Origin of the sequence: Methylobacterium sp. 2A (assembly GCF_009806555.1) — a bacterium.
Lineage (GTDB): Bacteria > Pseudomonadota > Alphaproteobacteria > Rhizobiales > Beijerinckiaceae > Methylobacterium.
Genome location: NZ_VUOK01000056.1, coordinates 1 through 57,671, shown reverse-complemented (window position 1 = coordinate 57,671; position 57,671 = coordinate 1). Strand labels below are relative to the sequence as shown.

Here is a 57,671-nt window from a genome sequence, read left to right as displayed (position 1 = left end):
ACGTCGGTTTCATATTGATCACTGTCAAGTACGCTGCCCACATGCCATCAGGCCGTATAGTGTTCTACTCAGAGGGTCTCAATAACGTCGTCAACGTCGCCGGGGCAGTAACCGCAGTCATCGATATCCGCTTCGTATCTTTCATAAGACCACGTAATGCGCACGACCCAACGTCGGGATAACGGTCGGTTTGACGACAGTCGCGGCTTATACCGTGGCTGCAGAGCTACGGGGCGGACGTGGCGAACTCGGCGTGCGAACCGCCATCAGCCTGGTTCGCATGGTCTACATGCTGTCGGTCTGGCCTGAACGGTCAGACGCCACCTATGGCGTTGAGCGGCCGACATCGCCGTTCACTGCCTCACCAATCAGGTCTCCTCGACCACCTTGAATGACGCTTGGACAATCTTCATCTCGGTGATGGATATGTCGATGCGGTAAACGTTTTTGAGCCGCAGCCTCACATTCGGCTTGAGCCACATCCGCTCCAGTGCCGAGCAGCGGACGTGCAGCGTGCCGTGAGCGATGACGCGGCTCGGTGATCCTCCCAATAGTAGCTCATACGAGACCTTCGTGGGCTTGGTCCCTGGTGCCAGGACACTTCCCTTGCCCGTCATGATCTTCGGCAATCCACTGCGTGCGGCGATCTGGAGGAAGCGAGACTGAGCTGCCATGGAAGGGTCGATGTCCCCCGAGGAAGAGGCTGAGCTAATCGCCGGATTATAACCGCATCGTGGCGTCCGTCTTTGCCAGATCCTCCCACGATTTTTGCCACAGGCTCCTGTAGGTCGCTGATAAACATAAGTTTTCGTGACTTTGCTGCCACGATGCAGGCGAATTGAACGCCGAAGCTGCTGAGAGGGTGGAATAAGCGGCGAAGGCATATTGAGCTTGAACCCCGATCCCGCATGAGTGCAGCCGGCGTAGCCGACAAGAAGCGGCCCGTGTTTAAGAACCTGGGTTGGGGGGAAACATGCGAGCCCTTCGTGGCAGCCTGATCGCGTCCGTGGCGCTGCTGCCCGGCATCGCGCAGGCGCAGCAGTCCGTCACGCTTGGTGAGATCAGTGTGGTTTCCACCTCACCCGTCGGGGCTGGTGGCGGCAATTCCAGTCCGGCTCTGAACCTCGACACGGCAGCTCAGAGCGCGCTGACCGTGCCGGTCGCGCCCGGCAGCGTGCGTCTGCGCGGATCTGAGCAGCCGCTCAACAAAATCCCGAGTACCGTCGAGACCGTCACGACGCGGCAGATCGAGGTCGACCGCGGCACCGACAACATCGTCGCCACGTTTGCCCGGGAGACACCTGGGGTGAGCCTCAGCGACTCGCAGGGCAATTCAAACCGTCCCGACCTGAACTACCGCGGCTTCACCGCCTCGCCCGTGCAAGGCGTGTCGCAGGGGCTGGCGGTCTACCAGAACGGTGTGCGCATCAACGAGGCTTTCGGCGACGTCGTCAATTTCGACCTGATCCCGCCGCAGGCGGTCCAGCGCATCGACGTGGTCACAGGCAATCCGGTCTTCGGCCTCAACGCCATCGGCGGGGCGATCAACTTCCAGATGAAGAACGGCTTCACCTGGCAGGGCACCGAGATCAGCGCCTGGGGCGGCTCCGACGCCCGCACGGCCGGCTACTTTGAGTATGGCAAGATCTCTGGTCCATGGAGCTTTTACTTCACGGGCGACGGCCTCAACGACCGAGGCTGGCGCTACGAAAACCCGAGCACGATCGGCCGGCTCTATGCCGACCTGGGCTACCGCTCGCAGGACTCGGAATTCCACCTGATCGGGCTGGCCGCGCGCAGCTTCTACGGGGCCGCCGCGGCGACCCCGGTTGACTTCACCCATGTCGACCCGCGGGCGATCTTCACCAACCCACAGACGCAGACAACCCAGGTCAGCTCGATCCAGCTCACCGGCCGGGTCGACATCTCCCCGACCTGGGATCTCGCTGGCAACGCCTACTACCGCCGGTTCAGCGAGCGGTACAACGACGGCAACCAGGGCAACTTCGAGAATTGCAGCAGCCGTGGAAGCTTTCGTGGTTTCCTATGCTACCAGAACGATGCGTTTCTGCAGCAGCCGGGCCAATCCGCCAGGGCCTACAACAATCAATTTCCAATCGTCGGCCTAAATGGTCAAACGATCCCCTTTCGGAACGTTCCCTACGGTACGATTGACACGACCAAGACAGAGTCGGAGGCTTACGGCGGTTCGCTTCAGGCGGCCAACCGCGACAAAATCTTCGGCCTGCCGAATACCTTCGTCGTGGGTGGCAGTGTCGATGCGTCCACCTTTTCGTTCAAATCGTCGAGCACGCTGGGCGTCATCAACCCCGACGTAATTACCCACCCCGGCAATTGCAGGGTTTAGGCGCCCACGGTCTTTAGGATGGTGCCGAAGGGATTGTGGCCTGTGAGGCGTGCGGTATCGACGACGGTTCGGATGGCGGTCTCGCCCTCGGCGGCCCACATCGCGCGGTAGCCGTTGGTCATCTTCCGCTGGATGACCGCCGGGCGCAGCAGCCTCTCCGAGCCGTTGTTGGTCGGCTCGACCGCCCCGGGATGGGCGAGGAAGACGAGGAGCTGAGCGCGGGCTCGGCCGATCTTAGCCTGCAGGTCGCGGGTCAAGTCGCAGCCGCTCGGCGTGGCGAGGATGGCCCCGAGTTGTCGGTCAAGGCTCCGGCGCTTGGCTGCCAGGGTCGAGGTGGCCAAGGTGGTGACGCGCTCGGCCAGGGCGAACACGGAGGCCAGCCAGAGCTGCAGACGCCAGGGCACCGGATCGTCGCTCGCCTCGACGACGTAGGCGACGTCGCGGGCGAGATGGGCGAGGCAGGTCTGGTGTTCGGCCGCATGGCCCTGCTGAGCCGTGTAGCGGTCCGAGATCCACACCGCGGGCCGGTGCCTATCCATCATCTCCCGCACCACGATGGCGCCCCGCGTCGGCGAGGCCGTGTGCACCACGGCATTGGCCGCGTGGAACACCCAATGATAAGCGTTCGAGCCCTCGATCCGCACGCCGGTCTCGTCCGAGGCGACCACCGCGGCCTTGCGCAGGGCGGACACGGCGGCCTCGTGACCCGGATGGAAGCGGCTCTGCGCGCGCTGGAGCAGGTTCATCAGTCCGCCTTGGCTGAGGGTGAGACCAAACAGATCCGACAACGCCGCCTGCAGCCGCTCGTAGGAGAGCGCCTGGAAGGTCTTCAGATAGGTCGCCACCGCATGCAGCCGCGGGCCGAAGGGTGTGCCACGGGCCGCCTCCGGCACCGGTGCGACGACCCGAGCCCCGCAGGTCGAGCACTGCACGGCCAGCCGTCGATGCTGCGTCACGACCGGGGCCACCTCCGGCAGCTCGATCCGCTCAGACACGCTCACGAGTTCGGAAGGAAGATCTCCGTGCAGGGCGCCGCCGCAGCACGCGCAGCGATCAGGACGATGCTCGACGACGGCGTCGGGATCGTCGCTCATCACCCGGCTGTGGCCCTCGTGGCCGGGCTTGGCCCCGCCGGGCTTGGAGTGCTCGCGCCGCTCCTTGCGGTCGGTCGCCGGTGGCTTCGAGGAAGTGCGCGAGGTCTTGTCTGGACGCTGCAGCCGCAGCACCAGCTCGATCAGCTCCTCGCGGCTCAACCGCTCAAGATCGCCGCGCCCCATCCCACGAGGGAATCAGCGAAACCCAACCCGCGCAAGGGCCTGGGTAATTACACCCCGACCTATCGGTCACGGTTGATCCGAATAACCCCTACTACGGCACGATCCCCGGCCTCGGCACGACGGACATCCGTTCGCTCGCAGCGATCGGTGTCGCTCCCAGCTCGGTCAATGGGTCCACACTGTACCTTGGCCTCTACGCCACCGACACGCTCGATCTGACTGATCGTCTGTCACTCACGGCCGGCTTTCGCCTCAACTACGCTCGCATCCAAACGCGCGATCTCACCAATTTCTCACCGGACGTGACGGGCACAAACGATTACTTCACGGTCAACCCAATGGCTGGCCTGACCTACCAGTTCGACCCAACCTTGAACCTGTACGGCAGCTACTCGGAGTCGAACCGCGCGCCGACGCCCCTGGAACTGTCCTGCTCGAACCCGAACCAGCCGTGCCTGCTGCCGAACTCGCTCGTGTCTGACCCGCCGCTGAAACAAGTGACCGGCCAGACCTACGAGGTCGGTTTCCGGGGTGTGATCCCGAACTTCCTTTCGGGTGGCAACCTGACCTACAAGGCCGGCGTCTTCCGCACCGACCTGACCAACGACATCATCCCCATCGCCGTCGCTGGCAACGCAGCGCGCGCCTACTACACCAACGTGCCTTCGACCCGGCGTCAGGGCATCGAGGTCAGCGCTGAGTACGTCGTCACCCCGATCCTGCTCGTCTACGCCAACTACGCGCTGATCGATGCCACCTTCCAGTTCGATCAGACGCTGTCCTCGCGCAATAACCCGCTGGCGAATGACGACGGCTCGATTAACGTCCGCAAGGGTGACAAGATCCCGCTGATCCCCGATCACCAGGTCAAGGCCGGCTTCGAATACAACATCAGCCCGGACTGGCGCTTCGGCCTCAACGTGGCGGCGTTCTCGTCGTCCTACTTCCGCGGCGACCAGTCGAACCTGAACCGCAAGCTGCCGGCCTACTACGTGATGAACCTGACCACGAAGTACCAGGTGACCAAGAACCTGGAGATCTTCGGGCTGATCACCAACCTGACCAACAATCGCTACGCCACGTTCGGCACCTTCGCACAGCCGGGCGCGGTGGCCGGTACTCTATCGATCAACGACCCGCGGACAACGACGTTGGCGCAACCACTCTCAATCTACGCCGGCCTGACGTACAGGTTTGGCCCCGATCCAGTGCCGATGGCGCAGGAGCCGGTCATACGGAAGTACTGACCCTCTTCCCTCAGTGCGACGGAGACTGATGGGGTCGCCCACCATGCGACTCCTTTTTCGTTTGAGGATCGTTCCGAAAGCTCGCGTTATGCGAGCGACTCTCAACGTCGGGAAAACGGTCGGTTTGCCTACACACTAGGCGATAGGCTCAAAGTCCTTTTCTAAGATAATCGGTCCAAGATCCTCTAAAACCGCTTCTCCTTTCCTCTGTGACAGCCGGAGAGCTGCGGGGGCATCGGGGGCGTATCTGCCACCGATCACGCGGATCTGTTTCGGCTCGCCAAGCGTCTGAGACCAAGAGAGCTACCGAGCATAGCGCCCGTCGCGCTCGGCTGGCTGTGGATGGAGATGAACTGGTGACCGTCGCGATCCAGGCAGGCGAAGCGCAGCTCCCGGCACGAACCGCCTCCGTCGCCCTGTCCCTCGGCGCGCTCGGCATCGTCTACGGCGATATCGGCACCAGTCCGCTCTACGCGCTCAAGGAGACCGTCAAGGTCGCAGCCGCAGGTGGCACCCTCCAGCACGACGCGGTGGTCGGATCCGTCTCCCTCATCCTTTGGTCGCTGTTCCTCATCGTCGCGCTCAAGTACGCCGTCTTGATCCTGCGCGCGGACAATCACGGCGAGGGCGGCATCGTGGCCATGCTTGCTCTGCTCGGGGCCCGGCATGCACCGCCACGCTCGTGGCGCGCCATCCTGCTCGTCGTCGGGCTGATCGGAGCCGCGCTACTCTACGGCGACGGCGCGATCACCCCTGCCATCTCGGTGCTCTCAGCTGTCGAGGGCCTGAAGGTCGATGCCCCCGGCGTGACGCCTTTTGTGGTGCCGGCTACCGTCGTCATCCTGATCGGTCTGTTCTCGGTCCAGCGCAAAGGTACCGGCTTCATCGGGCGCCTGTTCGGACCGGTCATGCTGCTGTGGTTTGCCACCATCGCGGCCGTCGGCGCGGCCGGCATCCGGCAGAAGCCGGAGATCTTGGCGGCCCTGAACCCGTTCCGCGCCGTCTATTACCTTCTCACCGCGCATCTGCCGGTCAGCTTCGCCATGCTGGGCGCAGCCTTCCTGGCGGTCACCGGCGGCGAGGCGATGTACGCCGACCTCGGCCATTTCGGGCGCGCACCGATCCGGCTCGCGTGGTTCGCGATCGTGCTCCCGGCCCTGGTGCTGAACTACCTCGGCCAGGGCGCGCTGCTGCTCTCGAACCCGGCCGCGGTCGACAACCCGTTCTTCCAGCTCGCGCCGAGCTGGATCCACTACCCGCTCGTGGCGTTCGCCACGCTGGCCACCGTCATCGCCTCCCAGGCCATCATCTCCGGTGCGTTCTCGCTCACCGAGCAGGCGATCAAGCTCGGCTTCTTCCCGCGCATGCGCATCGTCCATACCTCTTCGCAGGAGGCCGGGCAGATCTACGTGCCCATCGTGAACTGGCTCCTGGCCTTCGCCACCCTCGGCGCGGTGCTGGCCTTCGGCTCGTCGGACGCGCTGGCGGGCGCTTACGGCATCGCGGTGTCACTGCTGATGGTGATCACGACCGTGCTGGCGGCATTGATCGCGCTTCGCTGGGGCTTCAACCTCGCCCTCGTGCTCGCGGTCAACGGCGCGTTCCTGCTCGTCGATCTGACCTTCTTCAGCGCCAACACGCTGAAGCTGTTCGAGGGCGGCTGGTTTCCGCTGCTGCTCGCGGCGGGCGTCGCCTTCCTGATGCTGACCTGGCGGCGCGGCACACAGCTCCTGGAGGCGGCCCGGGCCGATATCCGCATGCCCGAGGCGGAGTTCCTGACCCGCGTCGAATCCAAGCACCTGCCGCGCATCCCGGGCACGGGCGCGTTCCTGACCTCGGCCGAGGACGGCATGCCGTTGCCGCTGATGAACTTCGTGCGCCACCTGCAGGTGCTGCACGAGCGCGTGCTCCTCGTGACGCTGCAGATCCTGGACGTGCCGCACGCGGCAGACGCCGAGCGGATCGAGGTGGTGCCGGTCGCTCCGGACGTGACGCGGGTGCTGCTCCGGTTCGGCTTCATGGACACGGTTCATGTCCCGCGCGCCCTGCGACGGGCGGTCGAGGACGGCCGGCTCAAGGGCATCGACTGCGACCACCTGAGCTACTTCATCAGCCACGAGACGGTGGTGGCCTCGGAGAAACGTCCCGGCATGGCGGGTTGGCGCGAGGAGATCTTCGCGCTGATGCAGCGTAACGCCGAGGAGACGGCGAGCTACCTGTGCGTGCCGGCCCAGCAGGTGATGGAGGTCGGCGCCGAGATGGAGGTGTGAACGGAGGCTCTCATGGGATCGATCGTATGCCCCGTGTGCGGGCTCAAGGACTTCGAGGTTGGGCCGCAGGCGGACGGTGGGCTTGCAGCGGCCGCAATCTGGACAGACGCGTTCGTGCGACGCTGCCAGCACGTTCAGGAGCGCAGGCACCGCGCTGATCTTAAGACTCACACCTGTCCGCACTGGGCATGCGCTGTGCAAGATGCCGCTGAGCAGGTCAGTGATCCTCCGCCTCCCGGTTGCTTGAGACACCCCGTTAGCGGACGGTCGCCGCGACAGGGGTGAGGATGATGAGCACGGATACGAGGGCAGATGCAGGCGCAGTCGGTCCTGGTCGCGGCGGGCGCATGTCCCGGCAGCGCAAACGGGATGCAGTGCTGCGGCTGCTACGCGGCGAGGACCTGGAGAGCGTCTCGCGCAGTCTGGGCGTGACCGCCGCGACCCTGTCGGGCTGGCGCGACGCGTTCCTGACGGCGGGCGAAGCGAGCTTGGCGACCCGGCCCCTTGATGCGGACGCGCTGGAGAGCGGGCGGCTGAAGGCCAAGCTCGGTGAGATGCTGATCGAGCGCGAGTTGCTGGAGGCCAAGATCGCCGCCCTGGAGGCGCGCGGCCCCGGCCCTTTGGCCCGCAGGCGGTCGCGGCCATGAGCCGGGCCGTCTCGCCTGCCAGCGGCAAAGTTTACGGACTGGCCCGGGTGTGCCGGATCTGGCGCGTGTCGCGCGCTACCGTCCACCGGCACCTCTCACCCGCCCGGCTCGTGCCGTCGCGGCGTCCCGGCCCAGTCGGGCCGATGCCGGATGCGGCGCTGCTCACGCAGATCCGCGCCATCATCACGGACTGCCCCTTCCACGGCGAGGGTCACCGCAAGGTCTGGGCGCGGCTGCGCCTCAAGGGCGTGCGCACCTCCAAACGCCGCGTGCTGCGCCTGATGCGCGCCCATGATCTGCTCGCCCCCTCTCGCGTCGGCACACCGCGCGGCCCGCGCAATCACGACGGCACCATCATCCCGGAGAGGGTGGACACGATGTGGGGCACGGACTTGACCACCACCTGGACGGCTGAGGGACAGGTCGCGGTGTTCGTGGCCGTCGACCACTGCTCGGCCGAGTGCGTGGGCATCCATGCGGCGCGTCGGGCCACACGGTTCGAGGCGCTGGAGCCGATCCGCCAGGGTGTGCGGCAGCGCTTCGGCGGCTTTACGGCCGAGATCGCCTCCGGCCTGAGTGTCCGGCACGACCACGGCAGCCAGTACATGTCGGACGATTTCCAGGCGGAGCTGGCGTTCCTGGGTATCGCGAGTTCGCCCGCCTTCGTGCGCGCACCGGAAGGAAACGGCTGCGCCGAGCGCTTCATCCGCACGCTCAAGGAGAACCTGCTGTGGGTGGAGCACTTCGACACGGTCGAGGACCTGCGTCGCGCGCTGCTGGCGTTTCGCGACCTCTACAATGAGACGTGGCTGATCGAGCGGCACGGGTTCCGACCCCCAGCCGCCGTTCGTGCCGCGCAGCTTCCACCCGCGGCCTTGGCCGCGTAGGCTTCAGATCGGTGTCTCACAATCCGCGGGCGGTACAGTGAGGAGGTATCCGCTTGATTCTATTCAGGATGGGATGCTGCAGAACTACTCGACGAGGCCGCGCCAGCCGAGGAATTCGCGGACGTCCTCGAGGTGATCAGGCTTCATGAGGAGAGGGCCGTTGAAGCGTATACCCTGAAGACATGCGATGCGGGCAAGACCATCTTTGCGACTTCGACGCCGTGGTCCCGAGACTGTGAACATCAGGCGATCACACAAGCTACGCAAACGATCCGTAGCAACGCAAAACTGATCGTTTTATCGACAAAATAAATCCATAGATAATCCTATCATTCTAACTCGTTGATATGCTCTTAGACATGAGGCTTATCAGAGCTCAACTTGACCGCCCGCGACCCCGTTCAAGGTTTTGGAACCTGCCCCGCCGTACTCTGCTCCGAGCGGTATTGGGCGAGGTAGCGTGCAAGCACTGGAATGTGCTCATCTTTGATGTCTCGTGAGACCTCGTTCATCGCCGGCTCGTAGCCAGGGCGTGCGTTGCTCTTGTAGCCCTCAAGCGCGGCCGTCAGATAGTCCTCGCGCTGCCCAGCGACCCTTGGGATCTGTCCCTGCCCCGCGAGGTCGGCACCGTGGCACGAGCCGCAGCGATAGCGCGCGATGAGTGCGCGCGCCTCTTCGGCCGCTTTAGCTTCGATCGGAGCAGAAGTTTCCGGCGCGGGCAATTTGGAGATTGCCTCGGCGAGCGACTGTAGATCATCATCCGACAGGTTTGCCGCCATATCGTTCATCGGCGGAGCAATTCGCTGCTTCTCGCGGAACATCAGCAGCTGCGCGACTACGTAGTCGCTCTTCTGGGCGCCGAGCGACGGCACGTGCTCCGCTTGGGACGTGCCGTTTTCGCCGTGGCAGCTGAGGCAGATACTCAACTGCTCCGTGGCCGGCTGCGCACACACCGGCACGCCGATGCTATCGAGCAAGATCAAGGCTGATAGACCAACAAGCAGGCGCACGGCGGGTCCGATGGCGGGCGAGGGTGATTAAGCCGGGGCGAGGAGGTCTCACCTCGGCCAAGTCACTTAGGGCTCTTTGTAGGTGATGCGCCAGATAGCGCCGTTCCAATCGTCGGATACCAGTAGCGATCCGTCCGGCATTGGCTGCACATCGACGGGCCGGCCCACGTAGGCATTGTTCTGGAGAAAGCCTGTCAGGAACGGCTCGTACGATGCGATAGTGCCGTCGTCCTTGAGCTTGACGACCACGACATCTCCGCCGAGCTTCTTCGTACGATCCCACGAGCCATGACGGGCCAGGAAGATCGCATTCTTGTAGCTGCTCGGGAACATATCGCCCGTGTAAAACCGCATCCCCAGCGTCGCCACGTGCGGGCCCATCAAGCCGGCTGGCTTGGCAAACTCGTCGCACGAGTGACCCCATCCAAATTCAGGGTCGGTGAAGTTGCCCTGATGGCAATAGGGATAGCCGAAGTTGGGCGCCGTCGTCGTTCCCGCCTTGACCACGTGCAGCGTGTCGTTCGGCAGATCCTCCGACATCCAGTCGCGGCCGTTGTTGCTGAAGTAGAAGTCTTTGGTAACAGGGTTCCAATCAAATCCAACTGAGTTGCGCACGCCGGTCGCGACCAGTTCCACGTTCTTGCCGTCCAGGTCCATGCGCCGGATCTGCGCGTGGCGCGATGACGGCATGACGATGTTGCCGGGCGCGCCGACCGGGACGTAGAGCTTGTTGTCGGGGCCGATGGCGATGAACTTCCAGCCATGCGGCTCGTCCGTTGGCAGATCTTCGTAGACCAGCACGGGTTTGGGCGGGCTGTCGAGGTTCGCCTCGATGTTGTCATATCGCCAGATCTTGGACAGCTCCGCGACGTAGAGCGCGCCGTCGTGGAACGCGAGGCCGTTCGGCCGATGCAGACCGCTGGCGATCACCTTGACCACGTTGCCGTTCGGGCCTGGCACGACGGCGTACACCTTGTCGCGCACGCGCGAGCCGACGAACAGCGTTCCCTTGTCGCCCAGGCGCATGGATCGGGCGTCCGGCAGCCCGCTGGCGAACACCTCGACCTTGAATCCCTCGGGTACGTGCAGCATCGCCGTTGGCAGCTTGTCGGCACGGGTGGGCAGAACTGGGCCAGATACCGGAGCCAGCTTCATCGCATCTGGATTATCCGGCTGCCCGATCAGAGGGTCGCCCGGCGGCAGCTGTTGGCCGCGCTGAGTGACAGTCGACGGCTGAGACGGTGGGGTGGTTTGCGCCAGCGCCGTTCCAGCCCACAAAATTGCCCCAGCTGCGATAGTAGCTGGCAGTCGGCGTCTTTCGCCTAGCATGTCATCCTCCCTGACACTCATCGCGCCCACTAACATGTGCTGAACGAGACTGATGTCTAGCTGCAACGATGCCTCAGGCCGCGGCAGTGACCAGACGGTGACGGGCTGTGTCCCGAAGCCGGTTTGATAGTTTATCTACGATTGCGCTTGATCTGACTGAGCAGACCTCGGGCGTTCGAAGCGCAGTGTCTAGCGGAAAACTGAATACGATGAAATTATTGCCCAGCCTAATGTTTATCGTTGATATGGCTCACCTTCATGAATTTAACAGAGTCCGGTGAGATAGATGATTGTGAGCGAGATGTTGCGGCAAATATCTAATTTGATTATGCAGATGGTCGGAGGTAAGTTTCAAATCTGTATTATGAGATTTCTACTTGAATTCGGAGGAAGATTGCGTCATTTGTGCACTTGATCTCCAAAAAGGATTACTTCATGAACGAGAAAGCGGTCACACTGCGGAATGATCATATTCGGCAGACAGTCAAGGTCGTTGCAGCATACATCTCGAACAACAGCCTGCCGGCGGCTGAGCTGCCAAGCTTGATCTTCGGGATCTACTCCGCTCTGTCCGGCCTCCGCCAGGGTGGCGCATCAGAAGCTCCGATGGTCGAGAAACCAACCCCAGCTCAGATCCACAAATCGATTACGCACGACGCGCTAATCTCCTTCATCGACGGCAAGCCGTACAAGACACTGAAGCGGCATCTCACCGGCAATGGTATGACCGTCGCGCAATACCGCGAGCGCTACGGTCTGCCCCGCGACTATCCCACAGTAGCAATTAGCTATTCTCAGCAACGCTCGACTCTCGCCAAGAGTTTCGGTCTCGGCAGTCAGCGCCGAGAGACCACGGCTAAGGCAACAATTACGGTCGGCGCTGAAGCTCCTAAGAAGCGCGGCCGGAAGACCACTTGAAGCCGTCTGCCGTGGCTCCGCCGGCAACCGCTGTAACGGGTTAAGGCCATACTAGATACAAAACTCGGACGGCCCTGTGCATCCGCGCAGGACCGTCGATCCATCGCTGAACTGAATCGTGCCGAGTTCAGCTACACTTTGCGAAAACTAATTTAGAATGCGAAAATCCTCGATGACGCTACCTGACGTAACACACCGCCTCACCGGCGGACCGATCGCGCAGTTCAGGGCGCAGCCGGTGTTCTCCTCGCAGAACCACGTCAGCAACCCGCTCTTCAGGCATGCGCCGCCGCACTGGTGATAGGTACCGTAGGTGGGCCTGATATAGACCGGTTCGATCGATTTCCGCAGCTGCCCCGAGTTGTACTGCGCAGCGCATGACTCAGTGTGAAAAGCAATCCCTGATATCAAAAATAACAGAGTTAGCCCTCGATAATACATGGATCCGATACCGCGCATGATTTTTCAGCACGATTTATTCATTGTCCTCATCAGAATCGAGTAAATAATATTTCATGCAAAAATATGTAAGGCCTGTAGCTGACGGCGTGAACCGCCCTTATGCATCAACGAGACTGAACGCAGGCTGCCAACCTGTGTCCGCCTCTGAGAGTCTGTCCGGCATCATGATGTTTTCTGACAGAGCTTTCGGGTCATGAGGCGGATGGAGGCCAAGAGGACGAACGCTCGTGCTTTCCGGCTTTTGCATTCCCAATCCTTTGCGAGACGGCGGCAGCGGTTGAGCCAGCCGATCGTTCGCTCGACGATCCAACGCTTGGGCAGCACAGCGAAGCCTTTGGCCTGATCGGAGCGCCTGACGATCTCGACCGTGAGGGTGCGGCAGACCTTGCGAAGGCCATCTTGGAAGGCCGGTCCCTGGTAGCCGCCGTCGGCGAAGAGCTTGAGCAGGAACGGGTAGAGGCCAAACAGCGTGGCCATCACCAGCACGCCGCCATCCCGATCCTGAATGTCGGCGGGATGGACGAGCGCGTGCATCAGCAGGCCCTGCGTGTCGACCAGGATGTGGCGCTTCTTGCCCCTGATCTTCTTGCCCGCATCGTAGCCGGGCGGGTCGATCGAGCGCCCCCCTTTTCCGCGCCCTTCACGCTCTGGCTGTCGATGATGGCCACCGTCGGGCTGGCCTCCCGATCCATCCGTTCCCGGCAGGCGACGTAGAGCGTGTGATGGATCCGCTCCAGCGTGCCGTCATAGTCCCAGAGGTCAAAGTAATCGTGAACCGTCGAGCGCGCCGCCAGATCCTTTGGGATCGCCCGCCATTGGCAGCCGGTGCTCAGCACGTACATCAGGCCGTTCACCACCGCCCGCATGTCGACACTGCGCTTGCCGCCGCCACGCTTGGCTGGAGGGATCAGGGGCTCAATCAGCGCCCACTCGTCATCCGTCAGATCGCTCGGATACCGAAGCTCGCTTCGATCGTAGCGGGCCCGGTTCTCGGTCGTCCACATCAGCAGCCTCCACACAGGCCGCCTTGAATCACAAACCCCTTACATCACTCAATATGTCGCCGGACAGACACTGAGTGATCGATGCCCAGCTCCGTCAGCGTTCGTGCGCAGCCGACCATGAAAGCTGCCTGGCCGAATGCGACCAGTCGGAGCTGGACGAACGTCACACTCTGACCTCGACCTTATCGACACGTTGAAGCGCGACGCATTTCGTCTTCATCCTCTTGCACTCACGTCGGCTTGGGCTGCCGAGCCTGGGCGTTCGCCGATCGGGCCTCGCCTCACACGGCGCTTCCATCGTGTCGGACGCACCGTAGATCCTCGAAACGAGCTGGGAATGCGCAAGCGTTTGGGATGTCAGACTTTCGACACGCCCGGACTCAAGCTCTACCTTATCCCTGCAATAAAATCCAAGCTGTTTCTCATAGTCCCCGGGAAAGGCTATGCATACTGTCAGATCTGACAGGACGATTAGCGCCGACCGATATTATCCGCGCTACGCACAGGGTTAATTTTTCGTTGAGCGCTGGATTGCCGCCGGCGCGTCGGCGTGAGAACTTCCGTTAACGAAAGCTTAACGGTTGGGTCTCGGCGATGCGGTTTGCGGCTTTCACGAGGCGGAATGCGGTCTCGGTCCACGCCGCGCGTCGCCTCAGGCCTGCCCTCGCGGCAGCCTTCTCCATCGGCCTCGGGATCGGCGCCGTGCAGGCTCAAACCCTCGCGTCGCTGCCGAGCGCCCCGAGCGTGGCGCAGCCTCTGGGAACGGCCCGACCGATCGCGGCATGGGTGACGTTCTGCGAGAACTATCCGGCCGAATGCGTACTCGACCGCACGGAGCCTGCCCGCATCACCCTCACGCCCGCGACCTGGTCGACCATCGTTTCGATCAACCGCCGGGTGAATAAGGCGGTGCAGCCGATGACCGACATGGACCACTGGCACGTAGCCGATCAATGGAACCTGGCCGAGGACGGCTTCGGCGACTGCGAGGACTATCAGCTCCTGAAGCGCCATCTGCTCGCCGAGGCGGGTCTGCCGCGCCGGGCGATGCGGATGACCGTGGTCGTGGACGCCAACGGCGAGGGTCACGCCGTACTCACCCTGCTGACCGATCGCGGCGACCTCGTCCTGGACAACAAGACCAACGACATCTTACCCTGGCACCGGACCGGCTATGTCTTCGTCAAGCGCGAGAGCCAGGACGCCATCGCCTGGGTGTCGCTGGGCGGGGTCACCTCGCCCGTCACCACGGCGAACCGTTGAGAGGGGATAGTCGCTCGACCGGGCACAGCCTCGGCGAGGATGAGGCGACCGTCGGCTCGATGCCGTTCGTGCCCGTGCTGCGATGATTACCCCTCATATCATGCGCAGGGAACTCCGATGCGGCTAATTTCGGTGATGGTCCTCCCGCTCGTCATGTTTCTGACAGACGTGTCTGCCGAGGCACGTGTGCGCGGCGTCAAGGCTCACCATGATCACAGGGCTTCACGCGCAAGTGACATGGACCTCACGCTCAGACGCAGGGCCGCCGCCGATCGTGCGCGAGGTTGGATGGACTGGGAGGTGCACAGGCCGCTGTCCAGCTACCTCCCGCCTGTGACCAAGCAGCGGGTATCCGCTCCGCCGTTCACAGGTTGGGGTTATGGCGAGACGATCCCCGGTGCGTGGCCCGGCTTCTGATCGTACGATCCTGCACCGTGCGCAGCGTTTGCCGCGATCGTGCGCCCCATCGTGTCGTCGCACGCCTCGCTTTCGGCATCGGCATGCTGGCGGTGGCCGTCACGGCGCTGACAAAGGCTTCGATGAGATATGGGATGCGGCTACCGACATCGTGAGAATCCCCGATCTCGGAACAGCGCCATCCCCGGTCCGGTTGGCTCGATTGCAGCGCGTCTCGAACGCGCCGTCCACGCCATGACCGGAGGCAAAATGAGAGTCGATATCCGCACGCCGCTGATCGCGGCCTTGATGGTCATCGGCATGGTAGCCGGTGTAGCCGCCGCGGGTGGCGGAGCCGGCGGTGGCGCGGGCGGAGCTGGGGCGGGCGGCAGTGCCGGCGGCTCTGCTTCTGGAACCGGTGGTACGGGCTCCAGCGGCGTCAGTGGCACGGGCGCCGTCAACGGGGCGACATCACCGGGTACCTCAAGCACGAGTTCTGGGCTGCCTGCGGGCAGCACCGGCAACTCCAACATCTCGCAGGGGGGCAAGTCGGTCACGCCCGGTACCGGTTCGACATCTGGTACAGGTCGGTAAAGCGCCGGCGTCGCGCGACGTCCGAAGCCGTTCGAACCCCACACCGGACCGGAGGCGGCGAGCGCGATGGGTTTGCCGTCAGCGCCAGTCGTAGGGATTGAGCGGCTCGAGGACCCGACGCAACGCCTGCAGCGGGGCCGGCTGCTGTTGGTGCTCCGCTTCGCGGGCGAGGGCCCGTAGGAAGGCCTGGGGACCCTGCTCGAGGTCGCGACCGATGCCGTCGAACCGGTCGGCCGGCTCGACGTGCGGCGGATCGCGAGTCACGAGATAATCGATGTTGCAGATCGGCGCCGTCGATCGGTCGCCGAGGCGGTAGCAGATGTGAACCCGGGTATACGGCTCACCGAGCCGGTGCTCGGCGTGCACCCGCTCGACCGCGAAGGCTCCGTTGCTCGCGCGCTCGGCGTAGCGCAGGGTCTGAGCCACCGTCGTCAGCGCTTCCGTGCGCCGGCTCAGCACCAGTTCGACCGCACCTCGCGCGGAGGATAGGCGAGGTTCATCGTGGACGAACGATGATCGCGCGGCGGCGTCGATGCTCGCGCGCGGATCGGTTAGCGGACAGGCAGCGGGCACGACGCTGATCACGACCGAGCTTGGGCACTGGCCTCGGCAGCCCGAAGCCGCATCGATCTGATCTCGACCGCAGGCGTCGGCGTAGCAGGACCGCGCGAGAGTCTCGCAGGTCGCCAGGAACCGACCGACGGGCTCTGAGACGATCAGGTCGGCGGCCGACGCGGTCTTGAGGCCGGCCATTCCAACGAGAAGGCCGAGTGCCGTCGCGCAGACCATTCTCGCAACCCTCGCGGCTCGCCGATGATCGTCGGCGGAGGTGGGCGTAAAGTCCCGGCAGGCGAGACCGACCTGATCCAGCGCTTCAGAGAGCCTGCCGGACTGGTCGTACAGTAGTCCCTCGCCATCATGGGAGGGACCGATCCGATCGATGCGAGGTCGTCGATGCCGCATGTGCTCTGTGCCCTTGTATTCACTGGATCGGGTCGTTCCGAGAACAGCGGACGGGTTCGACGAACCAACACTGCCATCGCCTCGGGTTACGGAGAGATGCTGGATCACAGGAACTTCAGCGGATCCTTCTCCGGGGGCGGCGGCGCCACGTCGGCGCGGTTCCACCAGCCGCCGCCCAGCGCCACGAACAGCGCCGCGGTGTCGGCGTACTGGGTCGCGCGAGCACCCGCCGCGGTGACCAGCGCCGACAGGTAACCCTGCTGGGCGATCAGCACTTGCGTCGAGGTCACCGAGCCGGCCGTGAACTGCTTGCGGACCAGCTCCAGGCTCTGGTTCGTCGCATTGACCGCTGCGTCGGCGGCGGCCACCGCCCTGGCGTCGGCCTGCAGCGCTCGCAGCGCGTCGGCGACGTTCTGGAAGGCGGTGATCACCGTGGCGCGGTACTGCGCCTGCGCCTGGGTCAAGCCTTCCTCGGCGGCCCGCTGGCGTCGGAACAGGGTGCCGGCATCGAAGATCGGTGCCGTCGCCTGGCCGACGATCGTGAAGAACGAGGCGGCCGGGTTGGTAATCTGGGTTATTTGCGTCGCGCTCGATCCGCCCGTGGCCGTCAGCGTGAACTGGGGCAGGCGGTTGGCGACCGCGACGCCGACGCTGGCGCTCGCCTGCTGCACCATGGCTTCCGCCGCCTTGACGTCGGGGCGCTGCTGCACGAGCCGCGAGGGCAGGCTCACCGGAAGCCGGGTCGGCAGCCTCAATGCCGAGAGACGGAAGGTCTCCGGGACCTCGTCGGAGGGCAGACGCCCGGCGAGTGCGGTGAGCAGGTTGCGCTGCTGCGCGAGCGCCTTCTCCAGCGGTGGCAGCAGCTGCTGCGACAGGGCGAGCGCCGCCTGCTGCTGCACCACGTCGGCCCCGGCGATCTGCCCGAGCGACAGCTGCTTGTTGTACAGCTGCAGCACCTCGATCTGCGCCTGGATCACTTTCTGCGTCGCATCGATCTGCGCGCGCAGGGATGCCTCCTGGATGGCGGCGGCGACGACGTTGGCGGTCAGACTTAGATAGGCCGCCTCCAGCTGAAAGCGCTGGTTCTCGGTGGCGGCCTCCAGCGACTCGATCTGCCGCCGGTTCCCGCCGAACACGTCTGGATTGTACGAGACCACCGCCTGCGGGGTAAACAGGCTGTAGAGGTACTGGGTCTGGTTCTGCAGCGGCGATTGCAGGTCGAGGCCCGGGGCCTGGATGCCTTCGGCCTGAGGCGTCGCGGTCAGGCTCGGATAGAGCGTGCCCTTCTGGGCGAGCGCGTTCTGCTGCGCTACCCGCAGGGAGGCCTGCGCGGCCTCCAGCGTCGGGTTGTTGGCCAGCGCCTGCTCGACGAGGCGGTTGAGTGCCTTGGAATGGAACAGCGTCCACCACTGGCCGGGGATGTCGGCGCCCGAGGCGAAGCTCTGGTCGGCCGAGCCGCCTTGCCGGGTGCGAATCTTGTCGGCGGCCGACGGGTTCTTCAGCGGCTCCCTGGTGTAGCGGCTGACCGGCGGATCCTCCGGCGGCATGAAGTTCGGCCCCACCGCGCAGGCGGCGACGCTCCAAGCCAGCAGTATGACGCCGCCATACCGAGAGAGACGACCGAGGGCCATCGTCAGCGGGATTACCCATCCTTCCGACACGCGGACGAACATCCCGTCCCGCACCGGATATCGCGCGGCATGATGATCGAGATCGGGACGCATCGAGGCACTTCTGCAGGCGTGGTCCGTCGAGCGACGGCAAGCATCTGAGCTTGACCGTTCTCTATGGCGATTGCGGGACGTTTAAGGGGCGGACACGGCCTGTACTTTGGGTCGAACCTGCGTGCTCCTGGCCGGTCGCCGCCGCGAGAACAGCGAGATCAGGATCGGCATAACGACCAGGATCAGGGCCGGCGCCAGGAGGATGCCGCCAACCACAACCAGCGCCAGCGGCTTCTGGACCTGCGAGCCGATGCCGGTCGACAAGGCGGCCGGCAGCAGGCCGACGCAGGCCGCGACGCAGGTCATCATCACCGGGCGCATCCGCACCGTCGCGGCCTGGAACACCGCGTTGCGGCGCTGCCAGCCGTCTTCGACGAGCTGGTTGTAGTAGGCGAGCAGGATCACGCCCTCCATGGTCGAGATGCCGAACAGCGCGATGAAGCCGATCGCCGCCGAGACCGAGAACGGCGTCCCCGTCAGCACGAGGGCGAAGATGCCGCCGATCATCGCCATCGGGATCACCGACAGCGTCAGCAGCATGTCGGTGGCCGATGAGAAGTTGATGTAAAGGAGCAGGGCGATCAGCGCGAGCGTGATCGGGACGACGACCTTCAGTCGGGCGATCGCGTCCTGCAGGTTCCCGAACTCGCCGACCCATTCGAGGTGAGAGCCCGGCGGCAACTGGACCTGCTGGGCGACCCGGTTCTGCGCCTCGATCACGGCGCCGCCGAGGTCGCGTCCCCGCACCGAGAACTTGACCGGGATGTAGCGCTGCTGACCCTCGCGATAGATGAACGAGGCGCCCGAGACGAGCTCGACCGTGGCGATCTCAGAAAGCGGCACGGGAATCACGCCGCCGCTCGGATTCTGGGCGCCCACCGTGATGTTGCGGATCGTGGCGAGGTCGCGGCGGTACGCCGAGGCCAGGCGCACGCGCATCGCGAAGTGCCGATCCGAGCCATACTCGTACACGTCACCCGCGGTCTGACCGCCGATCGCGGCCTGAACCGTGGTGTTCACATCCCCGGGCGCCAGCCCGTACCGGGCCGCCTTCTCGCGATCGACGGTGATGCGGACCGTCGGCTGACCCAGTGAGGTGAAGATCGCCAAGTCGGTGATGCCCTTCACCTCGGCCAGGGCCGCCTTGATCTGCTCGGCCGCCTGCGAGATCGCGCTGAGATCGTTGCCGTACACCTTGACGGAGTTCTCGCCCTTCACGCCGGAAGCCGCTTCCTCGACATTGTCCTGGATGTACTGGGAGAAGTTGAACTCGACGCCGGGGAAGTGCTCCTCCAGCGTCTTTGACATATCCTCGACGAGCCGCTCCTTGGTCAGCCCCGATGGCCAAGTCTCCTCGTCGGTCAGCGGTGCGAAGATCTCGACGTTGAAGAAGCCGGTCGCGTCCGTGCCGTCGTCGGGCCGGCCATGCTGCGTGATCGTGGTCTCCACCTCCGGATACGCCTTGAGCACGGCGCGTATCCGGTTGACGTAGGTGTTCGCGGCCTCGAGCGAGATCGAGGGTGGCATCGTCCCGCGGATCCAGAGATTGCCCTCCTCGAGCTTGGGCAGGAACTCCAGGCCGAGCGAGCGGACCATCGTGCCGGCGACGAGCAGGACGACGAGCATGGCGCCGAGCGTCAGGATCTTGTTGCCCAAGGCGAAGCGCAGGAAGCGCGTGTGCCCGAAGTGCAGGAGGCGCACGATGAGCGTGTCGCGCTCCTCCATCTCGTTCGGCAGGATCAGGGCCGACAGGGCCGGCGAGACCGTGAAGGTCGCGAGCAGGCCGCCGATCAGCGCGTACGCGTAGGTCTTGGCCATCGGCCCGAAGATGTGCCCTTCAACGCCGCTCAGCGTGAACAGTGGCAGGAAGCCGACGATGATGATCGTCGCCGAGAAGAAAATCGCCCGGTTCACCTCGGACGCGGCGAAACTGATGGTGCCGAGCTTGCCCGTCAGGGCCGACCCCTCATCGCCAGCGTCATCGGCGTGCGTGATCGGACCGCCGGGATGCTCCGACAAGTGTCGGAAGACGTTCTCGACCATGATCACGGTCGCATCGACGATCAGGCCGAAGTCGATGGCACCGAGCGACAGCAGGTTGGCCGACTCGCCGCGGATCACCAAGATCGCCACCGCGAAGGCGAGGGCGAACGGGATCGTCGCCGCCACGATGATGGCGCTTCGCAGCGAGCCCAGGAACAGCCACTGAACCACGAACACGAGCGCCACGCCGAAGACGAGGTTGTGCATCACCGTGTGCGTGGTTTTGCCGATCAGCCCCGACCGGTCGTAGAGCGGCACGATGCGCACGTCGGGCGGGAGAATGCCGCTCGCGTTGATCTTCTCGATCTCGGCTTCCACGCGCTGGATCGTCGGCAGGCTCGGGCTGCCGCGGCGCAGCAGCACGATGCCGAGCACGATGTCGTCCTGATCGTCGTGGCCGACGATGCCGAGCCGGGGTGCGTTCGAGACCCGCACCTCGGCGACGTCGCGCACGAGCACGGGCGTTCCGTTCACCTGCGTGAGCATGGTGTTGCGGATGTCGTCCGGATCGCGGATCAAACCGATGCCGCGCACCACGGCCGCTTGCTCGCCGATGTTCAGCGTCTGACCGCCGACGTTGATGCTGGAGTTGTTCAGGGACGTGACGAGTTGCACCAAGGTCAGGCCCTGCCCTTGAAGCCGGGCGAGGTCGACGGCGATCTCATATTCCTTGGTCTTGCCGCCGAAGCCGGTGACGTCGATGACCCCGGGGATCGCCTTGAACCGCCGCTGCAGGATCCAGTCCTGGAGCGTCTTGAGGTCGGTGGGCGAGAACCCCTTCGGTCCGACCAGCTGATAGCGCATGATCTCGCCGATCGGGCTCACCGGCGAGATTGAGGGCTGGGCGCCGTTCGGCAGGGGGCTGAGCTGCGACAAGCGGTTGAGGACCCGCTGCTCGGCCTCCTCATAGGTGAAATTGTAGTTGAACTGGACCTTCACGTCGGAGAGGCCAAACAGCGAGATCGTCCGCACGACGGTGGCATTCGGGATGCCGGCGAGCTGCACCTCCAGCGGGATGGTGATGTAGCGCTCGATCTCCTCGGCCGATTGGCCGGGGTTCTGGGTAATCACGTCCACGAGCGGCGGCACGGGGTCGGGATAAGCCTCGATGTTCAGTTGGGCATAGCTGGCCGCGCCGACTACCAGCGTCGCGAGAAACAGCAGGAGGACGAGGACGCGCTGGCGCAGGACGAAGGTGATGACGCCGGTCATGACAACTTCCCGCGGTCGGTTGCGGTGCAAGCCGAAGCTCGTCGATCGGTGATCATGAAGCCTTCTCTCCGCTCGCGGCCCGATCGATGAAGAGGGCGCCGCGCGAGACGATCCGTTCGCCGGTCTGCAAGCCCTCGGTGACCTGCAGAAGATCACCGTCACGCAGCCCGAGCTTGATCTCGCGGGCCTCGACCGCGCCGTCCGGGCGCAGCACCCAGACATGCGCGCGGTCCCCCTCCTGAACGACCGCGCTCTCTGGGACCGCCGGGCCGCTCACGGCGTCGCCGGTGATGATCGCGAACCGCGCGAACATCTCAGGCTTGAGTTCTTGATCGGGGTTCTCGACCTCGCACCGGACCGCGAGCCGGCGCGTCGCCGGATCGAGGCTCGCGGCCATGTAGGTGACACGCGCGCGGAAGGTGCGGTCGCCGAAGCCGTTGACGGTCGCCACGGCCGGCTGACCGAGCCGGATGCGGGGGATGTCGCTCTCGCGCACGTTGGCGATCAGCCACACGGTCGCGAGATCGCCGATGGTGAAGACCGGATCGCTGCCGGTGCCGAGGTACTGGCCGAGGCCGACCTTGCGCTGCACGACTGTCCCGGCGATCGGCGCTCGGATCACCGTCTCCGGACTCATGCTGCTGTTCTTCTGGAACGCGGCGATCTCCGCGTCGGTCTTGCCCAGGATCCGCAGGCGGTTCTTGACCGCCTCCAGGGCCGCCTCCGCGGTCTGTTTGTCGCTCTGGGCCGAGATGACGTCGTTCTCGGCGCTCTGATAATCCTTGAGCGCGGCGGCTTTGGCCTGGAATAGCACCTGCTGGCGCGCGGCGATGATCTGGTTGAGCTTGAGCTGCTCCTGGGCTTTGTTGAGGGCGTTGATCGCGCTCTGGAAATCGTTCTGCGCCTGGACCATGTCGGTCACCTCGACGGTGAACAGGGGCTGGCCCGCCCTCACGTCGTCACCTGCCTTGGCGGTGATCTTGGTGACACGCCCAGCATAGGGAGAGTAGACCGGCACGTTGTCGTCATCGTTGAGCGCGATGCGCCCTTCGGCCAGTCCTTGCGGTCGGAACTCGGTCGCCTGAACGCTCGTGATCCCGAACGACGCGAGCTGCATCGGCGTCGGCCGAAAGCTGCGCTCGACCGCGATTGTCGTCGCCGGTTCGGAAGCATCGGCTCTGTCCGCGCGGCGGCCGGACAGGCCGGTGACGAGTGCTGCCGTCCTGCCAGCGACGTCGCGTGCGGCGTCGGGCCAGATGGCAACCGCCGCGACGGTGCCGATCAGAAGCATAGACGCGGCGGCGATCTTCAGCGTCGGCGAGCCGAATGGCCTCAGCGGTGTCCCGGCTTCAGCATCGAGAAGATCAGGCCGGAGCTGATTACGCACATCCATGCCGCGACCTTTCTAAACGACTGCCGCGCATACTTTTGCAGCTCGATGCATACAGAACTAAACATTGCGAACAGGAAGCATCAGCGTGTATCGCGCTGGCTTGTCGCGGGCACCGACGCCCGAGCGGCCGGCTCACACAGGCGCAGCTTCGCGGTAGAGCGTTGCTCCTCCTTCGGCAACTGTCAGTTCTGACAGGCGCACACCCTCGGAAGTTGAGCTTAGCAACCTAGTGTTAGGGTTTTTATATCGGACCGTGGCAAGTGTATGATGATTTTTACAAGCGGTGGGCGGCGTGCGCGGGTCGTCTAACTGTCAGGTTTGACAGGTTGCAGGTCGGCGCGATCCTCGCTCTACTACCCTAAGTTCCGGCGAGAATGTCGCAGCTCAGGTTCTGTGAAAGATTGGTAGCGGCGATCCGTCCCGAGCTTTCAATCGGTGTTGGGTTACGTCGGTAAGGAGGGTAAAGCGTTGGCGAGCGCGCACCATACGGGAACCCGAGCGTTACCCAAGCGCGCCGCTAGCCCTGTCGGTCTCATGCGCGCGCGCCCTCTGCTCATCGAGCCGAGTCGCGCGGCGCGACGAGCGCTCTTCCAAATTACCACGTTGCCGATGCTTAGTCTCAAGCCGAGGCTCGCCCTCGCGCTCCTCCTCGTGGTCGGCGTGTTCACGGCTGATCTCTTCGAGCCCGCCGACAACGTCTCGATCTGCTTCGCCTACACGCTGCCGATCCTCCTCGGCGTCTACATGGGTCCCGGCAGCACGTTCCGTCTCGCCGCCCTCGCCACCGCCGCCTCGTTGGTCGGCTCGTTCATTCGACCGCCGGAGGGCGGGATCGTCCTCAGCTTCGTCGTCAACCGCGTGATCGCGGTCGCCGCGCAGTGGCTCGTCGCCTTCCTGGTCGAGCAACGACGGCGCAACCACGCCCTGGTCGACGCACGTCTGACCGAAGAACGGCTGGTGGCCGAGACCGGACGGCGGTTCGTGCAGATCCTGACTCACGAGATCGCGACGGCGCTGACTGCGATCGACGGTCAAGGCTATCGCCTCGGCAAGCTGGCGCAGACGATCGAGCCGATGGACATCATCGCTCGCAGCGAGAAGATCCGACACGCCGCGACGCGCCTCAAGGGTCTGGTCGAGCGCGTCCGCCTCGCTGCCGAAGTCGGCCGTGGAGAGATCTTGCTGAACCGCGAGGCGATCGAGGCAGTCCCTTTCCTCGAGGCGCTCGTGGCCGAATATGAGGCCGCGCATGTTCACATCGCCGTGTGCGTGGCCGAGCCAACCCTGCACGGCGACCGCGTCCTGATCCATCAGGCGGTGTCGAACCTCGTTTCGAACGCGATCAAGTACTCGCCGCAGCCTTGCGCGATCAGCATCCACGCCGGCCGCTCGGCCCTACTCGACGGAAGCGAGATCACGGTGGCCGACCACGGCGTCGGGATCGCCCTGGAGGAACTCGATCGGGTCTTCGAGCCTTACTATCGCGCCGCCAACAGCGGCGGTGTTCCTGGCCTCGGCATCGGCCTGCATCTCGTGCGCCATTTCGTCGAGGCGCATGGCGGCCAGGTTCGCATCGAGAGCCAGGTCGACCGGGGCACGACGGTACACCTGCATCTGCCCGGAGCGAAGCCGTGACGCGGCGCATCCTGTGCATCGAGGACGATCCCGACATCGCCGAACTCACCAACGAGGTGCTCGCAGAGGCGGGCTTCCGTGTCGATCTTGCGATCACCGGCATGCAAGGTTTGGCGCGGTTGGGCGAGGCGCACGACGCGATCCTCTGCGACATCGACCTTCCGGGCCTGAGCGGGCTCGAACTGCTGCGCGCATTGCGCAAGACCGGCTCGCGGACCCCGTTCGTGCTGCTGACGGCTTTCGCCGGCCGGGAGAACCAGATCGAGGCGCGCCAGCTGGGCTGCGACGACTTCGTCGCCAAGCCCATCGACTTCGAGCTGCTGCTGGCCGTCCTGCACAACGTCCTGCAGCGGACAGCGCCGGCCGTGGGGGACACCGAGCGCCCGACGCTGACCGAACGCGAACGGGAGGTCCTCGCCCGGGTGGTGGAAGGCAAATCCTCTGTCGCCATCGCCGCCCTCCTCGGTATCAGCGAGCGGACGGTGAACTTCCACGTAGACCGCGTGATGCGCAAGCTGAACGTGACGACGCGCACGCAGGCCGCGATTACTTGCGTACGCCTCGGGCTGATGTCTGCCTGAACGCGCGGATCCCACGGATCGGTTAGATCGAGATATACATGATAGAAATAATGATTCAGAGTATGTGAGGCATATACATCTGGACTGGTTGTGAATTTCAAAAATAGAAACTAAAAATCGATGTGTAGACGACTACTGAAAAAATTGGCTGGGCCGCGATCCTTATTGTAACCAGGATTGTCGATGAACTGATAGTCGAACGACACTGTCACCGTGTTTGTCAAACCCAGCGCATAGTAGGTCTCGATGCCGCGCTCTGGCCCGTAACGCAACTGCCCGTCACCGATCACGAGGCCGAGGCCGCCTGCGGCAAAGTAGTCCCGATGCGCGCGCGACAGGCCGTTGATCATCGCGCCGATGCCAATCGTGTCGCTCGGTCGCTCCCACAGGGAGCCCTTGAACGAGAACCCACCGGAGGCGCTCCGATCGACATCGGTGAAGGAGAGGTTCTCATTGCGGCCATCGGCGGCGCTGACCCGGGCGAACAGGCCGATCTCCGGCGTGAGCGCCTGTTCGAGATTGATGTAGGCGCCCCGTTTGTTGCGGGTTCTCCGGCTGAGGTTCACGGCCGTGTTGACGTCGGGGATGTCGATCGAGTCCGCGAGCGCGACCACCTGCCGGTAGTTGGCGGTACGTCCCTCGTGCGAGAACGCGCCGATCCTCAGCCTTCCCGGCTGGTCGAGGATCGGGAGCACGTGGCGTTCCTCGAACTCGACCACGGCCCCGCCCCGGCGCGGGAAGCGCGGATCGAGCGGATCCGTACTCGGGAGCTTGGGGACCTGGGTATAGGCTGCGCGCAGCGCGAACTCGCGACGGTTGTACTCGACCACGATGCCCTGGGTGTAGCCGGGCAGGTTGGCCGGGAAATCGTAGGCCGCCGACTCCCAGAGCGACCAGTTCATGAAGTCGACGCGCGGATCGTGGGCATAAATGTTGCCGTCGAAGAAGTCGCCCAGCGCGAATTTGCCCGCCACCACGGTGATCCGCTCGATATCCCGTGTGGTCGCGACCTGGTTCGGCCCGTCCGGCACGGTCTCGGTCTCGCCGCCGAGCCCGAAGGTCTGACGCACGAAGTAGCGCTGCGAGCGCAGCTTCGGGGACGACGAGCCGGCCTTCTGCGCCTCGCCGTTGGGAAAGCCGGCCACGCCGAGCGTGCGGCTCAGACCGAAGCCTTGGTCGAACTCAGGATTGTAATACAGCTCGGTGCTGTCGGTCAGCTTGAACCCGAGGAAGGCGGTGGCGGTGAGCGTGCCGCGCGCCTGATGCGGCACGAGGCTGTTGTCGCCGCGGTAAGGCGAATGGAAGCCCGTCACCCCCTGGTCGATGAACGTCGTCTGGCCGTGCAGCGAGAAGCGGCCGGTGTCGCCGTTGTCCGGATCGTGGGGGGCGAGCTCGTCGGGTTCGGGAGGTAGTCGCAGTCCTCCGGGAACCCAGAGGAGCCGCGCCATCACCTGGTTCGAGGTGAACGAGGCCTGGGTCGAGAACGCCCTGCCGTCCGGACCCATAACGCTGCCGAGACCGAAGCGAGCACTCCGGCCGTAATCGGCATAGCGATAGTCGATGCCCAGGGCGAGGTTCTCAGCGATCGCGAACTGCACGCCGGCCCCGAGTGTGAAGCCGAGATAGGAGTGGTCACGCCTTGCGATCCCGGCGAAGCCGGTATCCAGGTCGGGAAACGTGGAGCGGAAGCGTGTCTCGGCGCCCGCGAGGCCGAAGGTGGCGTAGACGAGGTTGCGTTCGAACGCGTAGCCGATACGGGCGCGGGCAGCGCCGAACAGATCTGCCTGAGCGCGGATGAGACTGAAGGAGGCGTCGCCGTTCTCGAAGCCGAACCCCGGCACGGTCGACGACACGGGCCGCTTCAGGTTTGCGCCGTAGAGGTCCGCCTCCAGGCCGTAGACGTACGGACCGGTCTGCCAGTTGTAGCCGCTGACGACACCGCCCAGCACCGTCGTGGCATTGCGTCCCTGATCGCTGCGGCCAGTGCTATCCCCGCTTCGAAACGCCGGCACGGAGCGACGCTCGACCGAGCCCGCGTCGAAGTTGAAGCTGCCGTAGGCGTCTCCGGCGCTGCCCTCGACGCCCAGATACCCGCCGGACCAGTCTGCGACGGTCGGGCGATCCGACGATGAACCTCTCCATTCGGCGGCCCGCGCTTGGTCCAAGCATAGGATCGCGACGGCGCCACCCAGAAGCGATAAAAGCTTCTCGATCGGCGATAAGATCTGAATTTGCAGATATCTCATGGCATAGCCTCAATTTTTACTGTATGAATTTCATCTTTTTGTGCATCTACGATAAAACGAATGTTTGATGAGATCTCGGATCCATTCGGGAGCTTGGATCACGCGATATGTTCATGACGGAGCATGGCAAAACCCACGTCGCCCAGACCGGCAACGGCGAGGCGGATCAGCAGAGCCGTCCCGAAACGGCGTGAGCGCATGATCCGCGGCAGGATCGAGAGGACGTGCAGTGCGTGTTCGAGGATATGCACCAGCACCGGAAGCTCGGCTGGCCCCGCGGTCGAGCCTCGCTCCGTCCCCGGCCCTGCGCGGGGTGGCCGCGCGAGCGGCCGGTGGTCGAGCGCGACCTGCAAGCCCATTCGGCTCAGCTGATGCGCGACCTGCGTCCCGATCAGGGCGCCGCGCCGCCCGATCAGGCCGGCGCGGTAGGCCCGCATCGTCAGCCCGAACGCCGATCGACCGAGGCCTGAGAGCAGCCTCGCGAGGTTGGGATGCCGAACCACGATGATCTCCCTGTGTCGGTCGATGTTCAGATGTGCAGCACGATAGCGCGCTGGCTTCGAAGCCCGTTCGAGCGATCTCGACCCGGCGGCCCGTCCGCACGGTCGAGGATCGTCTGGGCCGGCACGTCGCGCTCGGGCACCTCGTAGACGGCGAGCCGTGCCCGAAGGGCGCATCGCACGAGATCCAGCGTGTGCGGGCCGCCGGGGAAGGCCGCCACTAGATCGGGTCGGGCGTCCTTCAGCATGAATCGGTTGCGCACCGCCTCCGCCGTCTTACCGTAGCGAACCCAGTTCGGCGGGTAGCGCACCACGTGCACACCGGCCCGCCGCGCCCAGTCCTCGGCCGCCGCGCAGACGCCGCCCAGACCGCCGTGGATCAGGACCATGACTCGGCAGCGGCGGTGCAGCTTCGCCAACTCGAAGCTCACGAGATCCCGGTATTCCAGATGACCGCTGCCCCCAATGACAAGCCGCATGGTCGTCTCCCGCTCAAGCTGCCGGCCGGAGGCTCGACGCCTCCTGAACCGGATCCTCGCCGTCGCCGCCCGGACCGCCGGCCGAGATGGTCTCGTCCTCGCCGCCGAGCACCGCCTCGTGCCGCCGTTCGAGCAGGGGCGCGCACAGCGCGGCGACGTGCGAGTGCACCCGGCGCAGATCGCGCAGCGTCCGCAGGAACAGCGCATTCGCCTCCGCCATCGCGGCCGGATCGGCGTCGTGCGGCGCATCGCGCAGGCGCGCGACGTGCCGGTCGATGGCCGCGCGCTCCAGCGCGCGCAGGAGACCCTTGCGCCGGGCCACCGACCGCGCGGCGTCGAGGTCGTCGCGTAGGAACGCAGCGAGCGCGAGCTGCAGGCTGGTGAGCGCCTCGGCGTGGAGCCGTTCGATGTCGGCGAGTTCCTCGACGGAGAACGGCTCGCCGGTCCGTTTCAGCCGCCGGCTGGCGAACGCGACCAGGTTATGGGCTATGATGTCACCGACGTGCTCGAGGTTGAGCACGAAGGTCAGGATCTCCTGGGCTCGCGCCTGCGCATCCGCCGAGACGGTGCCGACCTCCTCGCCGCCGAGGTCGGCCAGGTAACGCCGGATCGCGAGCCCGATCCGGTCGATGGCCGCGTCCCGCCGCCCGGCTGCACCGGCCAAGGTCCGATCTCCGGTGCGGAACGCCTGAAGGGCATCGCGCAGGGCTGCGCCGGCCAGATCCGCCATGTGCAGGGCTTCAAGGGCGGCGTTGGCGAGGGCCAGGCTCGGGGTCGCCAGGGCGGTGAGGTCGAGGTGGTGCGGGAGTTCCGCGATCGGCGCGTCTTGCCGTGCGCTCTCAGGCATGATCGGCGCGGGCAAGAGACGCGTGGTGAGGCGGCCAAGCGCGGCCGTCCAGGGTAGGACGAGGATGGCGAGCGCGAGGTTGAGCGCGAGGTGGAACGCCATGGCTCCGCGCGCGGGGTCAGCGACGCCGAACTCGGCGAGACCTGCGGTGATCGGGTCGAGGAGCGGCAGCGCGGCGGCGCAGCCGGCCGCTCGCACGAGCAGGTTGCCCAGGGGAAGCCGGCGCGCTGCCGGCGCACCGGCTGCTTCAAGATAGGGCGGCAGTGCCGCGCCGAGGTTGGCGCCGAGCACGAGGGCGAGGGCACCCTCAAGGGTGATCACGCCTGCACCCCCGAGCGAGACGATGAACAGGATCGCCGCCACGCTGGAATGAGCCGCCCAGGCGAGCATCGCCGCCGCCAGGACGGCCAGGACCGGCTCGGCCGCAAGCGCCCCCACGAGGCTGCGTAGGATCGGCGTGGCCTCGACGGCGGTGAGGCACTGTCCGAGCAACGCGAGCGCCGTCAGCATCAAGCCGAGGCCGATCAGTGCCCGGCCGAGATTGCGCGGTTTGGACCGATCCGCGCGCGCGCGGAACAACAGGAACCCGAACAGGATCAGGATGGGGGCGGCCGCGGCCACGTCGAAGGACAGCACCTGCACGATCAACGCCGTACCGACGTTGGCGCCGAGCATGAGGGCGAGGCCGGCCGAGAGGTCGAGGGTGCCGCTCGCGGCGAAGGCGGTCGCCATGAGCGCGGTGGCGGTGCTGCTCTGGAGCACCGCCGTGACGAGCAGACCCGCGAAACAGGCGCGTGCTCGGCCCTTGAGCCCGCGCCCGATCAGGTCGCGCAGCTCCGGCCCGAAGCCGCGGGCGAGGCCGGTCGTGACCATGTGCGTGCCCCACAGGAGCAGCGCGACGGCGCCCGCAATGTGCAAGAGGGTGAGCGTGCCGGTCATGGCGCCCGTCCGCATCGGCTCGAGGCCGCAGTGAAGTCGCCCAGGGCGTCACTCAGGATCCGGTCCGCGAGGGCAGCCGAACCCTGCGAGTCGGCCGTCAGCAGATCCGGCCGGCGATCGCGCAGGCACGCGAGGATCGCCGCGCGCCGCCACACAGCCGGGTCGTGCAGGCCGAGGTGGAGCGCGGCCAGGTCCGACCTGAGCCACCGGAGCAGGCCGGCTCGGACGGCGGCCGGGATGAAGCGCCGCCGCACCGGTCTAGCCCTCGCCGCCGAGGGCGAGGCCGACGATGCGCATCAGGACGAGGCCGCCAGCGACGACGAGGTAGGCGCGCAGCACCACCATCCACACGCGCGCCGGCAGCGACAGCTTGGCGAGCGGGAGCTGATCCAGCGGCGGCATCCGCCAGCGCTCGCGCGGCAAGGTTGCCCGGTCGCCGGCCGCGGGATCGACGGCCAACCCGTCGGCGCACGTGCGCCGACGCAGGAGCGCGAGCGCGCCCGCGGTGACCAGCGCGACGAGGCTGCCGCCGACGAGCACGCCGACGATGACGGTCTCGTTCGTGGCGTCCGGGAACAGGACGGACGCGGTCAGGATCAGCGAGAGCATCACAAGCACGGAGATCACCGCGCCGGTGAACAGGTTCATCGCGCGCCCGTTCACCCACGGCCCGAGCACGGCCCTGTCGTTGCACAGCAGGAGCAGGAACACGCTGGCGCTGGGCAGGAGCACGCCGGCCAGCGTCTGCACGGCGTTGGTGAGCAGGCCGAGCGGCGTGCCGGGCGTCAGCACCAACCCTGCGGCCAGTGCAATCAGTCCGGCGTAGACCAGGAAGAAGCCCTTGGCCTCGCCGGGCTTGCGATGCAGCGAGTGCCGCAGGGCGAGGACGTCGCCGATGGCGTAGGCGGTAGCCAGCGACACGGCGGCCGCGCCGATGATGCTGGCGTCGATGAGCGCGAGCGCGAACAGCACCGCCGGCACCGGGCCGACATACCGCTCCAGCCCCGCCGCGACCCCACCCGCGTCGCCGAAATTGCCGAACTCGGGCCTTCCGGCGAAGGTCGCGGCGCAGAAGGCCATCATCGCTACCGCGCCGACGATGACGAGCACGATGCCGAGGCAGAGATCGGCCTTCTCGTAGCGCATGAAGCGCGGCGTGATCCGCTTGTCGATGACGTAGCTCTGCTGGAAGAACAGCTGCCAGGGCGCCACCGTGGTGCCGACGATGGCGATGATCAGCAGCATCACCTCCGAGAGCTTGGCGCCCGCGGGGAGCCGCGGCACGAGGAAGTCCCGGGCGATCTGGCCCACCGGCGGGTGCACGATCAGCACCACGGGCATGAGCAGGAGGCTGCCGGCGACGAGCGCCAGCGCGAAGCGTTCGAAGCGGCGGAAGTCGCCGGTGCTCGCGGCCGCGATCACGAGGATTGCAGCTCCGAGCACGCCCCAGAGCTTTGGCACACCGAGATAGTCGAGGCCGAGGCTGATGCCGATGAACTCGGTGACGAGCGTCAGGGCGTTGAGGAGGAACAGGTCGATGACGCTGAACGCGCCCCAGAACCGGCCGAACCGCTCCAGGATGAGGCGGGCGTGCCCGACGCCCGTGACCGCGCCGAGGCGCAGCACCATCTCCTGGTTGACGAACAGGACCGGGATCAGCAGCGCCAGCGTCCACAGCAGCGCCGTGCCGTAGTTCTGGCCGGCCTGGGTGTAGGTGCCGAAGGCGCCGGCATCGTTGTCGCCGACCATGACGATGAGCCCGGGACCGAGGATCGCCAGGAGCGTCTTGAGGTGCGCCCCCCAGCCGAGCCGGGGGGCGTGATCGCCCTCGGCGATGGTGCCGAGCGCGCCGCGAATGTCGCCGCGATGGGCCTCGTCCAAGACGGCCGTGGCGGGAAGGCTGGACGCGTCGAGCGCCGAGGTGTGAGAGATCATAGGTGTCGTCCGACGCCGAGGATCAGGTGAAATCGTCGGCGGTGCGAACGCCGCCCGCTTCAGAGCTGCCCTTGGGCAGCTTCTCGGCGATGCCGAAGCGCTCGGCGCGCCGGTGCATCTCGGCCCAGATCTCGTCCGGGGCGATGCCGCACTCGCGCCAGAGCACGACGAGGTGGTAGAGCAGATCGGCGCTCTCGCGCACGGTGGCGCGAGCGTGCTGGCGCGACGCCTCGAGTGCGACCTCGCCCGCCTCCTCGATCAGCTTCTGCGCCATGCGCTTGGCGCCGGCCGCGAGCAGTCGCGCGGTGCGTGGGTTGGTCTGCGGGGAGACCAGATCGAGCGCGGCGTAGAGCCTGGCGATCTCATCGGGCCCTGTCGCGCGGGCACCCTCGAGCTCGCCGGGACAGGACGGGGCAAGCCGGCCTCCCGGGCCGGCATCGCCATCCGCCGCCGCAAAGGACGGCACGCCGCGACGCGGCGGCAGGGGATCGCGGACGAGAGAAACCATGCCTGATGACTCCGAGCTTGGGTCGCGTGCGACCGGCTGGACTCGGGCAGGGCATTCCGGTGCGGTTCAGGCCGCTCGCGAGGAGAGGTTGTCGCGCCAGGTGACGCCGTGCTCGCGATCCGAGCCGGGGCGGGTGTGGTAGATCCGTCGGTCGCGCGCGCGACTAGGAGGCTCCACGGTGGATGAAGATCGGCCTGTCATGGTGCTTTCACGGCGCGGAGCCGCCGATACCTGAGCGGGTATCGGCGGCTTGTCGGATCAGCGGGGTGCGAGTTGCCAGGCGCAGACGAGACGATCCGCTTCGTCGCGTCGCCAGACGGCGACGACGTGATCGGCCGCCCACTTGGCCGGTGCCAACGTGTCACCGGTGACGGGACGCGTCGATGTGGGAGCGGCCGGGCTGGCGCCGCTGCGCCGCTGAGGGAAGAGCCCGGACCGCAGCGCGTAGGGCAGCGCGGGCGCGAGGGCGTGGACGAAAGCCATGGTCACCTCCTGTTCGTCGGGTGGTTGCGGATGCGACCCGAGAGGAGGTTGGAGCGCCAGCTGACGGAGCTGGCGAGACGAGGTCTTGCCGGCTCAGACCGTCAGATGATGGCGCCCCGCTCCGCGCGGGTCGACCATCCCCCGCCGGCGCGAGCCCGCACCGGACGGTGCGCGGCCTTCACCGATGGAGGACGAGGGTCTAGATCGAGGGTTCATCGGTCCCGAGGCGTTGACATCGGACCCGGCGCGCGGCCGGATACCTGACCGGGTATGGTGACGGGGCTGACGGCTGTCAAGCCGAGTTCTTTAGAAAAGTTCTAAAATTGAAAGGTTGGACGAGTTCGATGGCGAGACGGGATGACGGCGTCGACGCGGGAGCACAGGCTCGGAGTGACACGCACGTACTGCGGGACAAGCGCGGGCTGGTGAACCGGGTGCGGCGCCTGCGCGGTCAGGTCGACGCCATCGAGCGCGCCTTGCAGGGCGAGTCGAGCTGCTCCGATCTTCTGCAGCGCATCACCGCCGCGCGGGGTGCGATCAATGGTCTGATGGCCGAGGTTCTGGAGGAGCATGTCCGCGAGTATCTGATCCCGCAGGCCGACTTGCCCGAGGGGACGCGCGAGGACGCCGGCGAGGAACTGATCGAGATTATTCACTCATATTTGACTTAGATCACGTTAATAATATGTATAGATTTTTTTATTAGATCTAAATAAATAAATTATAGTAATAATCTTTTCAAGATATGTAAAACTATGATTCTTAGTCTTGGTGTGTTGAGCCCGAGCCGATCGCTTGATTCGTTCGATACCGGTTACGCCTGCCGAGTGCACTGTCCGGCAGCCTCTAGCTCGGCCGCCATCTGCAGGGTTTCCCACGGGCGCTGCTCGGCCAGACGAAGTAGTAGCGTCATGGTCTTGGTCACGCAGGAGAACGCAGCAAGCGCTCACATCCGTTGTTGATGATCTCGACCGTGCCGGGATGATCGAGGACGACCAAGAGCTGGTTGCGGGCGTAACCGATTTTAGCCTGCAAATCACGCGTCAGGTCGCAACGGCTCGATGCAAACAGGATCTCGGGCAGTCGCCGCTCGAGCGACCGGCGCTTGGGAGGCCAGATTTGCAGATTTGTGTAAATTTTTCTTGACGTAGTTCGATCAAGCTTCAAAGTACGCGTTGCAGAAAGCTGGAGTGACTCGGGTGCAAATCATCGCGGTGGCCGCGCGCAAAGGCGGCGTCGGCAAGACGACCCTTGTCACCCATCTCTCGGTAGCTTCGTGGCAGGCCGGCTTGAGGACAAAAGTGATTGATCTAGACCCGCAGACCACAGCGTCTGAATGGGCGGACGCCCGAGGTGATGACGCTCCCGACGTGATCTCAGCTCAAAGCAATCGCCTATCAAAGATTCTGGAGGCAATTCGCGAGGACACAGACATCGTCTATCTCGACACGCCGCCAGCAGCCGGCGACGCCGGTGCAGCGGCAATCGAGGCGGCCAACCTCGTCCTTATCCCTTGCCGCATCCAGGCTGCCGACCTTGCGGCTGTCTTGCGGTCCTACGACAGCGCGAGAGGTCAGGACCGGCGTGCGGTTGTCGTATTCAACGATGAGAGCCCGCAGCGAAGAAAATCGATCGTGGACGAGACAAACACCGTACTGGCCATGAAGGGGATTGAGACGGCGCCGGTGGTGATCCATTCGCGGATCGCCTACGGCGAGAGCCAGGATCAAGGCCGAACCGTTTTAGAAACGGATCCCAACAGCGTGGCGGCCGACGAGATGCGCCAGCTTTACACCTGGGTCACAAAGCAGTTAAATCAGAAAGGTGCAAAGGCGGAAAAATCCGCTTCGAAAAAGTGATAGCTTATGGCACGCATTTCCGGGGATGATTTCGCAAAACGACTGGAAGCGAAGACCAGACCCGTTGAGCCCCAGCGCATCGATCCGCCTGCTCATCGGCCAGATCGCACTGCGGCTCTTTCCAGAAAGGAGCAGTTAAGCCGTCAGGGCCTGTCGTTCACTGGCTATTACGTGAACGAAAAGGCGCGCGAACAGCTACGCGACCTCGCCTATCGGACCCGCCGAGACAAGCAGGATCTATTCAGAGAGGCGATGAATCTCCTATTCGAAAAATACGATATGGACGCCGTTTCCTACGACTAATCGGGGACCCGGACGCCAAGGTGCTTTTGCGCAACGCAAGATTTGTAGATTTGCAAAAATTTGGAAAGGCATAACTTTGCAAAAAGATTAATACCAATTTGTGCCGCCGGATAGCGGCTCGCCGTTTTGCCTTTCTGCCTCCTTCGCCGCGGTCCGGTCGCCCTACATCGAGGCGAATGCATCGTGGACTGCCTTCAGGGCTGGCGGCCCAGGAAAGGCTGCGGACTTCTCCGGAGCCGCTTAAGCCAGCGCGGCGCACGGCAGTGCGGTTCCAAGACACAGACCAACGAGGAAGGTCGCGAGTCGCCACGAACCTCCAGCAGCAGCGCTCAACAATCTGGCTCCGCTGCCGTTCGCCTACGCCAACACCTTACGTCGGCTTAAATCGATGACGGCCGCGGAGACGCCAACGTTGACTTAAGCGTGGCGTCCGGCCGACATGCGCAATCCGGCTGACGCGCCTCGCGCGAGTCGCTGGCACCATAAGGAGACCACGCCGCCGCAAGTCGACCCCTGAAAAGGCAACGGGCCCCCGGTCGCCAAACCGAGAGCCCGTCAAAATCGAAAAAGTGGCCGCGAGGGCCCTCAACCATCCCTCACAAGCCATGAGACGCCCCTGGGCGTCAAGCGGGAATGATAATTCCCGCGATGATGAGGCTTTGCCTTGTGGACCGGACGCCATCGCGGTGGCCCGGAACGACCTGTTGCGGCCCGATGAGGGTCGAGAGACGTGTTTGCAGACGAAATCCGCCGCGCCATCGAGGCTGCGAGCCGAATCACCCTGCCCCAGGTCACAGCGCTGCTCTGGCGCGCCTATGGGGAAGGAAAGGTCACGGAAGCCGAGGCCGAAGCGCTGTCAGGGCTAATCGAGACGCGCACAGACGCGCCTGCAGCTCGCCGTCTACCGGCAGATTTGCGACTCAGTCCCGAGGCTGAATTCCCACCCACGACCCAGGATCGTGCAGGATCACCCAGGAGGGCCGTCGGCTCGCGCCCGCGCACGGACGCTTCGCTGGAGCGCCGTCGCCGCTGGGCTGCCTCGGGGCGGCTCCCGCCGGGGCTCGCGGCCCGGTTCACGCTGGCCGAGCAGGCGGTCCTCGCCCTCGTGGCGGCCGAGACCGTACGGCGGAAGGACTGCCGGCTGTCGATCGAGAACATGGCCGCGGTGGCCGGCGTGTGCCGCTCGACCGTGAAGAACGCGATCCGTGAGGCATGCCGGCTCGGACTGCTGACCGTCGAGGAGCGGGCGATCACCGGCTTCCGCAACGACACCAACATCGTCCGCGTTATCTCGGCCGAGTGGCTGGCGTGGCTGCGGCTGGCGCGGCGCGGCGACACCCTCCCGAACCGGAGAGGTCAGGCGGCTCCCGTCTTCTCTCAAGGGGGAGGGGTCAAAAGCGTGACCAGCACGGATACTCAAGTTCTAGACCTGTCAGAATCGAGGAAAACAGAACCGTCGCAATGCTGCCGGAGGGCAGCGGGCGACCTCGACCGGAGCGCGCGCGCAGGAATCCGCGCGGATCGTGGCGGGGCCAGAGCCATGCGGTGATCGCATGCGACAGGGCCGCGACGTCCGTCCTGCCGAACGCACCGTCCGACCGAGCGAGCCCGGGTGGCTCAGGATGGCGCTCAGGACCCGAACGCTTCCGTCGTGCCGGAAACATCACCTTCCGCGCGGGTCGGAGATTCTGAACCGAATACGGTGGAGAGCCGTGAGGCGGCGCCCGCCGGTTGCGCCTCACGGCGTTGATAACAGTTATCCATCCATGCCAGAATGCTCGGAGGAGGAGCCGTCATGCCCAGCAGCGCCGATCTCGGTCCCCGGCTCGAACGGTACGTGACCAGCCTGGTGACGACCGGACGCTACAACTCGCGCAGCGAAGTGCTGCGCGAGGGCGTGCGCTTGGTCGAGGAACGGGAAAAGCGCCTCGTCGCGCTCGATGCCGCGATCGCCCGCGGCTTGGCCGACGCCGACGAGGGGCGGGTCACGCCGGCCGAGCGAGTCGCTGAGCGCCTGACGGCCAAGTATCGGGCCCGGGCGGAAGCCGGGGAGGCATGATCGTCGTCTTTACCGAAGAGGCGGAGGTCGATCTTGAGCACATCGCGAACTACATCGCCGAGGCGAATCCCCGCCGTGCGGTGAGCTTCGTCGACGAGCTGGTCGACTGCTGCCAGCGGCTGGCCGAGGCCCCGCAAGGATACCCGCTGGTCCCGCGCTACCGGCACAGCGGCGTGCGCCGCCGCTCCTATGGCCGATACCTGGTGTTCTATCGGGTCGGCGCGGACCGCATCGATATCCTGCACGTCCTCCACGGGGCCCAGGATTACGAGGCGATCCTGTTCCCGGGTGATTGAGCGGCGCCTTCGCACCCGGCCGGTATGGCTGAGCCGCCCCGGTCTCCCTCGCGATGGACACCGCAAACAGCGCGTAGCGGATCAGTCACTCACAACCCCACGACCCAGGCGCGTTCACGAACGTCAGTGCGTACGATCGGGCGACATCGGGAAGCGAGTCAGCGCGCAGGCCGATCCTGCGGAAGCCCGCACGCTCCCCGGCGGCATGCCGCCGGGGAGCGTGCGAGCAGGGCGTAGGGCCTGTGGCGGCCGCCGATCAGGGCCTCGACCAGCAGCCGCTCGACCTCCGGGACCGTGTTCGGTCGCGGCCGGCCGAGGATGCGGGCGACGCCCGCGGCATCGTCGGCGCTGCGGGTGAGGCGCGTGAAGAACACGCCTTTTCCGCGATGTCGTCCCGGTCGTACAGGCAGAGCTCTCTAGCATAGCCGAACAGGACGGTGATCCGGTCTTCGCGGCTGAGGCCTGCGGCGTCGACCGGCACGGCCGGCAACGCGGCGGCGTTGGCCGCATCGAAGCGCTCCAGGCCGAGCGTGACGCATGACGGGCCGAGGCCGAGCCGCTGGCTGGTCACCGCGTCCGGTCCGCCTGGATGGACCGAGCTGGCGGGAGGCTGACCGACGTCGAACCCTCGAACTCGTCCGTGGTTGTTTCGTACGATCCAACTACCGATGGTCCCCAAGCGGACCGGACCATATTGTTTCGTACGATATGTCCAGATCGCCGACCGACCCGACCACCCGGACCTATTCCGGGCTGACCGACGCCTACGCGTTCTTCAATGCCCGGCTGTTCACCGGCCGGCTGCCTGCGTGCCTGATCACCATGCAGCGCAAGTCCAAGGCCTACGGATATTTCGCCGGCCGCCGCTTCACCACGCCCGACGGCGTCGAGGTCACCGACGAGATCGCGCTCAACCCCCGGCACTTCGCCGAGCGCTCGACCGAGGCGACGCTCGCCACCCTGGTGCGCGAGATGGTCCACCTGCAGCAAGCGCATTTCGGCACGCCGTCCCGTCCCGGCTACCACAACCGAGAATGGGCCGAACTGATGCGCACGGTCGGGCTGATCCCGACCGCGACCGGCGAACCGGGCGGCAAGCAGACCGGGCAGCAAGTGGGTCACACGATCGAGCCGGGCGGCCGGTTCGCCCTGGCCTGCGCCGAGCTGATCGAGGCGCAAGGCTTCAGCGTGCCCTACGTCGAGCTCCGGAACGAGGCCGAGCGCGAGGCGCGGGAGCGGAAGGCGGCGAGCAAGACCCGGTACACCTGCCCGAGCTGCGGGGCGAACGCCTGGGCCAAGCCGGGGACCCGGCTCGCCTGCGAGGTCTGTCATCGATCGATGGAGGTGCGACGGCGTTGACGCGCGATGGCGCTCTGTTTGTTTCGTACGATCGATAGCGCGTCGGGGCGATCACTCCAGCAGCCAAGCCACGGGCCGCCACGCGAACACCCGGCGCAGCAGGCGGCGGCCGAGGAGGGCCGCGAGCCCGGCCCCGAGCATGAGCCAGGCCGGGCCCCAGGCGATGAGCCTGTCGCGCAGCGTCAGGTAGATCACCGCGGGAACACCCCCGACCGGCGCGACCGTCCCCTCCGTCCAGAGCGGGAGCTCGCAGTACCGCCGATTCGACGCCGCATCCGTCTTGAGCTGCGACGGGGTGCAGGACTGGCTCATCTGGCTGCGCAGGTCGGGGTTGGCCGCGACCAGGGCGAGCCACGCCGGGCCGTCGGAGCGCTGGGTCAGGCCCGCCCACTTGGCGTCCAGGCCGAGCGTGTCCCTGCGCCCGAGCCAGTAGCCCGCGCCGCCGCACAGGATGGGGTGCCGACATAGGACGGGCACAAAACCACGCTAAGGAGACAAACGAGGAACGAAGTTTGGGTTGGAGCGATGCTCAGGGGCCCAGTTCACCTGAGAGAAGGTACAGCTCCCATGTGGCGCGGCCCCGGGCGCTGATGGTCAACCTCTCGGGACTGCTCGGGGCGCTCTCCAGCAGGCCCAATTTGACCAACGGTCGGATCGAACTGGCGCTGATCACATCCTTGAGCTCGGGTTCGTAACCCTCGACGACGAGCCGCCAGCCCTGGGTTCCCCGTTCGGTCAGAGCGGGTTCGAGATGCCCGAGGCGCAGGCGATTGCCCTGACGGCCAAGGATGAACAGGCAGCAGGACCAGAATGCGTTCCTAGGACGCGGCGGAATGAACCCCCATTCGAGCGGGCCAGCCGTCGGCTCGGTCACCGGCGAGGCCGATCGGTGCGGGTCCTGGGCATCGGCGAAGCCTTGCTTGTAGGCGCGCTCCAGGGCTCGGGCGATCGTGCCGGCGGTATCGACGGCCCGGCCGTATTTCCGATCGTACCGATCCTTGAAGACGATCGCCCGAGCCTCCTCGCGGAAGTCGACCTTGCGGTAGGCGTTGGCCGGGGGCTTGCGCGGCGGCCGGCTCACGGGCGGACTCCGGCCACCGGTTTGCGATGGCGTTTGACGATCTCCGCCACTGTGTTCTTGCTGAGCCCGAGTTCGCGGCCGATCAGCCGGTAGCTCCGCCCGGCCTCGATCAGGGCCAAAACCTTCGGGGCGAGACGGTCGGATTTCGGCCTCTGGCCGGTCTGCCGCCCGAGCACCCGGCCCCGTGCCCGGGCCGCCGCCAGGCCCGAGCGGACACGCTCGCGCAGGAGTTCGCGCTCGAACTCGGCGATCCCGGCCAGCACCGTGGCCATCATGCGGCCGGTCGCGCTCGCCAGGTCGAAGGTCATGCCGCTCATCGCCACGACAGAGACGCGCCGGGCTTCGAGTTCACGCAGGGTTTCGAGAAGGTCGAGGGTCGAGCGGCCCCAGCGCGACAGCTCCGTCACCAGCACCACGTCGATCCGGCGGGCTTGCGCCAGCGCCATGACCTTGCGGCGCTCGATACGGTCGAGCTTCACCCCCGAGCCGGTTTCCCTGAACACGCCGACCACCGCGTAGCCGGCGCGCTCGGCGAAGGCACGCAGATCGCGCTCCTGACGCTCGCAGGATTGGTCCGCGGTCGAGACCCGGCAATAGATCGCCGCGCTCTGTCCCAATTGAACCCTCCCGGCCCTGCGCCCGCCAAGTCCTTGTTCCAGCTTGGCCTGCCGGCATCGCAAATAGCCATTACTCCAATTGGGACAGAGCCGCCATGCCACGCCGCCGAGCCGTGACCCGAACCCAACTCGACGCGTTGCTCGCCCTGGCGACGGACGAAGCCGACCTCGTCCGTTACTATACCCTGTCTCCAGCCGACCTCGCGGTCATCGCCCGGCGGCGGCGGGCTCACAATCGCCTCGGCTTTGCCGTCCAGCTCTGCGCACTGCGCTATCCGGGGCGTCTGCTCCATCGCGGTGAAGTCGTGCCGCGGGAGGTTCTGACGTTCATCGCCGACCAGCTCGATCTGCCCTCGGACGCTCTGGTCGACTACGCCATCCGGTCCCAGACCCGCTACGACCAACTCCAGGCCCTCTACACCGCGTTCGGGTTCAGGACCTTTGCCCGGCCCGATCGCATCGCGATGGCCCGATGGCTGCTGCCCCAGGCCCTGGCCACGACGAGTGGCACAACGCTCGCCCGGCTTCTCATGGAGGAGCTTCGCCGCCGGGCCATCGCCGCACCGGGTCCCACGGTGATCGAGCGTCTGACCGCCGACGCCTTGTCTCAGGCGGACCGGTATGTGGACCGTCAGATCGATGCCCGGCTCGACAATCGCCGGCGTGCCGCATTGGACGCCCTTCTGGACGTTCCCGCCGAGGCTGTGCTGAGCCCGCTCGCCTGGGCGCGTCAGCCACCGGGAGCGGCAGGACATCGCGCGTTGGTGCGCCTTCTCGGCCAGCTCGGGCGGCTTCGATCCCTCGGGCTCGACGCTACGCTCGTCGAGGCGATCCAAACCGATCGCCGCCAAGCCCTGGCCCGCGAAGGAATGCGCCTGTCCGCACAACACCTGAAGAGCCTGTCGCCCCTCCGGCGGCACGCCGTCCTCGCCGTCACCGCGCTGGACGCCATGACCCGCCTTACCGACGAAGCCGTCGGCCTGTTCGACCGGCTCGTGGGAGGGCTGTTCCGGCGGGCCGAGCGACGCGCCGCCTCCGAGTTGCAGGCCAACGCGCGGGCCGTCAACGACAAGATCCGGCTCCTCGCCCGCGTCGGGCATGCGTTGATCGCGGTGCGCGACGCACGAGGCGACGCCTTCGCGGCGATCGAGAGCGTCATCTCCTGGGACGGCTTCATGCGTGCGGTCGCCGAAGCGGATCGCCTGTCCCGTCCGGACGGAGCCGACCATGCCGCCCTTGCCGCCGCCAGTCACGGGCTCGTGCGCCGGATCGGCCCCCTGTTCCTCGACAGCTTCGCGTTCCATGGGATCGCCAGCACGGATGGCCTCCTGCGGGCGGTCGAGCGCATGCGCGTCTTCTATCGCGGGACGCGCCGCACGCTCCCAGGCGACCTACCGACCGGGTTCGTTCGGCATGGCTGGCGGAGCGCGGTCCTGCGCGGCGGTCACCTCGATGCCGCCGCTTACGAACTCTGCCTCTTCGCAGAGTTGCGCGACAGGCTGCGCGCCGGGGATGTCTGGGTCGCCGGCAGCCGGCAGTACCGTGCCATCGAAGACCAGATGATCCCGCAGGCACTGTTCACCACGATGCGGCAGGCAGGACCGCTGCCGCTCGCCGTTCCGGACGATCCGTCCGTCTATCTGCAAATGCGCAAGACGCTCCTCGGAGAGCGCCTGGACCAAGTGGAACGGCGTGCCGACCGCAACCTCCTCGCCGACGTCCGCATCTCCGCGACCGCCTTGCGGATCACCGCGCCACAGGCGATCACCCCCGAGGCCGCCGAAGATCTGGCCGCCCGCATCCAGGCCCTGATGCCGCGGATCCGGATCACGGATCTCGTCGCCGAAGTCGACGGCTGGACCGGTCTTTGCGACCACTTCACCCATCTCCGGACGGGCTTGCCGACGTCCGATCGGCGCATCGTCCTGACGGCGGTGCTGGCCGACGCCACCAATCTCGGTCTCACCCGCATGGCCGACGCCTGCGCGGTGGCCAGCTACCGCCAGCTCGCCTGGACGGCCGGATGGCATCTGAACGAGGACAACTATGGCCGGGCGCTGGCCGCGGTCGTCGCCGCTCAACACGCTCATCCCCTGGCCGCCGCGTTCGGGGCTGCGGTCGTGTCGAGTTCCGACGGGCAGCACTTCCCGCTCGGTGGGCACGCCGAGGGCGCCGGGACGATCAATCCGCACAAGGGATCTCACCCCGCCGTCTCGTTCTACACATTCATCTCCGGCCGCTATGCCCCGTTCCACACGAAGGTCATCTCGGCGACCGAGGGCGAAGCCGCCCACGTCATCGATGGCCTTCTCTACCATGGCGGCGGCGTCGACATCGCGATCCACCACACCGATGGCGGTGGCGTCTCGGACCATGTGTTCGGGCTCTGCCATCTGCTCGGCTTCCGCTTCGCGCCGCGCATCCCGAACCTCTCCGATCGCAGGCTCCATGCCTTTGCCCCGGCCGGGCGATGGCCGACGCTCGAACCGTTCCTGGCCGGCCGGATCGACGAAGCGTTGATCACGCGCCATTGGGACGACCTCCTGCGCTTGGCGACCTCCGTGCGCGTGGGCAGCGTGCCCGCCTCGCTGATGTTGCGGCGCCTCGGATCCTATCCGCGCCAAAACGGGCTGGCCCTGGCGCTGCGGGAGCTGGGGCGGATCGAGCGCACCCTGTTCACCCTCGACTGGCTGGAGGATCCCGGCCTGCGCCGACAGGCGAGCGCGGAACTGAACAAGGGCGAGTCCCGCAACGCGCTCGCTCGGGCGGTCTGCTTCCATCGCCTCGGGCGCATACGGGATCGCGACGCGGAGAGCCGTCAACATCGCGCCAGCGGCCTGAACCTGGTTGTGGCCGCGATCATCCTCTGGAACACGGTCTACATGGACCGCGCCATCCGTCAGTTGCGCCGCCAGGGCGAGCCCGTTCCGGACGATTTGCTCGCTCACCTGGCACCGCTCGGCTGGCAGCACATCAACCTCACCGGCGATTACATCTGGACCGGAGAAGCGGCGATCGGGCTCGATGGCTTCAGACCCCTCAACCGCAAGCACACTGACAGGTCCGATGTTCTTGCTCTGTCCGCTTAGCGTGGTTTTGTGCCCGTCCTATGTCGGCCCCCCGAGAGGCGTTATCGGACAGGGTCTTCACGGCTGAGCCACGACTACGCACGAGGTCAGAGCTGCGCTACAGCGATCGAAAGCTCCGCTCAAAGGCCTCGCCACGCAGCCATCAAGCTCTACCGCGCACGGAGCGCGCTAAGTCCATATGTCTGTTGAACGGCGTCTAAAGCAAAATGTTCTAACAAATCAGGTGACCAGCCGAACGCATTATATTCGCCACTGCTAGTATCCTGATAGTACTTACCCTTGTATTCCCCAATTGATATTTTCTTTAGAGCCTCGACGAGCTTATCGACCTCACTGATCGTGTTGTAATAGCCAAAGCTTACACGAACCAGACCTGGTACGGCGCTGCGATCGCCTGTTGTTATGCTGGATCGGACTTTCTGCACGTCGTCGTATGTCAATCCAAGCAGACGGATCAGATATGGGTGCGCGCAAAAGCAGCCGTTGCGCACCCCGATGCCGAACTCCGTTCCAAGCACTGCCGCGACCAGGGCGTGTGAGTGTGGTTCGAGGTTGAACGCGATCACACCCAGCCGTTGCGACGCTCGCAGCGGATCGGTGTCGCCGTAGATGCGCAAGCCCTCAATGGCGGTCAGTCGTTCCAGAGCGTAGGCCGTGAGCTCGGCCTCATGGCGGGCGATGGCCCCCATGCCGATACCGCCCAACGCCTGCATCGCAGCGGCCAACGCCACGGCTCCCACCACGTTTGGTGTTCCCGCTTCGTCGCGATCGGGCGCGTCGGCCCAAGCGACCTCGTTGTGAGAGACAAATGAGATCGTGCCGCCGCCGCAATACTCTGGCTCCCCGCGCTCGAACGTGTCTCGGCGACCGATCAAGGCACCGGTGCCGAACGGTGCGTACATCTTGTGTGCCGAGAGGGTCACGTAATCCAGGTGGGCTGGATCGTCGAGGGATCCTATGTTGAGGTCACGGTGCGGAGCCAACTGAGCGCAATCGACTAAGATTTGCGCTCCGACAGCGTGTGCCTTCACCGCCAAGCTGCGAAGGTCGGGCATAGCTCCGGTGACGTTGGAGCCGCCAGTGACAGCAACCAGTTTGATCCGGCCCGCGTGCGCTTCGAGCAGACGATCGAAGTGATCCTCGTCCAGCTGACCCAGTGCATCGACGCCGATGTGCTCAACCTGCGCTCGCGCTCGCCAAGGCAGGTCGTTGCTGTGATGCTCCATTTCTGAGACCAATACCACGTCGTCGGAGCCAAGTGGCAAGCGGTAGGACAGCTTGTTGATGGCTTCGGTCGTGTTCTTGCCGAAGATGACAAGGTGCTGGTGCGGATCGGCGCCAACGAACCGTGCCACAGTCGCGCGCGCATCTTCGTAGGCTTGGGTAGCGACGCGACTCTTGAAACCCGTACCCCGGTGAACCGAGGCGTACCATTCCATGAAGTGATTGACGGTGTCCAAAACATCGCGAAGCACGGGTGTGGTCGCGGCGTTGTCTAGGTTGATGTAGCGTCGCAATGATCCATCGAGCACCGGCACGCGGCGGTCGATGCCAACGATCCGCTCGCGCAGGGCTTCAGGCCGGATCAGACGCGGGATATCAGCCGCAACATTCATAGAGAAGTTCTCGCGTTAGCGCTTTCGGTCGCGCAGGCGCCATGCGCGCAGACCTCAATGGTCTTATCTCTCGTAGCCCAGCCGCGCCGGACCATGACGCGATGGAATTCGCAGCCCAGACACAGGCCAAGCACGGCTTCGAGCCACATCAAGCTTAAGCAGATAAGGCAGATCGTCAGGGGCAGCACACCGCGGATGCCACTGTTCGTGATGATCACCATGGCCAGCGACATGAGCAGGCCGAGCGTCCAGGCGAAGCGCTTCGGCTTGGCCGAAACCCAGTGAGGCGGCTGGCGCTGTGTTATCCAGCCTGCGAGTACGCCAATCGGGCTGTACGTGAGGCCCGCCGTGATGCGGATCAGAAACTCGATGAAGAACACCGTCGTGACAACTTGAATTGGCACGTATACCTTGTCAAAGTAGGCGTACACGAATGCAACCGCGCCCAAGACCATCGTCAGACCTGCCGCGGCGCGCACTTGGTTCTCATTAACGAATGCCGTCTGCGGTCGATTACCAGCCGTGAAAGGATCAGCAGCACCGACGCTGCGCTCCTTTTGAGTGTTGCTCGAGGCTAAAAGATCTGAGGATATCGCCATCTAAGCTCGCCTCCGTTGTTCAGATGCATCAAAAATTCGTGGTAACTCAATAAACTTTTGTCCCGGCGTTCATAGCTCATACTGGCAGCATGCCTCTCAAACCATCTGAGCAACGCCATCGGTGGGGACGACCAGACATGCTCGGGCCGGCAAAGCCCAGTCGAGCTAGCGATCGGAAGAGGGGAACCCAGCAGAGCAGAAATTGTCGGTTGCCGCATGATTCAGGTAGCCTTCAGCCCGATCAGGAGACGCAGCTTCATCATCGCGGCCTCTGAAGATTCGCCCTGGGCAATCGTACCCTTGAAGCGACCCTGGCGATCCATCAAGAACACGCTGGCCGTGTGGTTCATCGTGTAGTCGCCACCGGCTCTCGGCACTTTTTCCGCGAAGACCTTGTAAGCCTTCGTCACCGTCGCGATCTCCTCCGGTGTTCCAGTCAAAGCTAGGATGCGGGGGTCGAAGGCCTGCATGTACTGGGCGAGCGCCACTTGCGTATCCCGCTCGGGATCGACGGTGACAAACACCGCCTGCAGCCGGTCCGCATCAGGGCCGAGATCGCTCAAGGCCTGTGACAACGATGCCAGCGCCGTCGGGCAGACGTCGGGACAGTGCGTAAAGCCGAAGAAAACGATCAGAGGTCGGCCTTGCAGATGGCTTGAGTCGACGACCGCCCCTGTGTGCGCGACCAGCCTAAAGGGACCACCGATCGCCGGCAGGCCAACAGCCGTCACCCGGGGTTCCGTCGGACGACCAAGCAGGATTGCGGCGCCACCTGCGAGCGCCAGCGCACCCGCGGCTGCTAAGGCACCGTAGCGGATGACCTGGAAAACCCTCACTGCGACTGAACTCTGACGCGATCATGGGATGCTGCAACGGCGTGGCGGTGAGAAGGATCGGTGCGTTGGCCATTCATATGTCTTGCCTCAACCACAAAAAGGCCCCGACCGGCGGAGGTCTACCGGTCGGGGCAAGCGAGCCGGGTTGATCGGAGAGACGGGCTATACCTGTCTGTTCCGGTCAACCCGCACGAGACGAACGATCGGGGGAAGTCCCTCTCGGCGCCGCTTGGGAGTGCAAGGGCGAGCTCGACCGCAAGCGCTTAAAGACGCTATTGCCCTTCTAACGCTCGCGATTTCAAAGATTTGAATACGATCAAGGTGACGATGCACAGCGCTGTCTCACGGAGGATCAGCCGCACCTGTCCTCATGCTGTCAGCCAACACTACCTTGGTCTTGCCGATCCACCATGGCTTGCATCACCGAGTTATGCCCTTCCATAATATCAGACCTTTTCTGAGATGCCGGCAACCCTGACCGGTAATGCGATGATCGAGGCGCACAGGACGCCGCAGTCGGCTCGACGTATTCGTGGTGTCACTCCCCGTGAGTTCGGGGCAGATCGGAAAGAGGTTACAAATTCGTTCTGGCGTGCCGGTTGGCGAAGGGCTGGATGGGCGCGCAATGTAACGAACAGTGGACGACGCCCGATTTTTTGACGAAGTGACCATGCCCAGAGAGTGATCGTGACATTCGACTGCCTCGATTTGGTCCCGTGAAGGCGATGCGCAACTTCCTCGGGTCCTTGGCATCTCAACATCCGACCTTTCTCGCGACAATGACCATGGATATTCAGATTTACCATGTCCTTGGCAGTGCGCGTCACGCAAGGTTCTGGCAATCCGAGAGAGATCGGGCGATGGGTTTCTACAGGCGCCGTGTGTTTCCCTTCCTCGTGGATAGGGCCTTGCGTAATCAGGACGCCTCGGTGTGCCGCTCGCGAATCCTCCCGCTCGCGGCGGGCAAAGTGCTTGAGATCGGCATCGGCTCCGGCTTGAACCTGCCTCACTACGGTTCCGGCGTCACCGGGCTCATCGGTATCGATCCCTCTTCGACGCTCCTGAGTATGACGCAAGAGCAAGCGGCTTTACTCTCAGTGAGAACGCTTCTCGTCCAAGCCTCTGCCGAGGCCATCCCGCTCGCGAGCGAGAGCATCGATACTGTCGTGATGACATGGACCCTATGCAGCATCCCGGATCCGCTCAGGGGGCTCCGCGAGATGAGGCGGGTGCTTCGCCCCAACGGACGCCTGCTGTTCATCGAGCATGGCCTGGCACCGGATCGCCGGGTCGCGCGCTGGCAGCGATGGCTCGATCCGCTTTGGGCGCGGATCAGCTGCCACCTTGAGCGACCGGTGAACCGTCTCCTCGAACAGGCAGGCTTTGTCATTGAGGAGTTGACGACTGGCTATGTTGGGCAAGGTCCACGCTTAGTGACCTACCTTTATCAAGGCTCGGCCAGACCTGGAGGTGAGTCATCGGCGCCTGAGATCCCAACGTAGACTAACAAGCATAAAATTGAGACGCCGCGACGGTTGGAAGGCTTTGCTGCTTTTAATCTGGCCAGATCTTCTACCACAAAATCAAGTGATCCGTAGTTTCATTTACAGCAAGGGACCGTTACGAGTTATCCATGATGGTCTACGGATCATGTCTCCGCACTGCTATACGCTTACCCTGTGCGGCTGCGCCTTGGTCGCAGGCCCGGCACAATGCGGGCGAGGGTCTCGTCCTTATAGAAGACGTGGTGGACCAAGGCTGCCGATGCATGCAGGGCGATCACGCCCATGACGATCCAAGCCAGAGCAGAATGGATGGCAAACGCGGTTGCCCGATCTGGAATGGGGGCTGGATCGAGGCTCGGCAACAGGAATTGGTCGAAGACGAAGGGGTTGATATGGCAGCAGCCCGGGGCCGAGACGATGCTCCACCCGGCCAGCGGTAGAGCGATCATCAGGACGTAGAGGGCGATGTGCGTCGCGCGTGCAATCAAGCGCTGCCATAAGGGAGTATGAGCCGGTAGAGCTGGCCAAGGGCGCAGCAGCCGCACCAACGCCCTCAGCGCCACGAGAGCGAGCAGGGCTAAGCCGAACGAAGCATGAAGATTGTAGACCTCCCAGTGCCCAGCCGTGCAACAGGATGAAAGCCGGTGGACGTACAGCCCACCCGCGAGGGCGCCAAACAGGGCTGCCGCGGAGAGCCAGTGAAGGATGACGGACAAGGTCGCTGGCCACCGGGGACCCCGAGGTGCAGGTTCGGCCCGCAGCTTACTCGCGCTCGCATCGACGTCACCAGCTATCATCACAGGGTCCGAGAAAGTTGTAGGAGAAGAGCTGAGATCGGCCCTGCATCAGCAATTTGCCGAAGCCTTCGGGGCGGCCAGAAGGCGAGGGATCTGCACGAATAGACCGGCGCACCATCGTGCGCCGGTCCATGACACGAAACCCAACCGCGACTCGCGATCGGTAGAGTAAAAGTCGTTGAGACTATTAGGGCTTGGCTGAGCCCTGCCCGGCGTTGAGCCGCTGCTCCAACTGGTTGATCCGCTCCTGCAGCGCGGTCACATCGGCCCCCTGCTGTTGGCCCATGCCGCCGCCCTGTTTCCCCATTCCCATCATCCCCATCATCCCACAACCGCCGGCCTGTTTGCCGCCGCCCATGCCGCCACCCTGCTGCTGGCCCATACCTCCCATACCCATACCTCCCATGCCCATGCCCATGCCGCCTTGCTTGCCGCCTCCCATGTTCATACCGCCCATGCCACCACCCTGCTGCATCTTCTGATCGCCGCCCTGGGAAGAGGGCTGCTCGTTCATACCCTGGGCGAGGGCCAAACCCGCCGTCAGGAAGAGACCGATCGCGGCCGAAGTTGGGAGTATCGTCGAGAACTTCATCGTGTGTCTCCTTTGTGGTGAGGTGTGAATGCCAACGCCCTTCCTTGAGCGCTGGCGGCTGGCGGCCGGATCACGCATGTCCCGCCATCAACGTCTTGATCAGGCGGGGGCACGCCGTGACCGCCAGAGCCGACCGAGGAACCCGACCAACGCCCGTGCCAACGCGGCACTTGCCATGATGAGCGCGACGACCGCCGTGAGCCCTAGGAACACGAAGAGCCAAGTGATGGGGCTACCTTGCATGAGCCAGTCCCACGACAAGACGTTTCCGCCATGCATCATCCCGCACATCTATTTCCAACCGTCATTGGCCGCCCTCGTTGCATCTGTCGCGGTAAACCTGCTCAGTATCGCAGTCGCGCGGCGGTGCGCCGTTGATGCCGAGCTTCTGGATGTCGGCCAAGTCCCCGTGAGGGCACCAGCCTTGGCGTCGCGTGCTACTCGCGCGCGAAGATCTTGGGTTCGCCTTCCCCGATCTCGTAGATCGTGAACGGCTCCGCCTTCACGCCGTCCATGCCGGGTGAGCCCGCGGGCATGCCGGGCAGCGAAATGCCCTTGATGGCTGGCCGCTCGGTAAGCAGGCGCTTGACTTGTGTCACCGGCACATGCCCCTCGACGACGTAGCCATCGATGAGCAGGGTGTGACAGCCCTGAAGCGGCCCGGGCACGCCGTGCTCGCGCTTGAGCGCGGTCAGTGTCGAGGTCGCCTTCACGGTGACTGGGATGCCACTGCGTTCGAGCACCTTGGCGTAGGCGTCGCAACACTCGCATTGCGGGTTCTTGTAAAGAATGGCGGTCTGGGCTGCTTGCGCAGCGGCCATTCCGGGCGTGGCTAATGCAAGGAACACCGCCAAAACCCTGCGTTGCTTCATCATCGGATGAATTCCAGACTGGATCCGGTTCATGGCATTGGGGTCAGGGACTGGACGGTGTAGGATCCCTTGGTGCTGCTGAGGGTGAACTGAACCTTGGCGCCGGGCTTGATCTTCGTGAGATCTACCGACGGGGCCGCCGCCAGCTCCATTTCCATCGCAGGCCAGCTGAGCGCTGGGATTGGCTCATGATTGAGCGTGACCTTGTTCTGCCCCGCGTTCACGGCCGTGACCGTGCCCGTGCCATTGGCAGTCTGACTCTTGGCGTTCGTCGCGCCGGCGTTGCCGCTCATGCCCGGCATGTCGCCCATGGGCGAGGGCTTGCCCGTCTGGGCCTGTGCAGCGCCCGCCAGAAGCAGTGCCGCCGTGGCGAGGAGTGTCCGCGTTCCGGCCTTCGGGCGGAGATTAAACATCTGCATTCCTTTTCCTCTTGCGTCTGCTGGATCGCGCCCAAGTGCGGGCGCCTCTGGGGACAATGAACCCGGTGAGGGGCGTGCGCCGTCAGACAAAACTTCGAACCTCACGGAGAGAAGGTTACAATTCGCGTTCAGTTCTTGGAGCAGCACTCTGTCCATGAACGCAGGCTGAGAGTGTTTGAGGTCGGCACCGGTGCGACCCCCGCGATGGCTCGTGGCCAAGGGAAGCGAAGGCGAGACCAGCGCCGAGGCGAGTCAGATGGAGTTTGACCAGGTGCAGAGATCCTGGGGCGAGAACGATAAGGTATCGTTGGGTGAGCCCTTCGGAGCGGGCATTCCCCGCAGTCGGTTGTGGATCGCTGTCGCCGCGATGGCAGCCTGGCCCATCGCGACGCTGATCTGGTCGAGGCTCCGCACCACGTCGCCGGCGGCGAACAGGCCGTCGGTCGAGCTCCTCTGATGCGCGTCCGTCACCACACAGCCCTTGTCGTCCACGTGGGTGCCGAGGCTGCGCACGAGGTCGGACCGGGCGTCGCTGCCCAGGGCCGAGTAGAGCGCATCGAACGACCGAGGGTCCCCCTCACTCATGGCTAGCGCACGGATCTGGTCACCCTCGATGACGACGCGCGCGACTGGCTCCTCGACCACCCTGATCCCGGCCTCCGCCGCCTGGCCCCGCTCATCCTCCGACAGGCTCAGGGGACAACCGAGCGACAACAGCGTGACGTCGGAGGTGTAGGTGCGCAGGAACAGCGCCTCGTTTATCCCGCTGCTGCCGTGCCCGATCACCGCAACGCGTCTGCCGAGAACCTCGTAGCCGTCGCAGATCCCGCAATGGCGGACCAATCCGCGCTGGATCGCGTCCGGCACGTCGGGTAGCGCGGGCTCACGGTCGACGATCCCAGTTGCCAAAAGGATCGTCCGTGCCGCGATCTGCTCGGCATCAATGGTTGCGAGGAAGACGCCATCCGACCGGCGCACGAGCTGTGTCACGGTATCCGCGGCGATGTGAGCGCCGTACTTGCGCGCCTGCTCCGCCATGCGGGCGAGAAGCGTCTTGCCGTTGATGCCCTCGGGAAAGCCGGCGTGATTGTGCGAGGTCGGGATCAGGGCTGCTCGGCTCCGGCCGGCATCGATCACCTGGAAACGTCGGCGAAATCGAGCCAGATAAATCGCGGCCGTCAGGCCACCCGGCCCACCACCAATCACGAGGAAATCCAAGACTCTTCCCGGCACGGTTTCGGCTTCTTTCCGTCGTCGATGATGGAGGCTGCTCGCCCTAGCTGGGGACGCCCTAGGCGACTGGCTCGTGTTCACTCAGCGGCGGGCCTGACGAGCCGGGGCGGCACCTGTGCTTGGCCCACCGTGGCCGTACTCGACTGGCTCTGGCTGCGATGCGGGAGCCCCCGCGCTTTGACCAGGCCGTAGATGGCCGGGATGACCACGAGGGTGAGCACCGTCGAGGAGATCATGCCGCCTATCATCGGCACCGCGATGCGCTGCATGATCTCAGAACCCGAGCCGGTGCTCCAAAGGATCGGAACGAGACCGGCCATGATGGCGACGACAGTCATCATCTTCGGCCGCACACGCTCGACAGCGCCCACCATGATCGCCCGGTAGAGATCCGCACGGGTCGGCACCCGTCCCGCAGCGGCAACCTCAGCCCGTTGCTCGACCCAGGCATGATCGAGGTAGATCAGCATGATCACGCCCGTTTCCGCAGCGACACCAGCCAGAGCAATGAAGCCGACCGCCACGGCGACGGACATGTTGAAGCCCATCCACCACATCAGCCAGATCCCACCGACCAGCGAGAACGGGAGCGACAGCATGACGATGAGCGTCTCGGTCAGCCGGCGGAAGTTGAGGTAGAGCAGCAGAAAGATGATCAGCAACGTCAACGGCACCACGATCTTCAGCCTCGCCTCTGCCCGCTCCATGTACTCGAACTGGCCGCTCCATTGCAGCGTCGTGCCCTGGGGCAGCTTGACCTCACTCGCCACTGCCGCCCGCGCCTCGGCGACGTAGCCACCCATGTCGCGACCCGCGATATCGACGAAGATGTAGACGGCGAGCTGACCGTTCTCGGTGCGGATCGAGGTTGGCCCGCGGTTGAGCTGCACCTTCGCTACTTCGCCGAGCGGTACGGTCCCGCCGTTCATCATCGGCACCTGGACCTCATTAGCGATGGCCTGTGGGTTGGAGCGGAAGGCGCGGGGATAGCGCACGTTCACGGTATAGCGTTCGCGGCCCTCGACCGTGTTGGTGACGCTGTCGCCGCCCAAGGCCATCGTGATGACGTCCTGCACGTCGCCGACCGTGAGGCCATAGCGCCCCAGCGCCTCGCGGTCGGGCGTGATGTCGAGGAAGTACCCGCCGATCACACGCTCGGCGTAGGCGCTCGACGTACCCGGCACCGCCTTCACTACCGCCTCGACCTGGCGGGCCACCTTCTCCATCTCGCTCAGGTCCTTGCCGTAGACCTTGATCCCGACCGGCGTGCGGATGCCGGTGGCCAGCATGTCGATGCGGGCACGGATCGGCTGGGTCCAGGCATTCGAGACGCCAGGGAACTGCAGGGCCGCGTCCATATCGGCCTTGAGGCTCGCTAGCGTCACGCCGGGGCGCCAATCCTCCTTCGGCTTCAAGGCGATGATGGTCTCGAACATCTCGGTCGGCGCCGGGTCCGTCGCGGTGTTGGCGCGTCCTGCCTTGCCGTAGACCGAGGCTACTTCTGGGAAGGACTTGATGATCCGGTCCTGGGTCGCGAGAAGTTCGCCGGCCTTGGTCACCGAGATGCCTGGCAGCGTCGTCGGCATGTACATGAGCGTGCCCTCGTTCAGCTCAGGCATGAACTCAGACCCGAGCTGGCGCGCGGGCCAGACCGTTGCTGCAAGCGCCACGAGAGCGATGAGGATCGTCAGAACCTTGGCCCGTAAGACGACCTGGATGATGGGTCGGTACAGCCAGATCAGCAGGCGATTGAGCGGGTTCTTGTGCTCCGGGATAATACGGCCGCGCACGAACAAAATCATCAGGGCAGGAACGAGCGTCACCGACAGGATGGCCGCAGCCGCCATGGCGAACGTCTTGGTGAAGGCCAATGGCCCGAACAAGCGCCCTTCCTGGCTCTCCAACGTGAAGATCGGCAGAAACGAGACCGTGATGATGAGGAGCGAGAAGAACAGCGAGGGTCCGACCTCGCTAGCCGCCTCGATCAGCACCTCAGTGCGGGGCTTGTCAGGCGGGGCCCGCTCCAGGTGCTTGTGGGCGTTCTCGATCATCACGATGGCCGCGTCGATCATGGCGCCGACCGCAATGGCGATGCCGCCGAGCGACATGATGTTGGCGCCGAGCCCGAGGAACTTCATCGCGGCAAAGCTCATCAGGATGCCGACCGGCAGCATCAGGATGGCGACGAGCGCGCTCCTCAGGTGCAGCAGAAACACGACGCAGACGAGGGCTACGATGACGCTTTCCTCGATGAGCGTGTGCTTGAGCGTCTCGATAGCCGAAGCGATGAGTTGCGAACGGTCATAGACCGGTACGATCTCGGTTCCGGCAGGCAGGCTCGCAGCCACCTCAGCAAGCCTCGCCTTGGCGCTCTCGATGACGTTGAGAGCATTGGCGCCGAAGCGCTGCAGGATGATGCCACCGGCAACTTCGCCCTCGCCATTCAGCTCGGTGATGCCGCGGCGCTCGTCGGGCCCAAGCTCGACCCGGGCGACATCGCGCACCCGTAGGGGCGTGCCCGCATCGGTCTTCAAAACGATGCTCTCGATGTCGGCGATGTTCTTCAGGTAGCCGCGTCCGCGAACCATGAATTCGAACTCGCTGAGCTCGACGGTGCGACCGCCAACATCCGCGTTGCTCGACCGGATCGCGTCGCGCAGCTTGCCCATCGAGACGCCCTGGGCCCGCAAGCGGTTGGGGTCGACGACGACGTTGTACTGCTTGACGAAGCCGCCGACGCCCGCGACCTCGGCCACTCCCTCGGCGCGCGAGGCGCCAAAGCGCACCACCCAGTCCTGAAGCGAGCGCAGTTCGGCGAGCGTCTGCTGCTTGGCTAGGATGGCGTATTGGAAGACCCAGCCCACGCCGGTCGCATCGGGTCCGAGCGTCGGCGTGACGCCGGCCGGCAGTCGTTTGCTGGCTGCGCTGAGATATTCAAGTACCCGCGAGCGGGCCCAGTATGGGTCGGTGCCGTCCTCGAAGATGACGTAGACGAACGAGACCCCGAAGAACGAGAAGCCTCGTACCACCTTCGACTTCGGAACCGTCAGCATGGCCGTCGTGAGTGGGTAGGTAACCTGGTCCTCAATCACTTGCGGGGCCTGGCCCGGGTACTCGGTGTAGACGATGGTCTGCACGTCCGAGAGGTCGGGGATGGCGTCGAGCGGCAGGGTCCGCAGCGTATAGAGGCCGACCCCAACCGCGAACACGGTGCCGATCAGCACCAGGACGAGATTGCGGGCCGACCAGCCGATGAGGCGCGCGATCATGGCTTCGGGTCCCCGGCCGCAGCTTGCAGATCAGGTGGCGCCGCGGTCGCCAGGCCCTGCAGGGCCGCCTTCAGGTTGCTCTCGGCATCGATCAGGAAGTTGGCCGAGGTCACCACGCGGGCACCGGCCTCGATCCCCTCACGGATTTCCGTAAAGCCATTGCCCCGCGCACCGGTCGTAACCTCTCGCGGCTCGAACCGGCCCTCGCCCTGATCGATGAGAACGACCTGCCTTGCGCCGGTGTCGAGGACGGCATCATCGGGCACCGCAACCACTGGCTTAGCCGCCCCCGTCGCGATCTCGATGTCAGCGTACATGTCGGGCAGCAGCACCCCGTCCGGGTTCGGAAGCTCGATCCGTACACGGGTGCTGCGGGTTTCCTTGTTCACCTGCGGATAGATCAAGCCGACCTTGGCGTTAAAGGTGCGTCCCGGCAGTGACCGCACGCTTATGGTGACGGGCTGGCCCACCCGCACGCTGCCGAGCTCGTGCTCCGGCACGTCGGCCAGGACCCACATCAGCGAGATGTCGCCGATGCGGAAGAGGGTATCGCCGGCCGACGCCTTCATGCCCTCGACCGCACTCCGCTCCAGGACTACTCCATCGCGGGGCGCCGACCAGGTGATGGCCATCGGGACCGTACGGGTGCGTTCCATCTCCGCGATGACCTCGGTAGGGACGTTCAGGTTCTGCAGGCGTCGGCGCGAACCCTCGAAGCCGGGGTTGGCGATGAGCTGCGCCGCGGCGGCATTGATCTCGGGCGAGTAGACGTCGACCAGGGACTGGCCCTTGCGCACGCGGTCACCCGTTGTGACGTTTGCGACCTTGTCGACGAAAGCGTCGGAGCGTGTGGCCACGACCGTGACCCGTCGCTCGTCGAGCTGGATCGAGCCGGGAACCCGGACGAGGCGGGAGACAACCCGGCGCTCAACCATCTCCGACCGCACCCCCGTGCGCTGGATCTTGCCGGGCGAGATCTTGACGATGTTCCCCTCGTCGGCCTCGCCGGCGTGGACGGGGAGATAATCCATCCCCATCGAGTCCTTCTTCGGCACCGGCGAGGTATCCGGTAGCCCCATCGGGTTACGGTAGTAGAGGATTTTCTTTGCGCCTGTGTCAGCCATGCCTGGCATTGCGGCGCTGGCCGCTTCCGCCGGCTTGGGGTCGAAGCCCACGTCCTCTCCGACACGGACGGGGCGGTAATCGCGACCATCATCGGTCTTCGTGGGAACGAGAGAGAACAACGCCTTTCCGTCCGGATCACGGTAGTAGATCGTGGCGGCGTCCGTCGCCGGACCCGACTTGTCCTTGACCAGCAGCGCGGCTACCGGCGCCGGGGTCCATGACGGTAGGGGCCAACGGGCTTCCCCAGCCTTCAGACCAAGCATCAAGGCACTGACGAGCACAACCGGCGCCAGAAGTCCGCCGCCGAGTTGCCTTGCGAGGCGTCTGCGGGCGCTCCGCCGGCCTTGGACCTCACCGATCTGGAATGGCGTCATCTGATCCATCACGGCACCGCCTTGAACACGATCTGACTCTGAACGGTGCCGGTCTCGCCCGGCACCTTCGCCGCTAACGAGAACTGCCAGTCACCCGCCATCGTAAGATTAGTCTTGAACCGGTAGAGGCCGGGCTCGGTCGCAGGCTGCGGCTCTAGCTCCGTCGTCATGGTCGGCATGCCGGCCGGCGCCATGTCGAGACGACTGGCGAAAACGACCGCATCGGGAACCGGTTTGGCGGTCGGCTTGTGCGAGAGACGGACCGCCAAGATCGCCTCGCCCTGCTTGACCTCCTGGCCGACGAGTTCGAAGGCGTAATCCTTGAGTGCCGCTGTTGTATTGTGGGTCAGAAGGCCCCGCCTCGTAAAAACGCACGTTAACGACAGCCGTTTGGAGCGATTTCGGGTGCCGATGGGCCGGACTCTGCTCATTTTAGCGTGATTTCGATCCATTCCTCGTTTTGTTGCGTGCAATAATGGCGTGCAATCTGCATTGGCTGGATTGTTGCTGCTCGCCGTGGCATCTTGCACGCAACAAACGGGGTGGCTAACGCGGGGGATGACTTTGCGTGCAATACATGCAGCGGACGCGGAGGCCCTTGACGAGGCGGA

Annotated in this window: 46 protein-coding genes and 3 pseudogenes; 17 read left to right on the top strand and 32 right to left on the bottom strand. The window is 65.0% G+C overall.

Annotation, left to right across the window (positions count from 1 at the left end; translation table 11 throughout):
* Positions 1–368 precede the first annotated feature (368 nt).
* Positions 369–674, bottom strand: coding sequence for a hypothetical protein (locus FVE89_RS24665; protein WP_161392804.1), 306 nt, complete (start codon positions 672–674; stop codon positions 369–371).
* Positions 675–973: 299 nt separating this feature from the next.
* Here FVE89_RS24665 and FVE89_RS24660 point away from each other — a divergent pair.
* Positions 974–2,335 (top strand): annotated as a pseudogene (locus tag FVE89_RS24660) (TonB-dependent receptor plug domain-containing protein); the annotation flags it as partial.
* Positions 2,336–2,364: 29 nt separating this feature from the next.
* On the opposite strand, the gene FVE89_RS24655 reads toward FVE89_RS24660, so the two are convergent.
* Positions 2,365–3,645, bottom strand: a complete 1,281-nt coding sequence (locus FVE89_RS24655; protein ID WP_161392803.1) for an IS66 family transposase — start codon at positions 3,643–3,645, stop codon at positions 2,365–2,367.
* Positions 3,646–3,686: 41 nt separating this feature from the next.
* On the opposite strand from FVE89_RS24655, the pseudogene FVE89_RS24650 reads away from it, so the two are divergent.
* The 3 genes and pseudogenes from FVE89_RS24650 to FVE89_RS24640 form a co-directional block, all read left to right on the top strand.
* Positions 3,687–4,892, top strand: a pseudogene (locus tag FVE89_RS24650) (TonB-dependent receptor); the annotation flags it as partial.
* A 416-nt stretch (positions 4,893–5,308) separates the two neighbouring features.
* Positions 5,309–7,162: a KUP/HAK/KT family potassium transporter gene (locus tag FVE89_RS24645; RefSeq protein WP_053609008.1), complete on the top strand. Its 1,854-nt coding sequence runs from the start codon at positions 5,309–5,311 to the stop codon at positions 7,160–7,162.
* 290 nt (positions 7,163–7,452) lie between these two features.
* Positions 7,453–8,696, top strand: a protein-coding gene (locus tag FVE89_RS24640) for an IS3 family transposase (protein ID WP_091994892.1) whose coding sequence is annotated in 2 segments (ribosomal slippage) — positions 7,453–7,777 and positions 7,777–8,696 — 1,245 coding nt in all. Because the reading frame shifts where the segments join, the coding sequence is not laid out codon by codon here.
* Between the two features lie 401 nt (positions 8,697–9,097).
* Here FVE89_RS24640 and FVE89_RS24635 read toward each other — a convergent pair.
* A complete protein-coding gene (locus FVE89_RS24635; RefSeq protein WP_238247143.1) occupies positions 9,098–9,706 on the bottom strand; it encodes a c-type cytochrome in 609 nt (202 codons plus the stop codon).
* Between the two features lie 66 nt (positions 9,707–9,772).
* Entirely contained in the window at positions 9,773–10,861 is a 1,089-nt protein-coding gene (locus FVE89_RS24630) for a PQQ-dependent sugar dehydrogenase (RefSeq protein WP_238247141.1), read from the bottom strand.
* Positions 10,862–11,470: 609 nt separating this feature from the next.
* Between FVE89_RS24630 and FVE89_RS24625 the strand changes: the two genes are divergently transcribed.
* Complete coding sequence (locus FVE89_RS24625; protein WP_078947056.1) at positions 11,471–11,953, top strand: MucR family transcriptional regulator; 483 nt, start codon at positions 11,471–11,473, stop codon at positions 11,951–11,953.
* Positions 11,954–12,577: 624 nt separating this feature from the next.
* Here the strand turns inward: FVE89_RS24625 and FVE89_RS24620 are convergent.
* Positions 12,578–13,419, bottom strand: a protein-coding gene (locus FVE89_RS24620) for an IS5 family transposase (RefSeq protein WP_091995207.1) whose coding sequence is annotated in 2 segments (ribosomal slippage) — positions 12,578–13,029 and positions 13,029–13,419 — 843 coding nt in all. Because the reading frame shifts where the segments join, the coding sequence is not laid out codon by codon here.
* 594 nt (positions 13,420–14,013) lie between these two features.
* Between FVE89_RS24620 and FVE89_RS24615 the strand changes: the two genes are divergently transcribed.
* Positions 14,014–14,682, top strand: a complete 669-nt coding sequence (locus FVE89_RS24615; protein ID WP_053608458.1) for a transglutaminase-like cysteine peptidase — start codon at positions 14,014–14,016, stop codon at positions 14,680–14,682.
* A 1,068-nt stretch (positions 14,683–15,750) separates the two neighbouring features.
* Here the strand turns inward: FVE89_RS24615 and FVE89_RS24610 are convergent.
* The 4 genes from FVE89_RS24610 to FVE89_RS24590 all read right to left on the bottom strand — a co-directional run bounded on the left by FVE89_RS24610 (position 15,751) and on the right by FVE89_RS24590 (position 22,731).
* Entirely contained in the window at positions 15,751–16,743 is a 993-nt protein-coding gene (locus FVE89_RS24610; RefSeq protein ID WP_210254069.1) for a hypothetical protein, read from the bottom strand.
* A complete protein-coding gene (locus FVE89_RS24600; RefSeq protein WP_238247139.1) occupies positions 16,740–18,359 on the bottom strand; it encodes an efflux transporter outer membrane subunit in 1,620 nt (539 codons plus the stop codon). Before FVE89_RS24600 ends, FVE89_RS24610 begins: the two co-directional genes overlap by 4 nt.
* An 81-nt stretch (positions 18,360–18,440) precedes the next feature.
* Entirely contained in the window at positions 18,441–21,614 is a 3,174-nt protein-coding gene (locus FVE89_RS24595; protein ID WP_053608460.1) for a CusA/CzcA family heavy metal efflux RND transporter, read from the bottom strand.
* A gap of 52 nt (positions 21,615–21,666) precedes the next feature.
* Entirely contained in the window at positions 21,667–22,731 is a 1,065-nt protein-coding gene (locus FVE89_RS24590) for an efflux RND transporter periplasmic adaptor subunit (protein WP_244538983.1), read from the bottom strand.
* A 744-nt stretch (positions 22,732–23,475) separates the two neighbouring features.
* On the opposite strand from FVE89_RS24590, the gene FVE89_RS24585 reads away from it, so the two are divergent.
* Positions 23,476–24,642, top strand: a complete 1,167-nt coding sequence (locus FVE89_RS24585; RefSeq protein WP_143739309.1) for a HAMP domain-containing sensor histidine kinase — start codon at positions 23,476–23,478, stop codon at positions 24,640–24,642.
* Complete coding sequence (locus tag FVE89_RS24580) at positions 24,639–25,223, top strand: response regulator transcription factor (protein WP_053608462.1); 585 nt, start codon at positions 24,639–24,641, stop codon at positions 25,221–25,223. The genes FVE89_RS24585 and FVE89_RS24580 overlap by 4 nt, the downstream gene beginning before the upstream one ends.
* A gap of 110 nt (positions 25,224–25,333) precedes the next feature.
* Here the strand turns inward: FVE89_RS24580 and FVE89_RS24575 are convergent, their stop codons facing one another.
* From FVE89_RS24575 to FVE89_RS24545, 7 genes are all read right to left on the bottom strand, one after another.
* Positions 25,334–27,469, bottom strand: coding sequence for a carbohydrate porin (locus FVE89_RS24575; protein ID WP_161392802.1), 2,136 nt, complete (start codon positions 27,467–27,469; stop codon positions 25,334–25,336).
* A gap of 98 nt (positions 27,470–27,567) precedes the next feature.
* Positions 27,568–27,972 carry a hypothetical protein gene (locus FVE89_RS24570; RefSeq protein WP_091995204.1) on the bottom strand — a complete coding sequence of 135 codons (405 nt, stop codon included), beginning with the start codon at positions 27,970–27,972 and terminating at the stop codon, positions 27,568–27,570.
* A gap of 26 nt (positions 27,973–27,998) precedes the next feature.
* Positions 27,999–28,448: an SLOG family protein gene (locus tag FVE89_RS24565; RefSeq protein WP_081948878.1), complete on the bottom strand. Its 450-nt coding sequence runs from the start codon at positions 28,446–28,448 to the stop codon at positions 27,999–28,001.
* 13 nt (positions 28,449–28,461) lie between these two features.
* Entirely contained in the window at positions 28,462–30,234 is a 1,773-nt protein-coding gene (locus FVE89_RS24560; protein ID WP_043388296.1) for a Na/Pi cotransporter family protein, read from the bottom strand.
* Between the two features lie 258 nt (positions 30,235–30,492).
* Positions 30,493–32,169 carry an NRAMP family divalent metal transporter gene (locus tag FVE89_RS24555; protein ID WP_161392801.1) on the bottom strand — a complete coding sequence of 559 codons (1,677 nt, stop codon included), beginning with the start codon at positions 32,167–32,169 and terminating at the stop codon, positions 30,493–30,495.
* Positions 32,170–32,191: 22 nt separating this feature from the next.
* Positions 32,192–32,677: a phosphoribosyl-ATP diphosphatase gene (gene hisE / locus FVE89_RS24550; RefSeq protein ID WP_127993401.1), complete on the bottom strand. Its 486-nt coding sequence runs from the start codon at positions 32,675–32,677 to the stop codon at positions 32,192–32,194.
* 258 nt (positions 32,678–32,935) lie between these two features.
* Complete coding sequence (locus FVE89_RS24545; protein WP_043075366.1) at positions 32,936–33,160, bottom strand: hypothetical protein; 225 nt, start codon at positions 33,158–33,160, stop codon at positions 32,936–32,938.
* Between the two features lie 344 nt (positions 33,161–33,504).
* Between FVE89_RS24545 and FVE89_RS24540 the strand changes: the two genes are divergently transcribed.
* The gene (locus FVE89_RS24540; protein WP_043075367.1) at positions 33,505–33,831 is read left to right on the top strand and encodes a metal/formaldehyde-sensitive transcriptional repressor; all 327 of its coding nucleotides are present in this window, start codon (positions 33,505–33,507) and stop codon (positions 33,829–33,831) included.
* Positions 33,832–34,093: 262 nt separating this feature from the next.
* Here FVE89_RS24540 and FVE89_RS24535 read toward each other — a convergent pair.
* A pseudogene (locus tag FVE89_RS24535) lies at positions 34,094–34,267 on the bottom strand (IS66 family transposase); the annotation flags it as partial.
* A 92-nt stretch (positions 34,268–34,359) separates the two neighbouring features.
* On the opposite strand from FVE89_RS24535, the gene FVE89_RS24530 reads away from it, so the two are divergent.
* From FVE89_RS24530 to FVE89_RS24510, 5 genes are all read left to right on the top strand, one after another.
* On the top strand, positions 34,360–35,019 hold the full coding sequence (locus tag FVE89_RS24530; RefSeq protein WP_043075369.1) for a ParA family protein: 660 nt from the start codon (positions 34,360–34,362) through the stop codon (positions 35,017–35,019).
* Positions 35,020–35,025: 6 nt separating this feature from the next.
* On the top strand, positions 35,026–35,322 hold the full coding sequence (locus tag FVE89_RS24525) for a ribbon-helix-helix domain-containing protein (protein WP_127993403.1): 297 nt from the start codon (positions 35,026–35,028) through the stop codon (positions 35,320–35,322).
* 730 nt (positions 35,323–36,052) lie between these two features.
* Complete coding sequence (locus tag FVE89_RS24520) at positions 36,053–36,871, top strand: hypothetical protein (protein ID WP_043075362.1); 819 nt, start codon at positions 36,053–36,055, stop codon at positions 36,869–36,871.
* Between the two features lie 246 nt (positions 36,872–37,117).
* Positions 37,118–37,381 (top strand): type II toxin-antitoxin system ParD family antitoxin, encoded by a 264-nt coding sequence (locus FVE89_RS24515; RefSeq protein WP_043075363.1) that lies wholly within the window; start codon positions 37,118–37,120, stop codon positions 37,379–37,381.
* Positions 37,378–37,677, top strand: coding sequence for a type II toxin-antitoxin system RelE/ParE family toxin (locus FVE89_RS24510; protein WP_043075364.1), 300 nt, complete (start codon positions 37,378–37,380; stop codon positions 37,675–37,677). The genes FVE89_RS24515 and FVE89_RS24510 overlap by 4 nt, the downstream gene beginning before the upstream one ends.
* A gap of 158 nt (positions 37,678–37,835) precedes the next feature.
* On the opposite strand, the gene FVE89_RS24505 is transcribed toward FVE89_RS24510, so the two are convergent.
* Entirely contained in the window at positions 37,836–38,051 is a 216-nt protein-coding gene (locus tag FVE89_RS24505; protein WP_043075365.1) for a hypothetical protein, read from the bottom strand.
* Positions 38,052–38,385: 334 nt separating this feature from the next.
* Here FVE89_RS24505 and FVE89_RS24500 point away from each other — a divergent pair, with 334 nt between their 5' ends.
* On the top strand, positions 38,386–39,036 hold the full coding sequence (locus FVE89_RS24500) for a SprT-like domain-containing protein (protein WP_127993405.1): 651 nt from the start codon (positions 38,386–38,388) through the stop codon (positions 39,034–39,036).
* Positions 39,037–39,087: 51 nt separating this feature from the next.
* Here the strand turns inward: FVE89_RS24500 and FVE89_RS24495 are convergent, their stop codons facing one another.
* From FVE89_RS24495 to FVE89_RS24485, 3 genes are read right to left on the bottom strand one after another with little or no spacing between them, the layout of a single operon-like run.
* Positions 39,088–39,513, bottom strand: coding sequence for a hypothetical protein (locus tag FVE89_RS24495; protein WP_230368544.1), 426 nt, complete (start codon positions 39,511–39,513; stop codon positions 39,088–39,090).
* A 52-nt stretch (positions 39,514–39,565) separates the two neighbouring features.
* Positions 39,566–40,117, bottom strand: coding sequence for a hypothetical protein (locus tag FVE89_RS24490; RefSeq protein WP_043075337.1), 552 nt, complete (start codon positions 40,115–40,117; stop codon positions 39,566–39,568).
* Positions 40,114–40,734 (bottom strand): recombinase family protein, encoded by a 621-nt coding sequence (locus tag FVE89_RS24485; protein WP_043075338.1) that lies wholly within the window; start codon positions 40,732–40,734, stop codon positions 40,114–40,116. Before FVE89_RS24485 ends, FVE89_RS24490 begins: the two co-directional genes overlap by 4 nt.
* 95 nt (positions 40,735–40,829) lie before the next feature.
* Here FVE89_RS24485 and FVE89_RS24480 point away from each other — a divergent pair, with 95 nt between their 5' ends.
* The gene (locus FVE89_RS24480; protein WP_043075339.1) at positions 40,830–43,823 is read left to right on the top strand and encodes a Tn3 family transposase; all 2,994 of its coding nucleotides are present in this window, start codon (positions 40,830–40,832) and stop codon (positions 43,821–43,823) included.
* Between the two features lie 149 nt (positions 43,824–43,972).
* Here the strand turns inward: FVE89_RS24480 and FVE89_RS24475 are convergent, their stop codons facing one another.
* From FVE89_RS24475 to FVE89_RS24465, 3 genes are all read right to left on the bottom strand, one after another.
* Positions 43,973–45,439, bottom strand: a complete 1,467-nt coding sequence (locus FVE89_RS24475; protein WP_161392800.1) for an aminotransferase class V-fold PLP-dependent enzyme — start codon at positions 45,437–45,439, stop codon at positions 43,973–43,975.
* The gene (locus tag FVE89_RS24470; RefSeq protein ID WP_161392799.1) at positions 45,436–46,038 is read right to left on the bottom strand and encodes a DUF4395 domain-containing protein; all 603 of its coding nucleotides are present in this window, start codon (positions 46,036–46,038) and stop codon (positions 45,436–45,438) included. Before FVE89_RS24470 ends, FVE89_RS24475 begins: the two co-directional genes overlap by 4 nt.
* A gap of 221 nt (positions 46,039–46,259) precedes the next feature.
* On the bottom strand, positions 46,260–46,874 hold the full coding sequence (locus FVE89_RS24465; RefSeq protein WP_161392798.1) for an SCO family protein: 615 nt from the start codon (positions 46,872–46,874) through the stop codon (positions 46,260–46,262).
* A 725-nt stretch (positions 46,875–47,599) separates the two neighbouring features.
* Between FVE89_RS24465 and FVE89_RS24460 the strand changes: the two genes are divergently transcribed.
* Positions 47,600–48,376 (top strand): class I SAM-dependent methyltransferase, encoded by a 777-nt coding sequence (locus FVE89_RS24460; RefSeq protein ID WP_348644729.1) that lies wholly within the window; start codon positions 47,600–47,602, stop codon positions 48,374–48,376.
* 170 nt (positions 48,377–48,546) lie between these two features.
* Here FVE89_RS24460 and FVE89_RS24455 read toward each other — a convergent pair whose 3' ends face one another.
* From FVE89_RS24455 to FVE89_RS24420, 8 genes are all read right to left on the bottom strand, one after another.
* Complete coding sequence (locus tag FVE89_RS24455) at positions 48,547–49,095, bottom strand: cytochrome b/b6 domain-containing protein (RefSeq protein ID WP_161392797.1); 549 nt, start codon at positions 49,093–49,095, stop codon at positions 48,547–48,549.
* A 268-nt stretch (positions 49,096–49,363) separates the two neighbouring features.
* Positions 49,364–49,768 (bottom strand): hypothetical protein, encoded by a 405-nt coding sequence (locus FVE89_RS30670; RefSeq protein ID WP_202131051.1) that lies wholly within the window; start codon positions 49,766–49,768, stop codon positions 49,364–49,366.
* Positions 49,769–50,205: 437 nt separating this feature from the next.
* Complete coding sequence (locus tag FVE89_RS24445; protein ID WP_348644728.1) at positions 50,206–50,673, bottom strand: DUF411 domain-containing protein; 468 nt, start codon at positions 50,671–50,673, stop codon at positions 50,206–50,208.
* Entirely contained in the window at positions 50,670–51,053 is a 384-nt protein-coding gene (locus tag FVE89_RS24440) for a copper-binding protein (protein ID WP_161392796.1), read from the bottom strand. Before FVE89_RS24440 ends, FVE89_RS24445 begins: the two co-directional genes overlap by 4 nt.
* Positions 51,054–51,311: 258 nt before the next feature.
* Positions 51,312–52,277: an NAD(P)/FAD-dependent oxidoreductase gene (locus FVE89_RS24435; RefSeq protein ID WP_202131050.1), complete on the bottom strand. Its 966-nt coding sequence runs from the start codon at positions 52,275–52,277 to the stop codon at positions 51,312–51,314.
* A 92-nt stretch (positions 52,278–52,369) separates the two neighbouring features.
* Positions 52,370–55,561 (bottom strand): CusA/CzcA family heavy metal efflux RND transporter, encoded by a 3,192-nt coding sequence (locus FVE89_RS24430; RefSeq protein WP_161392794.1) that lies wholly within the window; start codon positions 55,559–55,561, stop codon positions 52,370–52,372.
* Positions 55,558–57,069: an efflux RND transporter periplasmic adaptor subunit gene (locus tag FVE89_RS24425; protein ID WP_161392793.1), complete on the bottom strand. Its 1,512-nt coding sequence runs from the start codon at positions 57,067–57,069 to the stop codon at positions 55,558–55,560. The genes FVE89_RS24430 and FVE89_RS24425 overlap by 4 nt, the downstream gene beginning before the upstream one ends.
* Entirely contained in the window at positions 57,069–57,410 is a 342-nt protein-coding gene (locus FVE89_RS24420; protein WP_246731171.1) for a FixH family protein, read from the bottom strand. Before FVE89_RS24420 ends, FVE89_RS24425 begins: the two co-directional genes overlap by 1 nt.
* Positions 57,411–57,671: the final 261 nt, after the last annotated feature.

Coding starts and splice junctions, on each gene's coding strand:
- FVE89_RS24615 (WP_053608458.1), top strand. CDS start 14,014: ATGCGGTTTGCGGCTTTCACGAGGCGGAATGCGGTCTCGGTCCACGCC.
- FVE89_RS24475 (WP_161392800.1), bottom strand. CDS start 45,439: ATGAATGTTGCGGCTGATATCCCGCGTCTGATCCGGCCTGAAGCCCTG.
- FVE89_RS24525 (WP_127993403.1), top strand. CDS start 35,026: ATGGCACGCATTTCCGGGGATGATTTCGCAAAACGACTGGAAGCGAAG.
- FVE89_RS24590 (WP_244538983.1), bottom strand. CDS start 22,731: ATGCAGCTCGCGTCGTTCGGGATCACGAGCGTTCAGGCGACCGAGTTC.
- FVE89_RS24425 (WP_161392793.1), bottom strand. CDS start 57,069: ATGGATCAGATGACGCCATTCCAGATCGGTGAGGTCCAAGGCCGGCGG.
- FVE89_RS24575 (WP_161392802.1), bottom strand. CDS start 27,469: ATGAGATATCTGCAAATTCAGATCTTATCGCCGATCGAGAAGCTTTTA.
- FVE89_RS30670 (WP_202131051.1), bottom strand. CDS start 49,768: ATGAAGTTCTCGACGATACTCCCAACTTCGGCCGCGATCGGTCTCTTC.
- FVE89_RS24560 (WP_043388296.1), bottom strand. CDS start 30,234: ATGACCGGCACGCTCACCCTCTTGCACATTGCGGGCGCCGTCGCGCTG.
- FVE89_RS24440 (WP_161392796.1), bottom strand. CDS start 51,053: ATGTTTAATCTCCGCCCGAAGGCCGGAACGCGGACACTCCTCGCCACG.
- FVE89_RS24460 (WP_348644729.1), top strand. CDS start 47,600: ATGCGCAACTTCCTCGGGTCCTTGGCATCTCAACATCCGACCTTTCTC.
- FVE89_RS24510 (WP_043075364.1), top strand. CDS start 37,378: ATGATCGTCGTCTTTACCGAAGAGGCGGAGGTCGATCTTGAGCACATC.
- FVE89_RS24445 (WP_348644728.1), bottom strand. CDS start 50,673: ATGAACCGGATCCAGTCTGGAATTCATCCGATGATGAAGCAACGCAGG.
- FVE89_RS24555 (WP_161392801.1), bottom strand. CDS start 32,169: ATGATCTCTCACACCTCGGCGCTCGACGCGTCCAGCCTTCCCGCCACG.
- FVE89_RS24470 (WP_161392799.1), bottom strand. CDS start 46,038: ATGGCGATATCCTCAGATCTTTTAGCCTCGAGCAACACTCAAAAGGAG.
- FVE89_RS24655 (WP_161392803.1), bottom strand. CDS start 3,645: ATGGGGCGCGGCGATCTTGAGCGGTTGAGCCGCGAGGAGCTGATCGAG.
- FVE89_RS24540 (WP_043075367.1), top strand. CDS start 33,505: ATGGCGAGACGGGATGACGGCGTCGACGCGGGAGCACAGGCTCGGAGT.
- FVE89_RS24630 (WP_238247141.1), bottom strand. CDS start 10,861: ATGAAGCTGGCTCCGGTATCTGGCCCAGTTCTGCCCACCCGTGCCGAC.
- FVE89_RS24600 (WP_238247139.1), bottom strand. CDS start 18,359: ATGCGTCCCGATCTCGATCATCATGCCGCGCGATATCCGGTGCGGGAC.
- FVE89_RS24565 (WP_081948878.1), bottom strand. CDS start 28,448: ATGCGGCTTGTCATTGGGGGCAGCGGTCATCTGGAATACCGGGATCTC.
- FVE89_RS24545 (WP_043075366.1), bottom strand. CDS start 33,160: ATGGCTTTCGTCCACGCCCTCGCGCCCGCGCTGCCCTACGCGCTGCGG.
- hisE (WP_127993401.1), bottom strand. CDS start 32,677: ATGGTTTCTCTCGTCCGCGATCCCCTGCCGCCGCGTCGCGGCGTGCCG.
- FVE89_RS24625 (WP_078947056.1), top strand. CDS start 11,471: ATGAACGAGAAAGCGGTCACACTGCGGAATGATCATATTCGGCAGACA.
- FVE89_RS24595 (WP_053608460.1), bottom strand. CDS start 21,614: ATGACCGGCGTCATCACCTTCGTCCTGCGCCAGCGCGTCCTCGTCCTC.
- FVE89_RS24515 (WP_043075363.1), top strand. CDS start 37,118: ATGCCCAGCAGCGCCGATCTCGGTCCCCGGCTCGAACGGTACGTGACC.
- FVE89_RS24500 (WP_127993405.1), top strand. CDS start 38,386: ATGTCCAGATCGCCGACCGACCCGACCACCCGGACCTATTCCGGGCTG.
- FVE89_RS24430 (WP_161392794.1), bottom strand. CDS start 55,561: ATGATCGCGCGCCTCATCGGCTGGTCGGCCCGCAATCTCGTCCTGGTG.
- FVE89_RS24480 (WP_043075339.1), top strand. CDS start 40,830: ATGCCACGCCGCCGAGCCGTGACCCGAACCCAACTCGACGCGTTGCTC.
- FVE89_RS24665 (WP_161392804.1), bottom strand. CDS start 674: ATGGCAGCTCAGTCTCGCTTCCTCCAGATCGCCGCACGCAGTGGATTG.